Source organism: Pontibacter qinzhouensis (genome assembly GCF_008017455.1).
GTDB lineage: Bacteria > Bacteroidota > Bacteroidia > Cytophagales > Hymenobacteraceae > Pontibacter > Pontibacter qinzhouensis.
This window is the reverse complement of record NZ_VRTY01000002.1, coordinates 57672-113725: the sequence shown is the minus strand read 5'-3', so window position 1 is coordinate 113725 and position 56054 is coordinate 57672. Positions and strand designations below refer to the sequence as shown.

Here is a 56054-nt window from a genome sequence, read left to right as displayed (position 1 = left end):
AATTACAAAAACCAGGTGATAATAATTCTAACCAGCTGAATATGTTTTAGTTATAGTTGGACACTAATGAAGTTTGATTTAAAGTTGGCAGGACAAAATTTTGATCACAAGGGGAGCAGAAAAGTAGAGGCATTAGCTGAAGTTGATATCCATCTACTTAATATAAACAACTAGAGCAAAACAATGTTCAATATATTTTCATAATAGTGCCATTTAAATCCATCTATAGCAATTATTTAAATCAAAATGCCCTTCAGAAGCTTTTTCAGGTTCCAAGTGTCAAGGGTGGGATATGTTACAGCACCTGAATCAGCACATGGTTTTTAGTTCTTGCCTGTACTTCTGGTATACATTTTTTGCTGCGTTTCCTTTTGCAGCCTCTCCTGCATAACCGATCTGGTAAGGCCTTGTAAAAGAGGCAGGTTTAGAGCCGGCATGCCAGCATCAGGTAAAGCAATAGAGGTGCGGGGAGCAAGGAAATAAACTGAAATTAGCATCTGCGCTAACCTATATGCGGCCTGCCCGTTTAAAATGAACGACAGATACATGAGCCTGCGCCCTGTGCAGGTGAATCCAATTAACTTATAAAGACACTATGAATTATACAGAAAACTTTGAAGGCATTAAAATAGACGTACAAGCAGTAGATATCTCTATTTCAGATGATATTCAACAACATGTTCGCAATTCCATTTCTAAGTTAAAGCGGCACGCCAGTAAAATCGATTCGGTTGATGTGTATTTTAAAGAAGAAGCCAACCACTCGACTGACGCAAAAAAAGTTAGTATGCGGGTAGGTATACCCGGCAACGACGTTTTTGCCGAAGACAAAGGCGACAACTGGTATGAGCCTCTGAAAAATGTTGAGGAAAAGCTCAGACGCCAACTCGAAAAACGATAGAGCCCATTACCTTGAATAAAGACCGGCTGCACGCTAAATAGAGCGTGCAGCCGGTCTTTTTAGATTAAATAAATCCAAGGGTGGTGCAGCTTTAATTATTCTATTGTTTTGGAAAAATCTTGTGGGCGAGAGGCATCAGCAACGGTTTACTTGTAGCTTTTCTGCGGCATTGGCGCTTCACGCGCTCCTGGCTTTCCCATGGGAGCTTCAGATACAGCGCATCATTACTTTATCCGACATAGTATTTCAGTTCGCGGTAAACTTCGGCTAGTCGCCTGGGTGGGAAATGAGCGTTTAAGCCGCTGGGGTTTGGCAGCACCCACACCTGCGTGTCGCCGATTGTGCGAGACTGAAGCCCAACGCCACTACCTTTGTGCCCGAAAGCTGCTTCGTAAACCGAAATACCCAGTAGCGCCAGCACCTGCGGTTTGTAAGCCAGCACCTTTTGCACCAGCTGCTCCCCACCCTGCCGCAATTCCTCTTTTCGCAAATCGGCAGCAGCCACTGTGGCACGGTCTACCACGTTTGTTATGCCGTAGCCCAATTGCAAAAGCTCCTGTTGCTCGCCTGGCAACAGCTGCCGTGGCGTAAACCCTGACGCATACAACGTGGGCCAGAACCTGTTGCCGGGCCGTGCAAAATTGTAACCAACCACGGCCGTATAAACACTCGGATTAATGCCACAAAAAAGAACCTTTAACCCAGCCCTGATCACGTCAGGCACGGTTCGGCCTACCGCTGAGGCAAGTTCGGCTTTGGTAGGTTTGTAAAGCATAATAAGTTGTAAAAAGGAGGCTCAATACCGGAGCCTCCTTTAATAACTAAAAGCGGAGCCCTGTGCTAACAGAAAAGCCTCTTCTCTTTCCTTCCGCATTATCGAAGTTCAGGGTGGTCATCAGGTTGTGGTGGTAAAGCACATCAAAGTTCAGAATCCAAAGGTCAAAACCGAGACCTGCGTTTATCGCAAATTGGGCATTTCTGATTTGTCGCCTGGTTATAGCCACATTGTTCTGGCTAACACCAATGTTGTACTCTAACGACGGACCGGCCAGCAGGCGCAGGTGCGGGTCGCGGCTAAAGGCGTTTCGAACCACATATCCGGCCATTACCGGGAAACGCAGGTAACGCAGCCCAATATCATCGGTAGCGACCACGTTAACACCTAAGGCCCTATCTACATTAGAGATCGTATTGCTCATGTATTCCACGCCCGGCTGCAGGTAAAAGCGCTCCGTCCCGATGCGGGCGAAAACGCCTAACTGCCAGCCTAAGCCTAAACTAGAATCGCGGAAGTTAGGATCTTCGGTAAGTGTAAAGGCATTCAGGCCAATCTGGGCGCCTACCCATACTCTTCTTTCATTTGATGTAACGGTTATTACTTCTCTGTTTTGGGCTTCCGAGTAGAAAGCGATCAGAAGCAGCATAAGTGCAAGTACTGTTTTTTTCATGTTTCAGGAGATTTTAGAAGGTGTAAATTTTAGCTGCTACAGCAGCCGGTAGGGCCAACAGAAAGAAAACAACCGGCTGTTACGTTCTAATTAAACTGCTGACCAGTTTTTTAAACTCCTAAGCCTTGTTCTTTGTTCTGAAAAATTTCATATTTTATTTAAACCAGTGGTACTTGTGGCTGCCCTGAGTTGGGGTAAAGATTAAATCTACTATTCCAGATCAGCTTTCACTCAGCCTGCTTGCCATACTCTCAGATGCTACCAACTACCTTTCGCCACAGTTTCCGGCTCTAACCACTGCCAAAGTCCAAAGCTGGTACAGGCCCTAATAGCATCTGTAAACCAAAAGTAAGTGCTGTTCTCAGTTTCTGCCCTTGCCGGGTGTTGTCGTCAGCGAGCAAAGCCCATTGGGAGCCTGAACAGCAACACGACAATGAGATCATCCTGCTGAAAATAGGAAAACAACGTCCTGATTATCTATACAGACTCAAGCCTGACAAGCTTGATTTTGAGGGCAGTATAAGGGTAGGTACTAGTCGGTTCAGAACCAGACTTGTTTCAATGAAATCCAAATTATTCTAATTAAAAAGGCCTTCCAAAGTAAAATTCTCAATTTTGATCCAAGGGTTAAGACCATCTAATAATATCAGTTGTATAACACATGGCGCAACTGATTAGGAAAACCTGTTTTTCTTTTAAGTTAAAAGATGCCTTCTATTGCTGAAGTTGTTAGTTAATAAACAAGTCTTACGCTTACCCCTTATCTGTAATTACTTCCGAATGATGCGGTTAATCACGTTAAGATTCAACTGTTAATGGAAGGCTACTTGATGAAGACCCTTGGCGCAAATTGTAGAAAAAAGCTTTGGAAGACCGTTTCCATTGTAATAATTGATGTTACACACTAAGGATATTCAATTAAATTTTATAATCCGAACCCAACAAATTATTTGCTGGCGGTGTAGCTGAGGCTCGTAGTGCAAATCCCAGTTCTTGGGTTGAGCGCCTTTGCAGGTTTCCGGTGCCGCGGGAGCGGCAGCCCGCTTGCGGGCAGGAAAGATGCAGCAGCGCGATGCTCAAGAACGAGGCCCCGCGGGCTTGAGCGCTAAGACCTCTACTAATAAAACAATAATGCTTAAGTGCACCGGAAAAAGCAGCAGCTAAGAGAGTTGGCAAAAAGCTTAGACATACCTCCTAAGTAAATGTGGGTAACATCAGTGAATAATTTAAATCATATAAATGATAAGAGGGAGCCCAGATGAATTATGCAAACTAAAGCACCTGGTTCGAAAAAATATTAAAAAGACACTCAGCAAGCATGAGCACAAAACACTCATAATCAGTTACTTATTATCAACACTAAAAAATTAAATTTTGCAGAACTTGAGCTTTAAAGGCATAAAAGCCAAAAATCCTATTTTGAGCGTGATACTTTTTCAAATCACCGTTAATTTTTTTTGCGCCATCTCTTTTACCAGGTAACCTGATTAAGGAAAGAAAATAATTTTATACAGGTTATAGCTTTGTATTGTTAACTTTTACTCTATTTCCATTTTCTTAATTATTCAGCTGGATATAGCTTACAAATTAGAATTTCGCAAAATTTGAGTACGTCAGCCGTAATATATTAAGTTTTTCTAGAGAATATTAGTTATGCCCAGTAAGGCTCTTAATTAGAAAAATAGAATATTTTTATTTTAAAATTCATTTAAAAAATTGACAAAAATGTTTGGTCAGATAATTTATTAACCTTAAATTGATCAGGTTTATTAGTTATTATAATACAATCGCTTATAGTTTTCCACCTCTTATCTCTATTACCTACGCAACATCCTGGCATCTCTGACATGCTGTGACATTGTTATTTATTGCCTTTTATTATAATCCTGTTTATCCGCAGCTAAATTATTAGCTACGTCTGGAAGAGCTTTTTTTTATATTTTTTTAACTTCAATTCAACTCATCTATGATCACAAAAAAATTTACTCCATCCAAATTAGCCTACCCTCTGGTTTTTGCTCTAGCGGGCTTGTTCGGCTGTAACCCAGAAGTTGAGGTAGATCCGGCTGCCAGCTTAAGTCTGGATGCCACCTCAGAAGCCCAGATTGCCAATGGCGCCTCTAAAATTAAGTACAGGGGCAAACATTACATTGTGCTTTCGACCCAGGAACAACTGCCGGCAGGCCTCGAAAGTAAATTGGCTGCCGCAAACGGCAAAGTAAACAAGCTTATGCCCCAAGCCGGTGTAGCCTCAGTTTTTTCTGAAGATCCAGAATTTGTAGCCAAAGCCAGCAAAATACCTGGTGTACGCTCTGTTGTGCGCGACCTCGAAATAGAATGGTTGAAGCCGGAAGATCAGAAAGTGGTTGCACTTGAAAACTACGGAACACCACCTTTCAGCGGCGACAACGATCGCTTTTTCGACTTGCAATGGGGCCATGCTGCCATTCAGGCATCGGAAGCCTGGAACGCTGGAGCGCGTGGCAAAGGTGTGCGTATAGCAGTGCTGGATTCCGGCTTCGACTTAGATCATCCTGACCTGGCTCCAAACATTGACCTGGCTGCAAGCAAAAGCTTTGTAACAGGTGAACAATTGGGCTATGCCTTACCAGGTGTTGGTAGCCACGGCACCCACACTGCCGGCACTATTGCCGCTGCCGACAACGGCATTGGCATTATTGGTGTGGCACCAGAAGCCCAGCTTATTCTTGTAAAAGTACTCCGCGATACAGGTTCAGGGGCTTTCTCCTGGATTATTGATGGCATTGTGCACGCAACCCAACAAGGGGCCGACGTTATTAACATGAGCCTTGGTGCCTCCTTGTACCGCAACGGCAAGTACCTCGACGACAATGGCACGCCTAATGATCCGACTGACGATTTTCTGGTTAAAGGCGATACCAAAGGGGTGCAGGAATTACTAATTGCGCTCGACCGCGCTACACGCTATGCAACTAAAAATGGCGTAACCCTTATCGCTTCTGCTGGTAACGATGCCAACAATGGAAATGCCGATCAGTCGTTGGTGCACATTCCTTCCAGCTCATCAGGGGTTATTTCTATCTCTGCTACCGCTCCTCGTGGCTGGGCGCTGAACCCGCTCAACACCTTTATGGATAACCTGGCTTCGTACTCAAATTATGGTATAAAAGATGTTCAGTTTGCTGCCCCGGGTGGCGACTACATGTACCCTGGCAACGAAATAGCCACTATTGCCGGTGTAACGCAATATGTGTACGTGTTCGATTATGTATTCAGCACAGGTAGCAACCTGACGCCAGGCGCTGCCAGCTATTACTGGTCTGTAGGAACCAGTATGGCTGCACCTCATGCAACAGGCGTAGCCGCTTTAATTATTGGCCAGAACGGCGGTCAGATGGACCCAGCCAAAGTACTTGCCAGAATGAGAGCGTCAGCCGATGATCTGGGCAAACCAGGCCGTGATCCTTACTATGGCTACGGACGTTTAAATGCCTTGCGTGCCGTTACCCTGACTCAATAACAGCATAACAACAGTACTAAAACTGCCTGCAGAACAATCGTTCTGCAGGCAATTTTGTTTTTGGCGATCAGTGAAACCAACTACTGCTTTGCCAAATTATAAATTATGATAGCGTGAGCATTCTCGCTTCGTGACGATTATTCCGCGGCCTCTGGTCTTCCTAAAACTCCTTTGCAGCGACTTATGTGTTTTATTATTGCATGGCAGGATTGTTAAGTACATTCAAGGAAGTTTTGCCTGATAATCAACCCTGTATTCTTGTTTTCTTCTAAATTATTCAAATGAAAACGGCCTTCAAAAGGTTTTTCATCTGAATTTTGCCAAGGGTCTAGCCGACATGGTTTAGTTGAGCGCACGTAGTACTATGCCCCCTTCACCGGCAACCAAAAGTCATTTGTTCATTAGAACAAGATCATAAAAACAAAAAAGGACAGCCCTGCATGGACTGCCCTTTTTCATAAAAACGCACTTCTAATTATTTTTTCTCTTTCTCTTTCACGACTGTACCGTCAGCGTTAAAAATAACTTTCAGGTCTTCGTCATCGCCATCTAGCTTAGCCTTGTACATGGTTTTGCCATCTTTCTCTACTGTGCCGGCTTTCTCGATGGTGCGGTTAGCATACTGTTGGTCTATGGCAGTTCTTACTGCTTGTGGTAATTCAGAAGGGGCAATTTCGCGTCCTTTTTTCTCAAGGGTGCCATCTTCGTTGTACACGGCGTAGTGTTCCTGGTTGTTAACCTCAAATTTAGCGTGGTAGCTATCATCTTTCTGATCCCACTCTACATCTGTGGCTTGAGAATACGAGTTGCTGAAGCTACTCTTAATTTGTTCCGGAACATCGTTCTGCGCAATAGCCGCTGTGCTGATACCAAAACCTAATGCCATGATAAATACTAACTTTTTCATAGTTGCTTCTTTATGTAATAACTTAAACAATAACAGGCTTTATAATTTTACCGATATAGCATTTCAACACTACATCTTTATATCACCTAAGCAACTTATACTGCACTTTTTTAAATTTTGTTTAATTTAAGCCAATTTTTATCCTTAAATTTTAATTAAAACGAAATTAAAATCATATTAAATTAAAAATTTAATAATATTACTATAGTTGCATATTTCACCTGACAGCCAGCCAGAGTTATTATTTCTTATAAAAAGAAGATTCATTTAATATAATTTTTCTTTTTATTAAAAAATTGTAAGCCCCAATAAAATGTATTATAAATTGTATTAAAGTAAACTACTACAGAACCGATTCCTGGTTGTATAGCTAAAAACTTCAATTAAAACTGGATTTATAGTAAACAGTATCAATACTTCATCTGACATTACCTACACCTCAACAACTTTAAATTCGGGCTTGGTAAGTATAGAGTTGGTAATACCTCCCCTGCTGCTGAAGCAACTCCTCGTGCTGGCCGCGCTCCACAATACGGCCTTGCTCTATTACCAGTATTTGGTCGGCCTGCCGGATGGTGCTGAGGCGGTGCGCGATTACGAAGGTGGTGCGGCCCTGCATCAGCGATTTTAAGCTGGCCTGAATCAGGCTTTCGCTCTCTGTGTCGAGGTTGGAGGTGGCTTCATCTAAAATGAGGATGCGTGGGTCTGCTAAAATGGCTCTGGCAATGGCAATACGTTGCCGCTGCCCCCCAGATAGCTTTACGCCTCGCTCGCCTATCAGCGTATTCAGTCCGTCTTCGAACCTGTCTGTAAACTCCTGCACATGCGCTGCTGCTACTGCTTGCTGCAATTGCTCTTCGCTTGCGTTAGGGCGTGGGAACATAATATTGTCTCTGATGGTACCTTCAAATAGAAAATCGTCCTGCAGCACCACTCCCAGCCTGCTCCGGTAACTCTTTAAGCTAATATGCTGCAGATCGAGGCCATCTACGGTAATAAGACCACTCGCAGGATTAAGAAAAGAAGCTGCAAGCCCGGCAATGGTGCTTTTACCTGAGCCAGACGTACCGACCAGGGCCGTAACCGATCCGGAAGGAGCTTTAAAACTGATATCCTGCACCACCTCCTTTCCAGGTTCATAAGCAAACGAAACGCTATCAAACACTACATCGCCGTAAATATGTGCGGGAGAAATAACTCTGAGACCTCCATCATCTTCCAGGGGCATGTTCAGAATTTCTTCTGTGCGGTCCAGCCCGGCAAAGGCTTCGGTAAACTGGCTCCCGATGTTGCTCATCTGCAAAATAGGCGCAATCATAAAGCCCAGGAAAAGTGTGAAAGCCAGAAAATCGCCGGTAGTAATATCGCCGGTCATAATAAGGTAACCACCTATGCCCATTATACCTGCAGAAGCCAGGCCGAGCAGCAAGGTAGCAGAACTTGTAACGATGCTGGTCGTGATCAGGCTTTTCTTTACATTTAGAAACAGGCGCATTACGCCGTCTTCAAAGGTCTTGATTTCCTGCTCCTCGGCGTTAAATCCTTTTATAACGCGTACACCGCCTAAAGTCTCTGTTAGTCTACCGGTTACTTCCGCATTTATAACACCTCGCTCTCTGAAGATGGGGCGTATTTTGCCGAATGCCTTTAAAGAGATAAGCCCAAAAATAGCCACCGGAAACAGGACAAAAAACGTCATGAGCGGACTAAGGTAAATTAGAACAGCCAGGCAGATCAGGGAAGTAAGCACTCCGCCGATCATTTGCGCAAAACCTGTGCCGACCAGGTTCCGCACCCCCTCCACATCTGTCATAATCCGTGATACCAGTTCGCCTGTTTTAGTATTGTCGAAGAACCGTATCGGAAGCTGAATGATGTGCCGTTGCACCTTTGCCCGCAATTGCGAGATAAGGTGCTGCGCCTCCACACTTAAAATCTGGGTGAGGGCAAAAGAGGTGACCGCCTGTATAACAATGGCAATACTTACTACCAGAATAAGCCACATGAGCAGCGTGGTATCTTTATTCGGAATAACATCGTCGAGCAGGTATTTGCTGGCACCTGGAAGCACCAGGCCAGATAACCTGCTAATAATAACCAGCAGCAGCCCAACAGACAAGTGTTTTTTACGTGGCCACACAATGGTTTTAAACACATGACCAATGGTAACGTTTTTAAGCTTTTTATTTTTTGACATAGTGTAAAGGGCTTATTAGCAGCACAAGCTCTGGCAGAGGAGCAAATTGCCAGGCAGCCTGTAAGTTCATAATTTTAGGCTAAATTGTTATGCCTGCTTCGTTAATTTATTCCCCCCTTGAAACAGAGGCCTAAGCTCCTAAAGCACCTGCACGTTACATCTGCTGCTCATTACAAGAAGCCGGAACTTAAATAGTAGTTCATATACTGACATAAAAAACCAGACAAATAAAAAAGCCTTCCCCATTTGAGGAAGGCTTTTAAGCTAAGTGTAACTAGACTAAGTTAACGCTGTTACAGGAGTATCGGGTTGCTCATGTGTTTTAAGCCATTCAATCGTATAGCTGGCAACTTCTTCCCAGCCGGGTTCACCACAAATAAAATGGCTTCTGCCTGCAAACTCTTTAAAGCTGATCACACCACCTTCATCTTCATAAGCCTTTGCATTTTTCTCAACCAGAGTAGGTGGAATAATCTGGTCTTTTTCGCCAGCCAGTAGAAGCAGTGGTGGGTGCGACAGGCTCAGGTCAATTTTTCCGGAACCACCCATGCAATCGCGAAGTACATTACGGCTATCGTGGGTGGCGAACTGCTCGTATGCAATTGCTACCTCTTCATCGGAGAGCGTATTGGCAAAAGCTGTTTTAAATGTTTCCAGATCCATATAAATGGGCTCATCTCCTTTTAAAGGGTTGGCGATAACAGCACTATTTTTAAAGAAGCTCCAGTCAAAATCGAGCATAGCATTTGGGGCAACAGAGTTAATAGCAACGCCAGCCTCCAGGTAGCCTCGGTTTGCCAATAGCTGCACTACAAGTCCGCCCACCGAGTGGCCAATTACAATAGGCTTCGTCTCCTGCTCCAGCACGAGTCGCTCTACAGTTGTCACTACCTCGTCGAGCGACAAATTACCCAGGCCATCAGGGGCATTGGCTCGTAAGGCGCTGGGTTCGCCCTCGTGGTAAGGCCAGGCCGGAGCCAGACAGTTATAGCCGCGCTCGCTGAAAAATTCAATCCATTTAGTCCAGCTTTTCGGGTTCTGAAACATGCCGTGTACAAAAATTATAGTTTTCATAGGTGTGTTTTTCTTGAACTGTACATACGAGTAAACCTCCTTCTTCGGATTTCTTCTTTTTGTATAATTTTTCAGACTTCAACCTTAATTTGTGAAAGTTGACTATTCACTACCTAAGTCTACAGCAAAAACTTTTATGTAGTATTTTTTTTAAATCAACATAATACAAACATGCCTTCAACCCAGTAGCAAACAAGTTCTTTCAAGCTTAAATAAATAACCATCCATAAAATAATAATACCCGGAGCCTAATTATACCAGCAGCTAAACCAACTTGTTACCTTCTTGATAATGGGTTTAACCTCTATTAATAATGCCTGATTTGGTATCCTAAAAAAATTAAATTCAGTTATTTAAAAAAATATCCTAACATTTTTTCATAAATTATGTTTTATTAATGGAGTACCTCGTTAATAAAGTAAACTTAAAAACGTAATCATGAAAGAAACATCCAATTTGTTAGTTCAACTAATTAGAATCTTCAATAACGTAAAAAGCAGTTTTTTTCAGGAAGAGAGGAAACTGGCTTTAGTTCCGGTTCGTCGATAACTCGCGAAAATAAAGATAGATGATCAGGCTGCTCTCGCCGATTATTCTTAACTCTTTGGAGTGCGGTATAATAAAGAGGCAGAGTAAAGCCGACACTAAACAATAGGCAATACGCGGTGCAGAAGAATTTTCTTCAACGTACCGCGTATTGTTTTTTTCTGAACTGACTAAAACAAGTCTGAGCATTACTATCTTCCAAAATATGCCGTTTGTTAAGCTTTTGCAAAAGCCTGTTAACATAAATCTGGTATACCAACATCTTTACCTGTTACACCTTTACCCGCTCCACTTTCAGTTTCAGGCGGCAGGTATTCCTCCTGCAACTAAAAGTTCGTACCTTTCAGCAGATAAGCCATCAGGAATAAGCTCCCTCACGGTCTTTTAGCAAAGGAGCAGCAGATGCTAAACAAATACGCAGCAGGCTTGTTTAACCATTACCAGGATAAGAAGAAGAATTAACTGCAGACACATTAAATATTAAGTAAGGTAGCTGCTTTAATTTGAGTTTAGTTCATCTGATTACAGCTGTCCGCTTTTTAATTTGGGGAAGCTCCTTAATTAATTAGCTGCCATTACTTTCGTCTAAAGAAAATTTATTGCAGAAGGCTTTGCCTCCTTATCGTACTTAAAACATTACCTACCGTAATACAACATTAGTGAGTTAGTGCGATCCGGAAACGAAACGCGAAGGTTTGGCGCTCTATTAGGAAAAATATTACATGATACACGCTTCATCTTTACCGACGGAAACCTTAAACTTACTTCGTGCCCTTCCAGACCCGTATCTTTTCATTGCCACCGATTTTACAATTATTACGGCCACAGATGCCTACCTGCAGGCTACTCATCAGGAACATGATTTCTTAACTGGTAAACCAATACTGGAGCTGTTCCCGACAAACCTGGCAGATCTACGCCAATCGCTGGAGTGGGTGCTTGAAAATAAAAAACCGCACCAACTGAACTTGCAGCAGAAGGTGGCAAAAGACAAGACGGAAGAAACGAAAGATAAAAACTGGTCGGTTACGAATACGCCCGCACTTGATGCTGAAGGCCAAATTTCTTATCTTATATTTAAATTAGAAGCTGTTTTACAGCCTGAAGAGTCTGTTAAATCTGCCTGGCAGCAGGCAAAACAAGCAGTGCAGCCTTCAGCTGACCAAACAACACTAAGCCAGGAGCTGATAGCGGCACGTGCCGAAGCCGAACTGCAGCGTGAGCAGCTGCACAACATCTTAATGCAGGCCCCTGCGCTCATCTGTATTTTTGAAGGTCCGGAGCATGTGTTTAAACTGGTAAACCCGCATTACCAACAACTGGTTGGCAACCGCCCCATTCAGGGCCAACCCATTGCCAAAGTAATGCCCGAACTGGCCGGACAACCTATATTCGACCTCCTCGACAAAGTATACCGCACCGGCGAGACTTATCATGCACATGAAATGATGGTGCAACTCGACCACGAAAACATTGGCAGCTTAGGGCACAATTACTACAATTTTATATACCAGGCAACCCGCGATGTTTATGGAAAGATAAACGGCATTATGGTATTTGCCTATGAAGTAACGGCACAGGTAAAAGCCCGACAAGAGGTTGAGGAGCGGGAGTATGCGCTACAAACCCTGAATGAGCAGATGGCAGCCGCAAACGAAGAAATAAGAGCTGCGAACGAAGAGCTGACCGTAACCCAGATGGCCTTACAGGAGCTGAACGATGTACTGGAAAGCCGGGTGGAAGAAAGGACGCAGGAGTTGAAACTGGCGCATCAGAAAATCGAAGCCGATCGCAACCGTCTGCATGTCTTGTTTATGCAAGCCGCTACTCCTATCTGTATTCTGGCTGGAGAGGACCTGGTGTATGAGCTCGTTAACCCTGCTTACCAGCAATTGCTGCCGGGCCGCCGCCTGCTAGGTAATTCTATGCTGAAAGAGGCACTTACCGAACTGGAAACCCAACCGTTTGCGCAAGTTATCAAGAATGTTTATAAAACCGGCCAAACCTACTTTAACCAGGAATCGTTGGTACCAGTTGCCCGGTACGAAAATGGCCCGATAGAAAACAGGTATTTCAGCTATACATTACAGGCCCGACGAGACGAAGCTGGCCAGGTAGATGGGGTTATTGTATTTGTGTTTGAAGTAACCGAGCAGGTAGAGGCCCGCCAGGAAGTGGAGCAAAGCGCCAAACGGTTGCAGCTTATTACCGATGCGCTCCCGGTTCTTATTGGCTACCTGAACAAAGAAGAAAAATATGAATTCGCAAATCAAGCGTATGAGGCATGGTTCCATAAAAAGCCAAGTGAACTTATTGGCCGGAAAGTAGTGGATATTGTAGGTGAGAAAGCATACGCTGGAGTTAAACAATACATAGATCGGGCTCTGGCTGGCGAACGACTCGATTTTGAATCGAGAATGCCTTACCGCGAAGATTTTGTAAAGTACATCAGAACCAGTTACGTGCCCGATGTAAAGCACGGCCAGGTAGAGGGCTTTTTTACACTTGTAAGCGATATTACAGAACAGGTGCTGGTGCGGCAACAAATCGAGGACCGCGAAAAAGAGGCGAATGCCCTGGCTCAGAAACTCCTGCTCGCTAACGAAGATCTCTCTAAGTCGAATACCGCTTTGCAGGAACTAACGCAGCTCCAGAAACAACTGGTTGCACTAGTCGATAACAGCATCGATTTTATTGGCCTCGCCACTCCTTCTGGTAAAGGTGTTTACATTAACCAGGCTGGCCTCGATTTTCTGGGGCTCGAACAGAAACAGGTGAAAGAACTTCATGTTACGGATTTCTTTTTTGAAGAAGATCAGGCTTTTGTACAGGAAGTCATTATACCTGCACTGCTGTCGGAAGGTAAATGGGCAGGTGAGTTTCAGTTCAAGCACTTTATAACCGGTGAAAAATTACCCGTGCACTACAATAGCTTTGCCATTAAAGACCCCGATACGGGGCAGTTATTGGGTTTAGCCACCATTTCAATTTATATAGGAGAACGGAAAAAGCAGGAAGCAGCCCTAAAAGCACTTACGGAGCAGTTAGCCAACACTAATGCTGAACTTAGCACCACCAACGAGCAGCTGACGCGCACCAACATCGACCTCGACAATTTTATTTATACAGCCTCGCACGATCTAAAAGCACCTATTTTTAACATAGAGGGCCTTATGCAGATACTTATCGAGTCTTTGCCCCAACACCTGATAGCGGCTGAGGGTTTGGACGATGTAACCCGCATGATTCAACAATCTATAGAGCGGTTTAAGCGAACTATCGACCACCTGACCGATGTCACCAAACTTCAAAAGGAAAATAACCAGGCGATGGTGGAGGTAAACCTGGCCGAAGTAATTCGGGAGGTCAGGCTGGACCTGTCGCCGCAGTTAGCTGAAGCAGGTGCAGAAGTAACTGTAGAGATGAACGGTTGCATAGGCGTTAATTTTTCAGAGAAGAACCTGCGCTCTGTAGTTTACAATCTCTTGTCGAACGCCATTAAATACCGCTCCCCCGACCGCAAGCCAAAAGTAAAAATAGAGTGCCGGCACGAAGGAGACTACCTGGACTTGTCGGTGCAGGACAACGGCCTTGGAATTGATCTGGAAGCCAGCCAGCGGCTCTTTACAATGTTTGGCCGCCTGCACGACCACGTAGAAGGTTCTGGCGTTGGACTTTATATGGTGAAAAAGATGGTTGAAAACGCTGGTGGCTACATAGAAGTCGACAGCCAGGAAGGGCAAGGCTCTACCTTTAAAGTGCACCTTAAACGGTAACTTCCTGTTTGGCTGAAACATTAATTTTCAGATCCATTAAATTAGCAAGAACTGCAGCAGATGATTATTTGCAGAAACCAGCATGTTCTAAATTATTCAAATGAAAATGGCCTTCCAAAGATTTTTCCCCGGAATTTAGTCAAGGGTACTGTAGCCTTACGCTGTTTGTCTTTGCTTTAGAAACAGTTCAGCAATTCTCTTTCAAATACTGCAGGAAGCTAGTATTTTCCTATAGCTTCCTGTTATCTTTTTAATTACTTTAGGCTCTCACCCTAACAATAACTCTATGGAAACCCCATCACACAAAAGTCCGTCTTCTGGAAATAATTTTGTAGAACGGCTGGCCGAAAAGGTCGGTTTGGCAGCCAAAGCTTCTACCGTTTATGGCGACCCCATAGAGCGTGGAGGTGTTACTGTTGTGCCGGTTTCTAAACTAGCCTATGGGTTTGGCGGTGGAGCAGGTAACAAAGCAGGCGAAGAAGGATCAGGTGGTGGAGGCGGTATAGCCATTATGCCGGTTGGCTACATCGAGATAAAAGAAGGCACCACCAAGTACAAGGCCATCCGCGATCCGCAGACAGTTGTTAAGATAATTGCCGTGAGTGGGCTGTTCTCTGTGCTGCTGGTGAGAAGTGTGGCAAAGCTGCTACGAAAATAGCAGGAGCCCTACCCGAACTACTCTTGGCTCTTATTAATTGTTTTACTTTGGAAGGCCATCTATATATTCAAAATGCCGCCCCCAAGCAAGGGCAGGCTGTGTAAGTAGTGTTGGCTTACTGCAGCTAAAAAATCCTTACCGGGGCTGTTAAGGTATCAAATTAAGGCGAATAAATATGAACCTGCTGCTGCCACAGCATATTGAGTTACCATAAGAACTAAGACTAAACACAGCAGTTTTCCTCCCATTAAATTATGTGAGTTAAATGCCTCTGCAATTTTTACTTTTCACAATGCCAGAGGCGTACGCCGTTTCGGAAATATCCTCCTAGGCAGGGCCTGTATTATCCTGTTTGCTGCTGCATGCGTTCAGGATCATGAGTAGCTAAAAGCAGTTCCGGTAGAAGTGGGCGCTTGAAGAATAACAGAGGTATCTTGTGGCCGCTTTTTAGGTTGAAATGGTGCTATGCCAGTGGTGCCGGCAGGCGGTTATTGCCAGTTACAGCACGGCGCTGTACCGATCCAAATGTATGCTGTTCCCACAACTGAGGCATAATTTTTTTTCTGCTTACCTATCGGATCTTCACTTTAATTTATTCAAAGATTGCAACTCCTCCCAAGCTGACTTATGAATTTAAGGTGCAGGGTTTGTATAAGTACAATTCAGCTCTTAAGACAAAGGGCCTGATTGCAACATCACCAATATAGTGAGAGCTTTTCAAACTGATATTTTATATCTTTTTTTTATCTGTTTCATTTAATCCCATGCACCCATCTGCTGATCGCTTCGGCTCGAACTGCAGGTGTCAGCGTAACCTTTCTGATGAAATAGAGTTGTAAAAGGCGTTGCCAGTTACCAGACAGCTGCAGCTTTGTGAACTGTAAGAACACCAAACTAAGGTTATTCAGTATCTGAATTATTTAAATAGATATGGCCTTCAGAAGCATTTCAGGCTAAAATGAGCCAAGGGTAGTAACATGTTTTCTGCTTGAACTGGCTTTGGCTAAAGGTAAACTTACTCGTGAGGTATGCCTCTAAAAGGAGTCTGAACGACTCTAACCGGTGCTCTGGCTACTGTTAATTAGAAACCACTTAAAACCTATACCTATGAGATACTCTTACCGAAGAGGTTTTTTATGGCTTACTGTCTTTCTACTTTTATCGTTGCTGCCATTGGGGCTGGCGCTTATTGGCCCAACACCTGAGGCGCGGTCTTTCTGGATGGAGTTTGGGGTAGCCTTAGGCTTTCTGGCCTTAGCCATATTCGGTTTGCAATCTTTATTTTCGGGCCGCTTTCATTGGATAGCCCCGACCTACGGCATGGATAACATCATGCATTTTCATCGGAAAATGGGGCTGGTGGCTTTCCTGTTTGTGCTGGGCCACCCGATTACCCTTATCCTGACCGATCCTGGATTCCTGTCGTATTTCGATCCGCGTGTAAACCTGATGCGGGCCATTGCCCTCAGCTTTGTTACTGTCGCTATTATTGGCATTACCGTTACCAGTATCTGGCGGGTTGCCTTTAAGCTGAATTATGAGAAGTGGCGGCTCCTGCATGGGTTTTTGGCTTTGGCAATTGTGTTTGTTGGCGTGGTGCATTCTATACAGGTTGGGCACTACCTCGACCCGCTCTGGAAAAAAATTGCTTTGGCAGTAATAATGGGTGCCAGCATGTACCTGGTGCTGCACACGCGCTTTGTCAGGCCGTGGCAAAACAAGAAACGCCCGTATAAAATTGTGGATGTAAAGCCTGAGCGCGACGAATGCTACAGCGTTACGCTGGCATCTGAAAAAGGCAGGCGCTTAACCTTCACGCCCGGGCAGTTTGCCTGGATCACCATAAATTCCTCTCCTTTTACTTTACAACAACACCCGTTTTCGTTTGCCTCCAGTGCCAGCGATACAACCGTCAGCTTCACAGCCAAATCGATGGGCGATTTCACCGGCACCTGGAAAGACCTCAAAGCCGAAACTACAGCCTTTCTGGAAGGTCCTTTCGGATCGTTTACACCGGAACCCGACAGCCATTTGTTTTTTGTAATGGGAGGCATTGGCATTACGCCCTGCATGAGCATGCTCCGCACTATGCGCGACAGAAAAGACACCCGAAAAGCAACCTTACTCTATGCGAATAAAAACTGGGAAGGCGTTACGTTTCGGGAGGAGCTGGAAGAGATAAGCCGGGAGATAAATCTGAAGATAGTCCACGTGATCGAAGATCTGCCGGAGGATGAAGAACTGGATGGAGAAGAAGGACGCATCGACCAGGACATGATTGAAAAGTACCTTCCGCCCGAACCCAACACCTACATGTATTTTATTTGTGGCCCAGGCCCGCTCATGGATGTAGCAGAAGTTGCCTTTCATAACCTGGGCATCAACTGGCGCCGCATTTACTCAGAGCGCTTCGAAATTGTGTAACCTCTGTACAACATAATCATCTTCTTCAGGCTTAAAGTCGCCCACTGCAGAGGACCAAAAGCCTTAGCAAAACAAATTATTCAGAAACACAACTTACTTATTATGTCGAAACAAACGAAACTTCTCTATAAACTCATGAGCCGAATAGGTGATATTGTTGGCATTATTCTGCTCCTGATGGCTGTTCTTTTTGGTGCAAGAGGGTTGTAGGCGTCGGTGTAAAGTAAAATCGCTCTTTAACAAAATCCTAAAACCTTATTTCCAACCAGAAATCCGGAACAACATTTTCGAATCTCATAAACAGTTTTTGTGGATTCAGCAATAGGAATAAACGGTGTTTTGTCACCATTTTTCCTGTTGCACTATATTAACTTCATAATTTAGGCGAATTTTAATCGCCAACTATACACGCTAATTAGATGCCTTTCTGTTGGCTTTAGCTGCTTTTTTAGCTTGTTTATCAGCCTGCATGCGATTTTTCTGTGCTTTTTCTTCTAACCTTACTGATTTTTTTGCTTGTTTAGCAGCAGCTGCAGCCTCTTTGTCGGCATGTTGGGCCGCTACAGCTTTAGATTTTGCATCTTTAGCATCTGCTTTGGCATGGTTAGCATTTGACTTGGTAGCTTTCCTGAGATCATCTGCATCCGACAGACGTTTTTTATCTTGTTCCACTCTCTCTTTTTCGATTTGCTTTTCTTGAGTAGATGTGGATTGTGCAATTGTATGGGTGCTTATAAGCAAACATACACCCAATCCTAATGAGAATAAAATGGTAGTGGCTTTCATGATGATTTAGTAAAGGTATGCCTTGAATCAGGTGTAACCTATACCTGTATACGGCCAGCGCGATTTAAAAACCGGATTTACCGAAAGTTTAAAATGAGCAGAACATTTCCGTACGTTTAATGTTACCATGGCCGATATTTTTGCCTGCTTCTCTTTCTGCCCCCACCCTGCTGGCTATCTAAATAACTGAACTGTATCATCCGATGCCGCTGCTATCACTATTTTTGAATTCAGGAATTTCCGGGTGCATAAAGTTAGCCTCACTTCAGAAGCTTGAATTATTAAAATCTTCTTTAGGAATTGCAGAAAAACAAGTCTGATGTGTAGTTACTGGTTAAGATGGATAAACCGGATTATAAGTGACAGTAGTTGATGTTGTTACAGGTGGTCCCTGCCCCTGCTTCCGGAACACGCACCACCTGTAGCTGAAAAATGATTTTCACGCACCTACTCAGTAGCATACTGGCAACTTACTTTTGGGTTAAAAGGTGCGTGCATACCAGACGGATTGTTTTTCCATACCCAGGCATGCAATTGGTAATGCGGGAAAGGCGGACCACCTGAGCCTGGTGCCCGATGATCGTCGTACACCTGGTCGCCAAGCATGGGTGGAGTGGCATATAGTGGATCCCAACTGGCAGCCATTACCATAAACTCAATTGCCACCAGCTTTAGTTTGCCGTTTTTCTGAGGCTCGTAAACCAGCACCTCCGGATGCATCGGGTCTACTATCCCATCTACCAGCATAAAATTCACAAAATGGTAGCCCATACCTCCGGCAGGACTAGCCACACAATCGGAAGATGCCATGTAACCATCTGCAATGGCAGCCTCTATTCGGTGGTACTTGGCTGTAGCCTGCCTCACCTGGGCAAGCACCTTGTTGTGGTAAGCAGAATTGGGCCTATTTGGTCCGCCCTTAACGTGGTCTGCCTGTTCAAGAGTAGCCAGTGGCGCTGGTGTATCAGCTTTTTCAGCGTCACAGCTCCACAATACAACAGGAAAGAACAGGCAGATGAGGGCACAAACAGTTTTAATATTGTCCATGATTTCTTTCATAGCAATTTCTTTAAAACCAATTAACAGTAGCAGATCAGGAAACGCTTTAGATGCAGCGAATAAGGCCCAAACGCGCGCAAAATGGGCTTGAAGACAGCTTCAATGGAAATGATAGAAAATCAAAGGCGAAATATATCGGGTGACCAAACGCCTTTTAGCAAAATTGGTAGTGTAGCGGGAATATTTTCAACAACACTGGCAAATATAATAAATATAAATTATTAATAAAATTTTGATATATCTTATTTTGTATCCTTTTCCTATAGTGGAGACAATTTTTGAGAAATCGAGAGTGTGAGTTGTGCTGCAAGAGCCAATCTAACTTACTGGTGGTTACTAACTACAGAGTTAGCAGTGCGTGCAGGTGCAGAGAAAGAATTACTCTTCAGCATGATGGAGTAAGTTCGGTATGCTGCTTTTCTGACCTTTTCAGCTTAATACTTCGCTGTAAGGTTAAAGGTGGCATCAGGCATAGAATCTGCTCCAGATGCTCCTGTCTAATGTTCCTGTAACAGGTTAAAACAACCGGCAAGGGCAGGCAGTGGAGGTAAATTTAGCAGAAATTAGCTGTTTATGCTTTCGCTACTTCCGCACAACCTTCAATTATCCTAATAAAAACAGCCTTCAGAAGAAAAATCTGCTCAATTGAGTCAAGGGTAAAAACCAGTTTGTGGCTCTTAACAAAGCTATGCTTAATTAAGCAGATCTGGCTGACAGAGGTGCTGCTTCGGTAGCCGCAGCAAAATTATACTTGCTCCTATACTGCAACGGCGACAGGCCGGTTATACGCTTAAATGTGGTCCGGAACGCTTTAGGGTCTGAATAGCCTACCTGGTACATTACCTCATTTATATTTTCTCTGGAGTTTTCAAGGCTCATTTTGGCGGCTTCAATTTTTACCCGTTGCAGGTACTCCACAATCGAGTTGGCGGTGGCTTTTTTAAACCGACGCTCCAGGTTCCTGCGGCTAAGGGCCAGCATAGAAGCCAGTTGATCAATCGAAATCTTCTCCTGAAAGTGCTGTTCAATAAACTCCTGGGCTTTCTTTACCGGCTCGTCTTCATGCTCCTTCTGTCCTTTAAAGATCATAAACGGTGACTGGCTTTTGCGTTCAATCTCTATCTGAAAGGCCTTCGACATAAAAACGGCCACTTCACGGCCTGCATATTTTTCGATCAGGTACAGGATCAGGTTCAGGTAAGAGAAGGCTCCTCCGCTGGAGTAGATGCCCTGCTCATCTGTGATTATTTTATCTTCTACCAGGTTTACCTCCGGAAACATCCTCCTGAAATCGTTGGCTGCCATCCAATGGGTGGCGCATTGCTTGCCGGTAACCAAGCCGGTAGAGGCGAGCAAAAAAGCACCCACGCAAAGGCTGGCCACCTCTGCTCCCTTGTCGTGCTGTTTCCTGATCCAGGGAATGAAGTCCTGGTTGTGCTGTAAGTTCAGGAGCATATCGCCATCGAGAGCCGGGATAATAATGAGGTCTGTTTTCTTTACATCCTGTGCCAGCACATCGGTGAACACGGTGTAAATACCACCAGCTGCCGATACCTCACGGGTCAGGCCGACTAGCTTTACCTCAAACAGGCTTGGCTTCCCCATGCTCTGCATAAGTTTGTTAACTTCGGTAAACACCTGGCGTGGCCCTTCCACACTGCCCAAAATGGCACCTTTCGGAACAAGTATCGCTATATTTTTCATCCGTGGCTCTTTAACCTGATTTGAATCCAAGAGGACAAAGCAGCCTGAAGTAAGGCATTGTGCGCTACTTCAGGCTGCGTATCTCAAGGTACAAAAAAAATTAATTCTTTTTACGGAGAAGCAAAAAGGCGACGGTGGAAATGGCCCCAACTATCGCTGCTTTTTGCAACAAGCCAGTGCGATTATGTTTCCACTCGGCCTTATAGCCTTTTTCTGCCAGAATGTTCGGCACTTTCCCGTTTATAAAATCATCCACAATTCCTTCGACCACGTTTACCCGGTCGGCCAGCAGCAGGGGCAGCCAGTGTCCATAGCTATTCTCGCTGTACTGAAAAGCATAGCGCCTGATCATGCCACTCAAGCCTGAGGGTGGCGTGGACGTACCGAAAACAGCAGTTACATTAGGCCGCTCGTTAGAATGGAGCACTTCAATATTGATGGGTTGTTGTGTCGGCCGATCCCATGTGTACCCCTTTTGCTCTTCATTGGTGCGGTGTTTCATGGGGTAAGTCGGATCATTTTTAGGGTCAGCATCTATGCCCCACCCTTTTATCAGATTATAATCGACAGGTTTATTTTCCATAGTAATTCATGTTAAATTCTGGCTGATGGTGGAATAAGCACAGGTTTAATGCAATTATCCAGCTTAGCTGAAAAAATCCGGTATCCGTCAGAAACTTCCTCTAACGGAATACGGTGAGTAATTAATGCTTTAGGGTTTAGCACGCCACTTTGCACATGCTCGATCAGGCGAGGAAGCAAACGTTTAACCGAAGCTTGGTTAGCCCTGATGGTAATACCTTTGTTTACCAGGTTACCAATTGGCACCAAGTTATCGGTAGGTCCATAAATTCCTACTATCGACACGATCCCTCCTTTTTTCACAGCATTTATGGCCCAATGCAAGGCTGTGGCAGATCCGGCCTGCAAGAGGGTTTTACGGCCTGTAATGGTCTGCATCGCATTTCCTGCTGCCTCTGCGCCAACAGCATCAATACAGACATCAGCTCCCATCCAGTCGGTGGTTTTCTTCACAAACACCACTACATCGTCTATTTCTCTAAAATTATAGGCCTCACATTGAGCATAGTTCTTTACAAACTCCAACCGATATTCTAACTGGTCGAATACGATAACACGACCTGCCCCAAACAGCCAGGCACACTTGGCGGCCATAATGCCTACAGGTCCTGCTCCAAACACCACCACGGTATCTCCCTTCTGAATGCCGCCCATTTCAGCAGCCTGGTAGCCGGTCGGCACTACATCTGTCAGCATTACGGCATCGTCGGGGTCCATACCTTCCGGAATAACAGTCGGGCCTACATCGGCATAGGGTACACGCACATATTCTGCCTGACCACCATCGTAGCCACCCGCTGTATGTGAATACCCGAAAATGCCGCCAACGGCAGTAGCCTGTGAATTAGATTCATGGCAATTACCATAAAGTTCCTGTTTGCAGAAGGCGCATTTGCCACAGGCAATATTAAAGGGCACCAGCACATGGTCGCCCACTTTCAGCTTTTGTACTTCAGAGCCTATTTCTTCAACTACTCCTGTAAATTCGTGCCCAAAGGTCATGCCTACGCGTGTGTCGGGCACGTTGCCGTTGTAAAGATGCAGATCAGACCCGCAGATACAGGAGCGTGTAACCCGCACAATGGCATCCTGCGGATGCATGATCTCGGGCATAGGTTTGTGGTCGATCCGAACCCGCTTAGGGCCGCGGTAATTCATCGCTAACATAGATTAAAGCCTTTCTGGTTAAGTTATAAACGTTATGGCAAGTGCTTTACCAGCCTAAACAGGCATCCTGCTAAGCAGAAACAGCCCATCTTAAAGTACTTATCTGTCTACTCAATGTTTCAGAATCAGGAGCATGATGCATTTTTTAAGTGTTTACACTGGTTGTTTCAATTAAATACTGACAGCATATAATTTTTCGAAAGGACTTATTAAAACTTACGTGGCTTTATTGGTTATGGAAACGTATATACAGATCAAAACCATTTTGTTCTTCTTAACTCGACTACTTACCAAAAGTAGCTGTGTAAAGAAAATGGTTTAACTAACTAATAAAGAGAGGCATTATGGCAGAGGGAAAAAAAAGTAACGAATTAAAATCGCATGACAGCAACCACGGCGGCGTAAGCGGACAACCCGAAGGAGGAAAAACAGGCCCAGTGGCAGGCGGAGCCGATAATACACGCGGCGAAAACAAACCTAGCAGAGAAGGAACAAGTGCCGGGGCAAAAAAAGGCAAAGAAAGCCCGGATAAAGGGCCGAATGCGAATGCTACCACCACTACCCGAGGTGCAGACAGCACAGATAAGGAATTCCGAAATAACCAACCCAATGCGAGCACGCTTAAAGGGCATAAAAGCAATGAGGACTTAGGGAACGAGAAAGACTGACACCTGCACCTCCAATAGTTAAATAAAGCTGCACTTCTTTTAAAGACGGAGGTGCAGCTTTATTTTTTACTAAGTATCAAGACACAAGACTTTTGAAGTTGTATTTTATTGATTTCCAGGGTTATAAACTTTGTTAAAACTGAACAGATGTATTAATCTAATTTAGTCCTCTTACTTAAATCAAATGGTATCCCTAACTTCTCCTGTTGTTGTCTCACTTCTAGGTACAAACAAAAAAGTACTGTCGGATAAATCAACTTGCTTCAGCGGTCGCTTCTAAATTATTTGAATGAAAACAGCCTCCGGAAGGTTTTGCATCCAAATTTTGCCAAGGGTGTAACCGATATGTTTTTGCTGAATGTATTTAGTGAGTGTAAACCTATCCAAGATAAGCATATTAGGAATCTGCGCCTTGGGTAGATTATAATTACTTCAGCTCATTCAGCACCTGGTACATTTTCTGGGTAATAGAAGCCTGAGTTCCATTGTAATTATTTACCAGGAACGCGAAAATATATTCTTTCCCGTCTTTGCTTTTATGGTAGCCGCAGAATGCTTTCACATCGCGTATGGTTCCGCTTTTCATTTTAAGGCCATTTATGGAAGGCAGCGACTCGTAAAAACCGCTGAACCAGGGTTGCTTGCGGGCGTACTGCAGCACCTTTACCTGCGCATGGGTAGTCACGCGGTTCAGCGGAGAAAGCCCGGAGCCATCTACCATATTCAACTCCGTTTCCGGTATGCCACGCTGCTTCCAGAAATTCCGGAGCAGGTGCAGACCTTGATCAGGGTTGGCGCTCCCGGTACTTTTGTACACGATCGTTTTCAGGAGGGCTTCGCCATAAAGGTTAATGCTGCGCCTGTTGAACCAGTAAATCAGGCTATCTAGCGGAGGCGAAACTACTTTATGAACAGTAGTGAGTGTGGCAGGCTGCATCATAAGTGTAGGAGCTATAGTTGCCCTGGCAGGCATGGTTACACCCTGTAGCTGCAGCTTTTGCGCCAGCGCGCCCACCAGTTGCTGCGCCGGAGCAGGCATAGCACCCGAAATAGTAAAGGCAGACTGGTTAACAGGAATGGTACCCCGAATGGTGGCAGCTCCTGCCTGCAACGGAAAATAGATATAAGCCTTGTCGCCGGTTCCGGCTGCCGCTGCCCGCACCTCTGACTGTAACGTATACCCATGCAACGCAGGAACAGTACGAACAACCGAAACCGCCTCGCCAACCTGCTTACCCGACCGCAGCACCACGTCAAACTGGTTTTCGCGCCAGTTCAGTTTAGCCGCTCCTGCCCCATAGTAATTTCCTACATCCTGCCAGATCCAGCCGTCTGGTATTGTTTCTTCGTTCCAGCCATCATTTGCCACCAGCACCTCGTTAAACACCTTTACACCCGTTGCTTGCATGGCTGCTGCAATTTTGGTCAGCACCGCCTCCTCTTTTGTGTGGCTCCAGCGCCAGCTGCCTAAGGTTGGGTCGCCGGATGGAACAAGTACCAGAGCCGCCCCCTCTCCTCCTTTCCGAATGGCAAAAGAGGTTTCGTACCGGAAGTTTTTGCCCAGCAGTTCGTAAGCGGTGGCACTCGTAATAACTTTAACCGTTGAGGCCGGTGCTAACCCCACACTGCCGTTCTGCTCATACACAACCTGCCCTGTGCTGGCATCCAGCACATAAAAAGAGGCCATACCGTTGCGTAATTGCGGGTCGGCCTGAAATGCTTTAAAAGCAGCAGCAAGCCTTTCTGAAACCTTCTGGGGAAAGGCACTGGTCTGTAGCAAAAGAAATAAACAGGTAATAGCTGCCTTTGCAGAAGATGATATCATGAAAAATAAAATTTAGCTGGCGGTGCAAGGGCTGTTATAGCTTGTTCAATTTAAAATAACCTAAATGTAGTTCATCCGGGGCGAGTGCTGTGGATGCCGAGAGCTGTAACCGGTACAGCTGTTTCACGGGCTCCGGCAACAGGTCCTTTACCTGGTAAAGTTCGTCTACGTCTACGCCAAATTTATCGTCTACATGGGCTGGAGCACCTTTAAAACCTGTGTGCTTGTAAAAAGCGGTTTGCCGTGCTTGTTGCATGGCTTCTGCTTTTGATCTGGCTACGAGCAATATTTTGTAATGAAACTCGTCGAACTCGCCTGCTTTGTAGCCGCCAAGGTTCACGAAAAAAAGTCGCTCCTTTTCTGCCGCTTCCTCTCCGGCAGCCCGTGGCAGCACCTGTACCCGGTAACCGTTTACCGCTGTTACTTTGCGCCAGGCATCTACATGAACCGATCCTTTAGCTTCGGGCCAGAACTGTTTTATGGCAGGCACCAGTTCCTTAACTGAATTGGCAATGCCGAAAAAAACATCATGTTGCTCTGTGTTTCTGCCTGGCGGTCTGCAGCCGAGCAGGAGCATAAAAAGTGTAGGGTGCTCCATGATCTTCAGGAGAGGCTTAGAGTTTGTGTGTTTAAAACTTATCTTCGTGCTGTTGTACCAGTGGCCAACCTGTTGCTTGCCCTGAAGCTACACCACCTGCCCTGGCTGCTAACTAAACGACCAAAGAACTTAAAAGATGAGATTAAAAGGCAATATTCTGGATATTAAAACGAAAAGAGAAACAAAGAACCAGGCTATTGAGCTCTACATCAGCAAGATAGCTTACGTTACGCATAAGAAAGACGGCAAGTATTTTCAGCCTTTCGATTTTGAGGATGAACTCGATACGCCTCTTGTACTAACAGGCGATTGCCTGGCCCGCCTGCAGAACAATTTGCTCGAAGAAGGCGAGTACGAGTTTCAGGTGTACGATAAAGAGGGCGATACCTATGAGCTGAACGAGAATAAACTCCTCACCATTACCATGATGTACGATGAAGAAGAACAGCAGCCTATATTATCTGCCATTACGTACGAGGTAATACTACCCAATGAAGAATTCAAACAGCTGAAAGCGCAGCGGCGCAAAGAGAAACCCGGAAAAAAAGGCAAGCGGTAGCAGTTTCTGAAGCCTATGTTTGCCGCATCTTTCCTGCCCGATTGGCTGTTTGGTTAGTTCTGTACCTAATCTTGAATTATTCCAATGAAAATGCCCTTCCAAAGGATTTAGAATAAAATTTTGCCAAGGGTCTTCTTGGATGTAATTCTCTTTTGTGCAAAAGACGAGTTTTGTTGCACTCGATTCTATTTAACATAAATAAGCAACTGAATAAACTTTGGCTTTATGGCTATAGTAGAAATACAAAAAGAACAAGCAAGCAGGCAAAGGAACAGTTTCTTCCAACTGTCACCGCTGCTCTCTCTTTTCTTGGACTCCTACCCTTGGCTAAAAAGTCGCTGATTCTCTTTGGAAGACAGTTTTCATTAGAATAATTTAGACGCTGATCATTCACACCTAAAAAGTCAGCTATTCCGGTAACTGATAATGGAGGTAAACGAAACTTTGCGCATGGGTTGCCGCGAAACAGGGTTAATGGCTTCTACCACCCCACTTTTCTTCAGTTCTTCAAAAGCCTCCTGGTAATTGCCCCGAATATAGTTCGTGCCGATGTTGTGGTGCCGGTAAATGCTGTCTATCGGGAGGTTGTTGTAAAACCCGGCTTTTGTTGCCAGGTCTGCCACCAGGTTTTTAACGGAGTACCGGTACTGCTCCTGAAACAGCGACAGCTGGTGTTTTATATTCGCACCAAAAAGCGGCACGCCATCTTCCTGGTAATCGCTGTAGGTCAGCATCAGTTCTTTCAGCTTCATGTAGGCCACATCTGTTTTAGAAGCAAAAAACAAATAATGGCTGGTTTGGTTTTTCTTTGGCAGGCAAATTTTAAAGCGGAACGTTTTATAGTCTTTCTCCTTAAATACCTCCTCCAGTTTATCCACCATAAAATCTTCGCGCTGCATGGCATCCTGGTAACGTTCACAAAATGCCTGGATGGCGGCCACCCGCTCAGCCCCGAACAGCTCGGCCAGCAGTTCGTTGTTTTCGATGTGCTGCATAGCGGTGCGCATTTTTGCCGGACTAAACAGCATAAACACATCCATGCCCCACCTCCTGACCGACTGCAGCAGCATCTGCTGCGAGAAGCTATAATCTAAAGGGTCGGTATAAAGCAAAGTCGGGGTGTCGTTTCCGAGGAGCCGGGCCAGAAAACTGAAGTTAGCTTCTTCGTTCAGGATCACTGGCTTGTGCACCAGTTCATCGTAGTATGGCAGGCTCTCCAGCTGCTGTTTCAGCCTGGCTACATCAGCTTTCTTTGCGTCGTTAAAGAAGGTCCGAACAATTTTGTTCAGCTTAAACTTATCGATGGAGCCGAACACACTGTTTAATATTTTAACGGGTGCCGCAGGCTTGCCATCCACCTGTTTGCCATCGCCTGCCTGTAAATCGATAAACGCCAGCGTATGGTCGGAGCGGTAGCGTTGCCCCGACAGCATGGCGCTGCACCACGCCCTGAAGTACTCATTCAGCAATTCTGATTTAATTTCGGAAGTACTGCGTTGAGTAGTAAAAAAATCGTTTGTATCTACAGTTGGCATGCGAGTGTTCATTTACATCAATTTCTGAAAAAACAGCACACCACCGCCTCTAATGATGGGCTATTAACAGAAAACCGGCTAAACATGGGGCTGCAAATGTAGCATTTATGGTCGATATTTGGCAGATAAAAGCAGCAGCAGGAGTTAATAGCCTCAATGGATTTGGCCTAAACAAAAGGTAACAAACTTAAAACAAAAACATAGGTCTGTCTCAGCAAGTAGAATGGACCTCTTCATTATCTACAAAATAAAATAATCTGTTGCCCTGATGCATTGTTCACTCAATTTAAAAGGAAATCCCCCTATCATGCTTTTTCAGGAAGTAGCTTTGCAGGCTGGTTGGCAAAAGATATAATTTAACTGAAACCAACCAATTGTGCCTGAAGTTTGTTAAAAACTATCGGAAGAGGCGTTGCCTTTACTGAAAATTCCTTTTTAGTACTAAACCAGAATATTATGAAGAGCCTAAGCTCAAAAGAATATAAAAATGAATTTGTAAACAGTTTCCCCGGCGATGATAGCGGGAACCTGTCACCTCGCCAGACACCCGGTGTGCTGTATAGCAAAGCCATGCCCACGCCAGTAGCCAACCCTTCGCTGCTGGCATGGTCGGAGGAGCTGGCAAACGAGCTGGGCATACAAAAACCAAATCATCCAAACGATGTAGCCATTCTGGGCGGAAATTATGTGGCACCGACTATGCAACCTTATGCTGCCTGTTATGCCGGTCATCAGTTCGGTAACTGGGCGGGGCAACTCGGCGACGGGCGCGCCATAACGCTCGGAGAGTGGCAAACAACTGCAGGTACCTCCTGGGAGCTGCAGCTGAAAGGTGCCGGCCGCACCCCCTACTCCCGCCGTGCCGATGGCAGGGCTGTGCTTCGGTCTTCGGTGCGCGAGTACCTGATGAGCGAGGCCATGCACTACCTGGGCGTGCCTACCACCCGCGCCCTCAGCCTGGTTACGACAGGCGACCAGGTATTGCGCGATATGTTCTACAACGGAAACCCCGCCTACGAGCCTGGAGCCATTGTTATGCGGGTAGCCCCTAGTTTTTTGCGTTTCGGTAATTTTGAGCTGCTGGCCTCCAGACGAGAAAACCAGCACCTGCGCCAGCTCGCCGACTGGACCATTAGTCGCTATTATCCGCATTTGCAAGGCGAAGATAAGTACCTGCAGTGGTTCAGGGAAGTACGCGACCGCACCGCCAGCCTGATGGTGGAGTGGCTGCGGGTAGGCTTTGTGCACGGCGTAATGAACACCGATAACATGTCTGTGCTGGGCCTGACGATTGACTACGGCCCTTACTCTTTCGTAGACGATTATGACCTGAATTTCACTCCGAACACCACCGACTTGCCGGGCCGCCGCTATGCCTTTGGCAAGCAGGCTTCGGTGGCTTACTGGAACCTGGGTTGCTTTGCAAGTGCCATTGCCCCCCTTTTTAGTGGCACCGAGGAGCTGGTAAAAGAGCTGGAAGCGTATGCCGACATCTACTCTGCCTATTACCTTAAGATGATGGGAAATAAGCTAGGCCTGGACCAGGTGAAGGCAGAGGACATCTCCCTTGTCACAAAGTTCGACGAGACACTGGCGGCCCTGAAACCAGACATGACCATTTTTTACCAGCTGCTCATAGACCTGCCTCTCCACCTCACAGATGAGCAGGAACTAACCGCCTACTTCAGCGAAAGCTATTATACTCCGCTCACAGAGGCGCAGGCAACTTTGCTCGCTGGTGTACTAAAAGAGTATATAGCCCGCATACAGCAGAACACCTGCTCCCGTGAAGAATCGCAGCAGCGGATGCGCGAGCACAACCCGCGGTTTGTGCTGCGGAACTACCTGCTGTCGCTGGCCATAGAGGAACTCGAAAAAGGAGAAAACACGCTTTTCCTGCAATTACAAGAAGCCATTAAAACACCCTATTCCACGGACCACGATAAGTTCTTTGTCAAACGCCCAGACTGGGCCACCAGTAAAGCAGGCTGCTCCATGCTCTCCTGCAGTTCCTGATAAACTCTCTGCTTTAGAAGGAGCAGACAAAGATAGTGGCCCTACAACAGCCTCTCTGCGGAAGAGGAGAGGCTGTTGTATTAAACCTTCACCTGAAATTTTTGCTTAGTTACTTTTAAATAACCTAAAGCAGCAGAAGAACCCGCATCAGAAGCGCTTCGTTTCAGGAGTTTAACCCGGAACATTTCACCACAAGATGCGCTGGATCGATGTAATAAAATACGCTACATATAGCAATCCGGAACCTGCCCGACGACTAGAAAAAACGGAGGATGAATGGCGGCAACAGCTGACCCCGGCTCAGTTCCATGTGCTGCGAGAAAAGGGCACGGAGCCACCTTACCGAAACAGCTATTGCCGCTCCTACGAACCCGGCACCTATGCCTGCGCTGGCTGCGGAAGCCTGCTCTTCGATGCTACCGAAAAATATCATGCTATTTCAGGGTGGCCCAGCTTTAAACAGCCTATTGCAAAAAATGCCATCAGCTATACTTTCGATAACAGCCATCACATGAATAGAATCGAAGTCAGGTGCAACGTCTGCGACGGTCATCTGGGACATGTGTTTCATGATGGCCCGGCACCAGCAGCGCTTCGCTACTGTATAAACTCTGAGAGTCTTATAAGGCTAACCACCCTTTAACCCTTGACCTTTTTAAGATAAAAAAGCTTCTGAAGGGCATTTTCATTTAAATAATCTGGTCAGCTTAAGCACTTGTTCATTATAAATGAGTGATAGAGTGAATGAGTATTTGATTTTTTATCTGTGCCATTCCATCATGAAGCAGCTGATGGGGCTGTTTAAGTCAGATAGCGCTTAGCGCTGTTCGCAAAATAATTTCTGGCCTTCAAAGACAAACGCAGATTAAAATTTATAACGGGTCTGGCGGCTATGGCTTTCCTTTAACCGTAAAAGAAACCGTGTAACTAAAAACCTAACAAACTATGAGCAAACAAGAAGAAGCAAAGTCGAACATGCAGGACCCGAAGGAGCAGTATGCGAAACCGCCTTATCCGCAGCAGAAGCAGGAGGTGCCTGGCACCGAAGAGGAAATGTCTCCGAAGGCAGACCATGGCGAGAAAAGCTATAAAGGTTCCGGCAAGTTGGTTGGTCGTAAGGCCATTATTACCGGCGGCGACTCCGGTATTGGCCGGGCAGTAGCCATTGCCTTTGCCCGCGAAGGAGCCGATGTGCTGATCTCCTACCTGAGCGAAGACGAAGACGCAAAAGAAACTGCCAAATATATAGAAGAAGCTGGTCAGAAAGCGGTGCTGGTTCCAGGCGATATTAGCGAGGAAGACCATTGCAAAAAAATTGTACAGCGGGCTGTAGACGAATTCGGCCAGATAGACATCCTTGTCAACAACGCTGCTTTCCAGATGTCGAGGGAGTCGTTGCAGGACATTCCGAGCGATGAGTGGGACCACACCTTCCGTACAAATATTCACGCCATGTTCTACCTCTGCAAAGCAGCAGAGCCACACATGAAACCCGGCAGCACCATCGTAAACACAACCTCCGTTAATGCTTACCAGCCAAAGCCGATCTTACTGGCATATGCCGCTACAAAAGGCGCTATTCAGAACTTCAGTGCCAACCTCGCGCAGTTGCTCGCTGATAAAGGCATACGGGTAAACTGCGTAGCCCCGGGTCCCGTCTGGACGCCACTTATCCCGTCTACCATGCCAGCTGAACAAGTGAAGTCGTTTGGCGAAAACGTGCCACTGAAACGTGCAGGGCAGCCGGCAGAGCTGGCACCTGTTTATGTACTTTTAGCCTCTCAGGATTCCAGTTATATGACTGGTTCTACAGTGCAGGTAACAGGCGGCTCACCAACTATTTAAGCTTACAAGAGCATCAAATACGGCACTGCCTCCAGCTGCTGTATTTACCTTTCCGGTCACTGTTCCTTTACTTGAACTTCTAGCCTTTGCAAGAGCCAATCGCCATGCAAATTGGCTCTTGCAAAGGCTAGAACCGGGTAATGCGATTTATTATAAATTGCAAAAGAGATAGAATAATGTTAGACTCTCAGCTCGCGGCAGCAGTCCGGTAAACTCTTAAATAAAAGCCCCTTTACATGTTACACTCCAATTATTTCAATAGAAACAGCCTTCCGAAGGTTTCCCATCAGAAATTTGCCAAGGGTATACCACTTTAACTCTCTTCACAGAACTTAAGAGAAATTAACATCGCGTACGAAATGTAAATAGATACAACTCTGCACTATAACTTCGCAAGGTATACAGCTCCTGCGAGCATCTTCAGGACCTGTGGCAGCTTATTAGCTCTCAACCTTTGAACTATCCCGACCCTACTGATCTGTAAAAAATTAACATACATGCTGCTTGCAAATTCAAAAACAAATTTTAACTTTGAACCACAAAGTACTTTATATGAATCAGCAGCACGAGCACCTCGCTACCTTACAGGAAATCCGGAACATTATGGACCGTTCCAGCCGCTTTATCTCCTTAAGTGGGCTGGCCGGGGTTTTTGCTGGTATTTTTGCCCTGGCAGGTGCAGCTGTTGTAAAATGGTACCTGAGCACGCATAACATCAAGTACCGTACTGCTATTGCTTCCGGGTTAAATACAGAGGTCATCATCTTTTTGGTATCGGTGGCGCTGCTGGTGATGGTGCTGGCTATTGCAGCTGCCATTTATTTCACAACCCGCAAGGCGCGACAACAAAAGCAGCCAGTCTGGGACACGAAAGTGCAGCGCCTGCTCCTGAACCTGGCTATTCCGTTGGGTGTAGGAGGTTTGTTTTGTGCTGTGCTGCTCTACCACGGCATTATTTACCTGGTAGCACCTGCCATGCTCGTGTTTTATGGGTTGGCGCTTATTAACGGCAGCAAATACACCCTGAGCGACATCCGGTATCTGGGGCTTTGCGAGATAGCTCTGGGGCTGGTGGCGTGCTTTTTTATCGGGTACGGCCTCCTTTCCTGGACCATCGGGTTTGGGGTGCTCCATATACTGTACGGCACCATTATGTACTTTAAGTACGAGCGCCATTTAAGCTAACAGGGTGAAAGAATATCTCGAAAATATAAATAAAGCCTTCGAAAGCAGGGCCAGGCTCGGCATTATGTCGGTGCTGATGGTAGAGGAGCGCGTGGACTTTAACACCCTGAAAGAAACACTGCAACTCACCGATGGCAACCTGGCCAGCCACCTGCGTGCCCTGGAAGAAGCAAATTACCTGCGCGTTGAAAAACAATTTGTAGGGCGAAAGCCTAATACAACCTACCAGGCAACCGAAGCAGGAAAAAGCGCTTTTAAGGAGCACCTCGATGCGCTGGAGCAGCTGATTTTAAACAACAGAAACAACGAGTAATCTTTTTTTTTGACTTTTTACTTTGAAAACCAAAGTACTTTAACTCAAATTTATATTCGAAATAAAATGAAAGAGCTCATACGCAACAACCTCGAAAATCCGCGGGAACTGGAAAAATTATACCGTGAGAACAAGCAGGACTTCAGGAAAGCCTTTAGCAGCCTTTACCCTGAACTCGGCCAGGTTCCAGTGGCAGACTACTGGTACGAGCGCTTACACTATCCTTCCGAAGACATCTCCTGGGGATCGGGCAGAGAACTGGTGGTGGTGTTGGTAATTGCCTTGGGGGCAGGTTTGGCAGCTAAGTTTCCTGCCATATTCGACCTATCGGAAGAGTACTTTTACCCTCGCCATATTGGCTTTATCGTTTTCCCTTTTCTGGCAGCCTATTTTGCCTGGAAAAATAAATTGCCTCTTCAGCAGGTCCTGCTTCTGGGCCTTGCCACCAGCCTTGCCCTTGTTTTTATTAACCTACTCCCCGACACTAAGAACAGCGATACGCTGCTGTTGTCGTGCATACACCTGCTGTTGTTCCTGTGGTTTGTATTAGGTGTGGCTTATGCCGGAAAAGAATGGCGCAAGCCTGAGGCAAGGCTATCTTACTTACGGTACAACGGGGACCTGCTGGTTATGGCTGCTCTGCTCACCATTGCCGGCGTAATGCTCACAGGCATTACCATCGGGCTTTTCTCATTAATAGGCCTTCAAATAGAAAATTTTTATTTTGAGTACGTAGTCATTTTCGGTTTGGCGGCCATACCTATTATCGGCACTTACCTCACGCAAACTAATCCGCAGCTGGTAAACAAGGTATCGCCGGTAATTGCCAAACTCTTTAGCCCGCTGGTGCTGGTAACGCTGGTGGTGTACCTGGTGGCCATCCTGTACTCCGGCAAAGACCCTTACAACGACCGGGAGTTCCTGCTCCTATTTAACGCACTGCTGATCGGTGTTATGGCGATTATTCTCTTTTCTGTGGCAGAAACCTCAAGGGTTACTGCCAGCCAGGCAACAACCATCGTGCTATTGCTGTTGGCAGCCCTAACTGTGGTTGTTAATGGCATCGCCTTGTCAGCCATTCTTTTCCGGATTACGGAGTGGGGCGTTACCCCAAACCGGATAGCCGTGCTTGGTGGTAATTTACTTATCTTGCTGAATCTGCTGCTTGTAACAGGTAAGTTATTCAGGGTTGCGTGTAAGAAAGCTCCTATTTCTGATGTGGGCAACAGCATCGCTAATTTCCTGCCGCTGTACACACTCTGGATCATCATCGTTACTTTTCTCTTTCCGCTGCTGTTCAAGTTCGCTTGATAGCTCAAGTCATGCCTTACGTGAGCCTGGCTATAGCATCACCCTCTGCTTCTTTAGTTTACACGACAAGCCCTTTAGCCTTTTTTAGAGAATGAACATCAAATTATGCTAATGAAAAAGGCCTTCCAAAGGCCAATAGGCCTTATAGACCTCCAGGGTAGCACGCGCTTTCCGGCAATACCCTCAAATTTAAAATATTTTTTTACTCATTCACTTTGAAAACCAAAGTACTTTAAACATGAAACTAGAAATCATTCAGAAAAAAGCACACGTGGCCAAATGGCCTGCTGATCAGCTGACAGGCACAGGTTTTGTCCTGCTCTCGCTACTCCTATACCTGCTGCCGGAGTGGAACATGTTGCCAAAAAATGTGGAGCTGTTTGGCATCTTTATGTTCAATTATTGCCTGGCCTCCGGGTTTCTGGTCATCCTGATTGTGCGCGGCCACTGCAAATTCACCTCGCCAGGTTTTAAGCCGGAGCACCTGTTCCAGTTCCTGGTGCTCGCCCTCATCAGCTGCTTCTCCCTTAACCGCGAAATTCCTATTTTCCAGGATTCTGTGCAGTGGCTTGACCTGTACTTGATTACCCTAGGAGTTGCCATGGTAGGCTATACGTTCAGGGAGAACCTGCCTGTAACGGCACGGCATCTGCTACTGTTCTGGCTCGGAGCCGGCAGCATGCTGATGTTGTACTACAGCCTTTACCTGTTGCCGTTTTACCTGATCGGGGTTATTGGTGCATTCTTCATCGGTATCGGGTTGCACGTGCTGGTGCCTCTGCAGGTACTTGTTTGCCTGGTGCTGGTAGCCCTAAAAGCCTATAGAGAAGACGGCCGTTATTTGTATAGCTTCGGCGGAGGTGCCCTGCTCCCCCTCCTGTTCCTGGTTCATTTTCTGGGGCAGTGGCAGGAGCGGAACGACCTGGTAAGCCAGCTGCAACACGAATACATTATAGAAGATAACACAGAACTGCCGCGCTGGGTGAGCATCAGTCAGCAGTTGCCACCAGACTACATCACCGAAAGGTTAATTAAGTCGAACCTGGTGTACCAGGTGCCATCCGATCATTTCAGCGGCTGGGATTTACCTTCCACCAACTTCGATGAGCTAAAGCGCCACGACCCTTTTGTGATGATCGCCTCTTTACTGTTTGGTAAACCAGCCTTACAGGCAGATGAGCGCGTAAAGATACTGGAGAGCCTGTACGATGCCCGCCACCAGGCGCAGCAAAGGCTTTGGAGCGGCCTCCACCTGCACACCTCCCAGGTGCTGACACAAGTGCGGCTCTACCCACAGTTCCGGCTGAGCTACACCGAAAAAGTTCTGAACATCAGGAACAGCCACCCCGGCAACTGGAACCAGCAGGAAGCCATCTACACGTTTCATCTGCCCGAAGGAAGTGTCGTAACCTCGCTCTCGCTATGGGTAAACGGCACAGAAGAAAAAGCAGCCCTTACCACCCAGAGCAAAGCCGACAGCGCCTACACCACCATTGTGGGTCACGAGAAGCGCGACCCGTCGGTGGTGCACTGGCAGGAGGGCAACACGGTTTCGGTTCGTATTTTTCCGTGCACCCCTACCGAAGACAGGCAGTTTAAAATTGGAATTACCTCGCCGTTGCAATCAGAAAATGGGAAGTTAGTGTACGAGAACATTTACTTCAGCGGCCCATCAGCTGCTGGTGCTCCGGAAACTGCCCTCGTTTACCTGCAAGCGCCAGCCACAGCCCTCGACTTACCGGCGGGTTTTAAAGAGCAAAAGCCACTGGAGCACCGCTACCACGGTTCCTACCGCCACAGCTGGCAACTTACACTGGCAGCTCCTGCCTTCAGCACAGCCGCCTTTACCTGGAACGGCTACCGCTACCACCTCGCGCCACAACGTGTAACTACAGAGAACTTCGAGCCGGACCGTATTTACCTCGACCTGAATGCCGCCTGGACACCTGCTGAAGCTACTGCCGTATGGGAAGCTGTAAAACATAAAAAGGTATATGTGCACGATGGCGAAATGGTGAGGCTTACACCGCAAAACCTGGACCCGACACTGGACCGGCTGCTGCACCGGAGTTATTCGCTGTTCCCGCTGCACCTTATCCGGAAGCCGGAGCAGGCGCTCCTCATCAGCAAAAGCACCGGCAGTTCCCCTAACCTGAAAGACCTGAAAGGCAGCCGGTTTAGCGAGCTGTTAGCAGAAAACCTCTCTCAAGGCACCTTTATCAGAACCTTCCATTTGGGCCAGCACCTCTCCCCTTACCTCAAAACCCTGAAAGAGCTGCAGCTACTACAGCTCAACACCGGCACTACAGAGGCGCTACAGGAGCAGCTTCGTCGTAAAATCTTCTCCATTACAGCGCCTGCAGGAGAGGTTGTTACAATGGGAGCAGCCGGGGTGAACATAATTAAAACTGCTGCTACTACCCTGGCTCCTGCTGCTACAGGTGCTGCCGCTCCGGACCACCTTCTGCGGCTGTTCTCTTACAACCACTTGCTGCAACAGATAGGAGCCAACTATTTCAGGAAAGATTATATAGAGGAGCAGCACCTGGAGGAGGCCCGTATGGCAAACATCGTGAGTCCGGTTTCGAGTTTGGTTGTGCTGGAGACGCAGGCAGATTACGACCGCTTCGGCATAGAGAAAAGCAAAGACACCCTGGGAAATGCTTCCATAAAATCGTCGGGGGCGGTGCCGGAACCGGAGGAGTGGGTACTGATCGTGCTGTTTGTGCTGCTGGTAGCCAGCCTGACGCTTAAACCTTACCTGGTTCGCTAATGCAGCTAAAGAACCTACCGCAAAGTGTGCTGGGTCATGGAGCAGCAGGTGCAGTACTAATTGCTGCTTACCTGCTGCTGGCCTTCCTTTTCCTGAAAAAGTACCTGCTCTGGGACATGCCCTGGCTGCTGGCCCTTGGCCTGCTGCCCCTCGTGATGCAGCAAAATGAGGGGCAGCAGGTGTCATGGGTAGCAGGTATACTCTCTTTTGCCCTGGCAGGTTTGGCGGCTTATACCCAGGCAGGCACTGTGTACTATTTTGCCTGGGTGCTGGCGTTGTGGTGGAGCCTGGGGAGCTGGCGGGGCCAGGTTGGTCTTTACCCGCTGCTGGTGTTGCTGCTCGGCTCTCCTATTTTCAGCTATGTGGCACAGGTGCTGAGCTTCCCGCTTCGGTTGCAACTAACCGAAGCAGCCACCAACCTCTTGCAACTTGTGCACCTGCCAGCCGAGGCTGCCGGCAATATTATTGTGCTGGAGGGGCAGGAGTTTTCTGTTGATCCGGCTTGTGCGGGGCTTTCTATGCTGGCGGTGTCGTTGTTGCTGGCTGTATTTGTACTGGCGCATCTGCAGAAAAAAACCGGACGGCGCTTGCCTGCCTTGCTCGCGCTGCTCCTGCTGGGGTTTATGCTGCTGCTGAACCTGGTCAGCAACCTGCTCCGGATCTTGCTGCTCGTCCTTTTCCGGATTCTGCCCGATAACCCGCTGCACGACACCATGGGGCTGCTGTGCCTCCTACTCTATGCCGTTTTGCCTTATTACCTGGTAGCGAGCCGCTGCCAAAGCAGGTTTGCTATCCTTGACAAAAAATTACCTAAAACGCTTCGGAAGGCTTATTCCATTAGAATAATTGCCTGTGTTAACAGTTGCCTGGTGCTCTCGTTGCTGGCAGCGGGCATACAGGTAGGCAAAAAACCACTAGCCGAAAAAAATGCCAGTTTGCAGGCCTTTACCGGATTTACAGAAGAGGCTTTGCCAGGAGGTGTGCAGAAATTTGTAAACCAGGAGGCGCTGGTGTATGTAAAGCCGATCCGCGCATTTTACGCAACAGAACACCATCCGCTCATCTGCTGGGAAGGCAGTGGCTACCTCTTCCGGAAAGTGCGGCAGGTGCAGGTAGGCACTAGAACCCTCTTTGTGGGAGAGCTGCACCAGGCAGAAGAAAAGCTGTATACCGCCTGGTGGATGGATAACGGCAGGCACCAAACCGTTGACCAATGGGACTGGCGCTGGCGCATGGTACGTGGCGAGGCTGCCTTTGCCATGGTGAACATTACAGTGGCACAGGAGCAGCAGTTACTTCCGCTGGCAGAGCAATTGCTGCAAAAATCTCGTCCATAGCCACGGCTACTATTACCCTGCTACCGGACTAGCGTTTTGACCAGGTTCTTCAGAGAATAATTGTACAGTTTTATGATATATTCTAACTACCAGGCTTGAGACATTAAAGGAAAATTTATAATATAACATAATACCTAAACTTCTACTCAAAGACAAGCTGCCTGGCTATTTGTATTATTCACAGCTTCTGCTACACTTCCTGAAGCTTTTCGCTTTTGCTTTATCCTATAATTAATCCTTAAAAGGTAAACTTAATTTAGAACTTAATTTGCTGAGTATAAGCTTGGTAGATTGCCTGATTTGGCTTTTTTAAAATACTAACTATTTATGAATCAATATTTTATTTTTTAAAAACAAAAAACTAATACTAGTATTTGGCGTTTATAATAATACAACTTTCCATACAGGAAGGTGCATTATTTGTTGAACCATAACCACATGAAACTATGAAAAGATTTTTTGTACTCACCTCATCAATCCTATTTTTCGCAGCTTCCGTTATTGCACAGGATCTTCCAAGACCACAGACAACTGCACCTGTAGCCTCAGAGGCTATTCAGCAAGGCAACTGGATGGTAGGCGCTAATGTGGGCAACCTGGGCTTTAATTTCAAGTCTGATAATTTCCAGATTGACCTGAACCCGCGAGCTGGTTATTTTATAAGCGATAACGCGGCTATTGGTGCCGAAGCGCAATTAGGGTTGCAGATTTACGATGGCGGCGAAATTTTCAGATACGGCCTTACTCCTTTTGTGCGCTACTACTTTCCGGAAGGTGCCGCTCCTACTCACCGCTGGTTTGGAGAAGCCATTGCAGGTATTGCGGGCAGCTCGCTGAAAGACAGTAATGACGATGCCATTTTCTCGGGAGTGTGGGGCTTGCGCGGCGGGTATGCGCATTTTGTAGCCAGTAACGTGGCACTCGAAGCAATACTCGGCTACACCAGAACCAGCGCCGATATTAATACCGGCAACAGCACCTCCGGCCTCTCGCTTGGTCTTGGTTTCCAGATTTACCTGCCCGGCAGAGCCAACAGGTAAGGCATTTAAAATAGTTTGAACCGGAAGCACCTCGTCTTGGCGAGGTGCTTCTTTTTGTTTCTTCCAGTCTCCAGGCTTTACTTCTCTTTGTTTTTCTTGTAGAGCGCATTTTTGACACGGGTAAAATGGTACTCAGATAAAAACACGTAGCAACATCTGTGTTTATACTTAAATTTATTTTTGCAACCTTCAGGAGCTGAATCTTTCGTATAAAATGGCTTGTTGGGGCCTGCAACTGTGTTTAACATTTGCAGCGGCAGCAAATCATGCTGAAAGATGAGGCCTGGCAGTACCTCTTTCTCAGCTGGCATTTGCTCGGGCTGCCCCTGCCTCTTCAGGAGAAACGGAAAGTTTTGATTATGCTGACATAGATACATAATGGAAAAAAATGACATCAATATTTCGGATCTGGAACGCATTTTAACCGGCGAAAACCCGTGGCTTTTTCTGGTGGAGGTTTTTGTGCGTACCGTCCTGATTTACCTTTTGCTTTATGCAGTGCTGCGGCTGCTCGGCAAGCGCATGAACGCTCAAATGACCATAACAGAAATGGCCGTGATGATTACTCTTGGTGCCATTGTTTCGGTGCCCATGCAGATAACCGAAAGAGGCATTCTGCCCACTTTTGTAGCGCTGCTCTGCACCATCGCCTTTCAGCGGGGGCTAAACCTCTGGGCTTTTAACAACGGTAAAGTAGAAGCCATAACCCAGGGTGAGGTGAGCCTGATCATTAAAGACGGTTGCCTGCAAATGAAGGCTTTTGATAAATCGAATGTCACGCGCGAGCAGGTTTTTAGCCAGCTCCGCAAACAAAAGGTGCAGCACCTGGGTCAGCTGGAGCGGGTTTACTTCGAGGCATGCGGCCATTTCAGCATATTCAAACACGAAAACATAAAACCTGGCTTAAGCATACTACCACAGCAGGATAAAAAGCTCTGGGAGGAACAGCCTAAAGCCGACGGTCACTTCTCCTGCTTTAGATGCGGAAATACCATTGAGGCCGAAAACGAACCGGACCAAACCTGCAACAATTGCGATGACAACCATTGGGTACACGCCATGGATGTTAAAGAAAAGCAGTTCGATTAACCACCCAATTTTTCAGATTTATAATAGATGAACTGCATCGGGTGCCAGCAGCACAGCAACTGGCTAAGTAAACCAGCTTCACTTTACCTTGAAAAAAAGAATAGAATTATTTAAATGAATTTGGCCTTCCGAAGAGAAAAATGGCCTCTGCAGGTCAAGGGTAAAATTTAGATCAGATAGTTAAAAACAGAGAATTTATATGGAATCACAGGATTACCAGATAACCGATATTATGCGCATTTTAGTAGGCGAAGAGTTGCCCTGGATATTTCTGCTGGAGGTGGTGCTTCGGGTATTTTTTATATACCTGCTCATTATGCTGTGTATGCGCCTGATGGGCAAACGAATGGCATCGCAATTAAGTAACCTCGAGATGTCGGCACTTGTTTCGTTGGCAGCTGCTGTGGGGGTACCTATACTGGCACCCGAACGTGGCCTTCTACCAGCCATTATAATTGCACTGGTGGTGGTTGTGATACAGCGCATTATTTCTCATTTTGCCTCCAGAAGCGAAAAGTTCGAATCGGTTACCTTCGGGGATTTGAGCGTTCTGATAACTGATGGCCTGATGCAGCTGGACATTATGAAAGAAAATCGGGTAACGCGTGAGAGGCTGCAGGCGGAGCTCAGGAGCCTGGGCATTTCGAACCTCGGCCAGGTAAAGCGCGCTTACCTCGAAACCTCCGGTGATTTCACATTCTACCTACACGACAACCCTACCCCAGGCCTGTCTCTTATTCCGATATGGGACACGGAAATGCGCGAAAAGCAGAAGAAGGCTGAGAACCACTTTACCTGCAACATTTGCGGTTACCTGGTAACAACCCAAAAAGCGACCCAATGGAAATGCGACTGCTGTGGTCACAAAAAGTGGAGCGAAGCCGTGCTTACACACATGGTTGGAGAGCTGTAGGGTAATAAAAACTATAAGGCATGAATCGTACCGAAATGTAAATGTTTGCTCTGGCATCCATCTTTATCATCCCCTCTTGGATTTTGTAAGCGAGATTCATCATCAGTGGGCGCTCTGGACATAAATACTTGCAAGATTATAATTCAGATTCTAAATTTATTTTGGCTAAAAAGCTACTTATTAAAGCCTCAAAAATATCTCTTCTCATAACAGTTCCTTCAACTTCTTATCCGCGAATTATTTAAATAAAAACAGCCTTCAGAAGCTTTTTTACCATTTTTTCTTCAAGGGTCTGAGCCAGTAACTACCAGTACTTTCTAGCAAAAAAAATAGTCCTTCCTCCTCCTGATCATCCTGCCGCTCCAAAAAAATATCTGGAGCCTTTATGCATTTCCGGCTCTGCCTGCATCTTAACCTTAAACGGAGGCAGCAGGAACGGGCGCCAGTGCTTGATGCTCCCAGATTTCAACTAAACCAGAAAGGAGAACACAATGGCACAGATTCAGGAAAGTAGCAGCCCAGGGAGAGGCGGCAAAAGAAGATCAAAAAAAATGCAGGCCCACCTCGACATGACACCCATGGTCGACCTGGCATTTCTGCTGCTCACATTTTTTATGCTCACCACCACCTTCCAAAAACTAAACCGAATGCAGCTGCAAATGCCCATCCCCGGTGGCGAATCGCCGGTGAAAGGTGAAAATGCCCTGACAGTGGTGCTGGGAAAGAATGATAAAATACACTACTATTTTGGTTACCCAGGAGATGACCCGGAAGTTATCACCACCGATTTCTCAGCCCATGGCATCCGTAAAGTACTGACGTCGGGGCGGGTACAGCAAAACGAGAAGCTGGTGGTACTCCTGAAAGCGTCTGAACATGCGCGTTACAAAAACCTGGTGGATATACTGGATGAAGTAAATATTACAGCCACAAAACGTTACGCCCTGGCAGACCTGCAGCCAAACGAAAAGGAATTTTTAACAACGCATATAGGAGGATAAAAAATGAACCCAACCCATTTTACTACAGCCGTTAGCCTCGACGACATAGTGTTCGACGGCCGCAACAAAGCCTATGGTGCGTACCTGCTCCGCCGGCTCTACAACCAGCACATAACCAAAGCAGCCATCTCAGCCTCTGCCCTTTTTCTGCTGCTGGTGAGCATGCCTCTTATCAGCCAACTTATAGCCGGCGACACTTCTACTGTTCTGGTTAATGTGCCTGACGGAAGAATAATTCCCATAGATATCATTCCGCCTCCACCACCGCCCATAACAGAAGTTATTCCGCCCACACCCCCACCACCACAGGCTCAACCAGCCATACGGGCACAACTAAAGTTTACAACGCCAGTAATAAAGCCAACAAACGAGGTAACAACCGACGAAGACCTACCGGAAGTGGATGAGCTACGCACTATTGATGCAGGCACGCGAACAGTAGAGGGAGTGGCTGGCGGAATTCCGGATGTTGGCATACCCGATGGCCTGGGCACAGCAACCGAATTAACCGACGTGGTAGAGCAGCCACTTATTTTTGCAGACCAGATGCCGGCTTTCCCAGGTGGAGATGCTGCTATGTTTACCTTCATCAGCAAGAATATTAAATATCCGCAGCAGGCAATTCGGGCACATATAGAGGGTACGGTATACGTATCTTTTGTGGTCAGCAGAACCGGCGAGATCAGCGATATTGAAGTACTGCGCGGCTTGGGTGCCGGCTGCGACGAAGAAGCAGTACGCGTAATTAAAAGCATGCCCAAGTGGGCGCCGGGCAAGCAGAATGGCAGAACAGTACCTGTTCGGTACAACATCCCGATTAAATACACTTTGAAGTAAAAGAATGCGCCACTTGCCGGTAAAAGAAATTTGCCGTCGCAAGTGGCGCTTCTTTTAAATTTCAAAATCTCTTCTAGATGACGACAAAACGTATCAGAAATCAACAGTTGATTTTTATTACTTTAACAGGAGTAAGATAAAATATTGTGTTCTATGTCCTGCGTCTAGTGTCCTATGAAAAATGGCAGTACAAGACGGAATTCCGATAAGTTAAGTCGCAGACTATAGTAGCTTTATTTTTTATTATAACGCCTTAGCAGCTCGCGGCTTTTTATGCCGGAGTCTCTGAGGTCTTTGGTCTTCCAGCCACCTGTTGCGCTAGCTGTGGGGAGCAGCACCGAGCAGGTTTCGTTTTTATCTGATACCGACCAGGTAACCCAGCTGATCTTGTTTTTCTCAGCCCAGTCAATCCAGGTTTGCCATTCCTTTTCGTTTAACGGGCCATCGCCAGTAGCCTCCATTCCTGCTGATTCTGATATAAAGAGTGGCAGACCTTTGCTTAGGGCATAATCTCCTTTATCGCGGAGTTCTTGTTTGTGCGTAGCGGCATAAAAATGCAGTGTGTACATGAGGTTGTCATAGCCGGTAATGGGGTCATCTGCCGCCAGGTGCACATCCTGGTCCCAATGTGGTGTGCCTACCAGTATAATATTATCCGAGTCTATGGCCCTAATGGTTTTTGTCACTTCCTGGGCATATGCTTTTACCTCCTCCCACGTCTCTTTATCTGGCTCGTTAAAGACCTCATAAATTACGTGCGGATTTTTGCCATAAGTGGTAGCCATATCCGTGAAAAAAGCTTTGGCCTCCTCCAGGTGAATATCGTGGCTGTGCCAATCTATGATCACGTACATATCTTCTTTTATGGCAGCATCAATAACAGTTTTTGCCTTCTCAGTAGACCACTCCGGTTTCTCCAGGTAGCTATCTTTCGGTCCTACGCCTATGGCGGCTCGTACCACACCGCATTTCCAGTCGTCGCGCAACCACTTTACCGCACCTGCTGTGTAAAAGCGGGGCCAGAAATTATGCCAGCCAAAGCTCATGCCACGCAACACAATGGGCTGGCCATGCTGGTCTTGCAGTTGAGTTCCTTTTACTTGTAGCTGCCCGTGCTTTTTAACTGATTGTGCATTGGCTGCAAAACTGACAGCCGCCACTAGTAAGGCTATAACGATGTATTTTAACTTCATCTTTTGAGTTTTAAATATATAGGTGAACAACTTCAAGCCTGCTTCTCCTTCGCTAGTGCGAGTCTGTAGCTCGTACTTTCAAAATGCAGGCATTTCAGTTTAGCTAGGTAATGTAAAGTTTCAATACTACAGAATCTAACCATATCTGTTATAAATATCCTGAAGGTACGAGCTACAAGTTCGCACCAGCGAAAGAGATTAAACTGGAAATCATCTGAAAAGGCCCTCCAGCAATGGTAGCTCCTGATGCCACTCCTCCTCCGTGTTTATAAAATCAATTACTTCAAAGAAGCTTTTCCCTGCTCCTGATAGTTTACCGTAACCTTCAGGTCACCGATCAACAGATCGAATGCTCCTGGCTCAGTTACCCATTGCCCCTGCTCGTTTACAAAAGCCAGATCTGATGCGCCTATCGTGAAACGCACCTCCCGCTCCTCCCCTGGCTGCAGCTCCACCTTCGAGAAGGCTCGTAACCGGCGTACGCTCGGCGTGATGCTGGCGTATTGGTCGTGGCTAAAGAGATCGATGGCCTTTTTGCCGGCGCGGTTGCCTGTGTTCCTCACTTTTACCGACACCTGCAGCTTATCAGCAGCACCAAAAGAAGTTTTATCGGTGCGCAGATCTGAGAGGCTGAAGGTTGTATAGCTCAGCCCAGTACCAAAGGCCCACTGTGGGTTAAAGCCGGCATCGCCGTAAGTGTTAGGCACATCCTCGCGTATGCGTTCCGTACCTTTGTGATCGTAGAGCAAAATATCGCCGGTATAGCGTGGGTAGGTAAAAGGTAGCACACCACTTGGGTTGTAGTCGCCGTAAAGCACATCGGCAATGGCTGGCGCCCCGAAGGTAGATGGCCGATAAGCCAGCACCACCGCATCCACCTGCGGCTCAATAGATGAGACAATACGCGGCCGCCCTTCCAGCAGCACCAGGATAACGGCCTTGCCTGTTTCTTTAGCTGCTCTTGCCAGCGCCAGTTGGTCAGCGTCCAGCGTCAGGTCATCTATTACGCCGGGGCTTTCGGCATAGGCATTCTCCCCTAGCACCAGCACAATGGCCTGTGCCTGCCTGGTGTCTTTTTTTAGCTGCGCTACATTGTAATTAGCGGCAGCCTTATAGTCTGCTACAGCACTTGATATAACGTTGCCTTTTCCTGCCTTGGCGGCAAGAGCGGCCACTACTGTTTTCGCTTTATCAGGGTATTTGCTGGCATCGGTCCCCTGCCAGATGTAGGACCAACTGCCGTGCAGGGCCGGCAGACTGTTTGCTCCAGGACCAGCCACCAATACTTTCGTATTCTTGCTTAAAGGCAGCACCTGCTTCTCATTCTTCAGTAAGGTAATGCTTTCTAAAGCTGCCTGGTAAGATACCTGATCATATTCGGGCTTGTGGAGTTGCGCTTTTAGCTCCGGCATCGGGAATGCATTCTGGAATAGGCCAACCTTCTTCTTCAGCACCAGAATGCGGCGCACAGAGGTATTGATACGCTCTTCTGACACTGTGCCTTCTTTTACCAGTTCTACCAGTAAGTCGTAGAAAGAGTAGTCGGTGGGCACCATGCTCATGTCCAGGCCAGCTTCCACAGCCATGCGTACAGCTTCTTTTGGCGTGTCGGCCACGCGGTGGCGGGTGTGCAGGCGAATCACATCTTCCCAATCAGAAACAGCCACACCCTCAAAGCCCAATTCGCCCCGCAGGATGTCGGTCAGGTAGTACTTGCTGCCATGCACAGGTGTACCGTTTACCTCACCTGAGTTAATCATTACCGTAGACACGCCTGCTTCCACGGCAGCCTTGAAGGGTGGCAGGAAAATCTCGCGCAGCATTTGCTCCGGAATGTAGGATGGCGTGCGATCTTTACCCGATCCCGGCACGGAGTAGCCCAGGAAATGCTTCATGCAGGAGGCAACCGTATGGTCTTGCCCCGGCCCGTCCTGTTCGTAGCCTTTAATAGCGGCTGCACCCATTGTTTTTACCATATGTACATCTTCTCCGAAGGTTTCCTCGAAGCGCGGCCACAGTGGTTGCCGCCCTACATCCAGCACCGGGTCGAAGTTCCACGGAATGCCGGAGGCCCTGGTTTCGATAGCTGTAATTTTGGCCGCCTGGCTCACCAGCTCAGGATTGCGTGTTGCGGCCATACCGATGTTGTGCGGAAAAAGCGTGGAGCCGGCGATGTAGTTAGCCCCATGAATGGCGTCGATACCATAAAGCACCGGCACCTTGAGCCGCGATTCTTTGGTGGCTACATTCTGGATGGCCGTCAGGATCTGGTGCCACTGCTCCACCGTGTAGGCATGCTCCCGCACGTTCAGAATAGAGCCGACATTTTTATCCAGAATTGCCTTTTTAAGTTTTCCCTCGTCAATAGTCGTGGTTGTACCATCCTTTAGAATCAGGTCGATGGTGACCTGCGTCATCTGCCCCACTTTCTCCTCGATACTCATCTGCGCCAGCAGGTCCTCTATTTCCTTGTCGGTAGCCTTCGCTGGGGCGGAAGCAGGCTCGGCAGCAACTGTGGCAGCTTCTGTGTGCTGCGTGGCTGATGGCTGTGTAACGCCGCAGGAATGAAGCGCTATAGCCAGTGAAAAGGCGAGTATGGTATATTTTTTCATATTTTTAATAGACTAAGTCGTTTGTGTTATATTAGTTTGAGTATCATTACCTCCAGTGCTTCTCTATTTAATTTCTGAAGTTAAATGGCCTTTTAAAGGAGCCTCAATGCGGCCAGAGGCCTTGGGATAATCGTCACGAACGAAGACGCATGTGTCATAAATAATTCTCTCATATCACCAATGCAGCGTCTTCTTCAGGAAAGGTGTTAATTCGTTGGCTATAAGTTCGTGTTCGGCCATGCTGGGGTGTGCATCGCAGCCGCCTGTGTACCTTCCGGAGAAGTAGAATTTATGTACCTTTTTGTCGCCCTGCTGCTGCAGATAGTTTACTACACCTGTCAGATAATTTTTCAGGGCAGCGGTTAGCTTCTCATCACCCATGGGGCTGGTCAGGCAAATAATTTCTGCATTAGGGTAATGCCCCCTGAGGCGCTTGATAAAAGTGACATAGGCAGTGGTGAAGGCTGTAGAATCCTGCACACCGTCGTTCTGCCCGAGGCAAATGGTCACGACATCAGGCTGGTAGCGGCTGAAATCCCAAAGGTGTTTGTTTTCCCGGAGGCTTACCTTGTCGTGGACCTGAGGCATCAGGATCTCCAGATCGCAGCAACTGTGTATCAGCCCAATGCCTGATACGGCGGTCAGGTGCCACTGCGCATTCAGTTTGCGGGCTGTTCTTGGACCATAGGCCAGGTAAGCGTTATGTTGGTCGTGCCACTCTCCTTGGCCACAATTAATCTGCGACATATCGCTGCTGGCACCGCAGGTAATGGAATTGCCGATAAACTCGATCTTACGTTCCGGTTTCGGGGGCAGCGGCAACAGTTTTTCAGTATTAAAACCAAGGAACTCCAGGTAACCGATATTAGATTCGGTGTTCTTGCAGATGGTGATGGTGTGCTCCCCTTCTGGCAGGTTTTCTGCGACCCGAATCGTATTTTGCTTGCCGGTAGTCTGAATTCTGAATGGCTCCTGGTCATCGATCACAATCTCCAGGTAATTGTGGTTTTTCCCCCATAGTTCTTCCTCATTCAACATAATCTCACAGAGGGTGCCTTGAAACTTTGCCTGGATGTACACACCCGGTGACCAGAATTTTGGCTTTTTAGGATCAGAAAAATCGATGCGGCCAGTGTACTGTATATGCGGGTTATCGGCAGCGATAAAGCTGACTTGTCCTCCGCCACTTTTGCTAGCAACCTTGCAGGCACTCAGCAAAGGCAGTATACTAAGCAGCAACAGGTAAAGTGAGTTTCGGATCATTGGCGAATTCTTCTGAGATAATAGCAATTGGTGATTAAAACAGTGTATCGTATTAAAAATTAACAGCAGCATCAGGTCAAAAGGCCACCGGAGACGCTTTTTAATTGAATATTTCATGTTACGCAGCGTCTATTTCGTTCCCCTTTGAAGCTGATCTTGCAGGGATGAATTGAAGAGCAAATTTGATATATTATTCGCTGTTGCGAGCTTGTAGCTCGTTCTTCCCTAATCTTTGGTAAAGAATGTAAAGCATCAATTCTCAACATTCTGATTTTGCCTATTTCGAGTGATCAAGCGAGGTGAAAGTACGAGCTACAAGCTCGCACCAGCGGCCTACAAATTACTTTTCCCCTCAATGAAGGAATTTTCACCTTTGATAAATTTCTGCCTGACATCAGTAAAAATTTCATATTCCGCTCTGCCATACCTTAGCTCCTATTTCTTTGCCTTTCCCTTTTTCGTTTCCTTCTGAATTGCGTCCGCGTACTTTTTGATTATCGGAATGGTGCTGTCCTGATCAAAGACAGAGTTCAGGCCCTGCTCTTCTTGTGGCGGGTCTCCCATCAGGTCGTCGCCGTTGGCCCAGAATTCGTGCGCAGGGTTTGGCCGTGCGGTGCCGCTGAAGGCCCAGAAATTACAGCCGGCCAGTTCGCCTCCCGTTCTGGCACTTTGCAGCACCCTATCGAACACATAGCTGTAGTATTTGTCACGGAACGTAGTTTTATCTTTCAGATTGTAGGAATGCTGGTCGCGGGGCAGACCAAACTCTTCCATCACGATGGGCTTCTTCAGGTCGCGAGCCACAGCCATGTGCTTGTCCATATAATCTTTTGTATTGGCTATGGCTTTATCGATGGTGCCGCCTATATTATTGGCATCAAGCCAACTCCAGTTTTTGGGCCAGATGTGCATGGTCACGTAATCGATGTTGGGGTCAGCATGAATCCGCTTATAATCTTCCAACGATCCTTCGGTGCCATGACTTCCCTCCGACCCTGTAGATACCATGTGGTTTTTATCTAGTGACTTAATAAGGGCTGCGGTGCTGCTGATCCATTGTTCATAGGCAGGTATATTCTCTTTAGAGAAAGCACGCGGTTCATTTGCGATTTGCCAGGACATGATGGCCGGATCCTCGGTGTATTTCTTGTTGGTGAACTGGTTGGTGCGGTTCAGCATGAATTTTACGTGGTTGGCAAACTGACTTTTGCAGGGCTCACAGTTCAGGAACTGGCTCACATAACGCATAAATCCTGCCCAATCGTTATTGTTTGCTAAGGCGTAGGGAATGTCGCCATAGCCGTTCCAGTTGAGGTACTGACCGTAGCCACCAGACCACTCCCAGCTATTGTTGAAATACAGTACAGCCTTCATGTCGCGCTTACCCATCTCGGCCAACATAAAATCCAGCCCAGCCAGCAGCGTATCGTTATACTTGCCGGGAGCCATTTCCAAAGCTGGAGAAACGCGAAATGGCTGATCGTTTGGCCCCTGTGCTCCGGCCAGAATGCGGAGGTTGGTGATGCCATTCTGTTTCATAAAATCCAGCTCCTGCAGCAGCCTCTCCTGGTTGCCTGCCTCACCTGTTGAACCCAGAATAGCGCCATACCAATAGTTGGTACCAATGTAATAATAGGGTTTGCCTTCTAAAACAAATCTGCTACCGTCCGTTTTCACAAACTGAGAGGCTACCTGTGCCTGAAGGTTTGTTACAAGCAGTAGCGCCATGAGTATGGTTAGTTTTATTCTTTTCATGAACGGTGTTTCTAGCTTTTAAAAAAGGACTACAGAGAACTATCGGGTGTTTAAAATGATTGGCGCGAGCGTCCTCGCTTATGTCTTATATTCCCCAGCCGCTTTCTTACTTTAACTCGGCCAGAGGCCTCGAAATAATCATCACGAGCGAGGACGCTCGCGCTATAAAAAAATTCAATTGTGAGAAGCTTATTTAATGACCCAATCATCCGTTCTAAAACTGGAGGCAGGCAGACCTTCTTTGTTGAATAAACTTGCCTCTACGGCACTGTGCCACTCAAATCGCACGGCTGCCGGGTTCTTCACCCGCTTTGCCTGCACCACCACGGTGTTGCCTACAATGCGGGCATCTGCTTTTACAAACTTCTGGTCGCTACCGGCAATTTCGAACTGGGTCAGTTTTTTGTTTTTGCTCACCAAACCCTTGTCGGCATGGTCGAAATAAAGCACTGCTTTGTTGCCGTCTGTCTTCATCTCACGGAAAAGTGGCCCGGAGTAAGGGAGTTCTTTTTTGCCATAGGTCTGGTTCAGGGCCAGGTTTGCCAGGCGCTTGCCAATGTCGTGTTTGTTGGTCGGGTGGATGTTTTCGTTGTTGCCTATATCGCTGACCACCACCATGCCCGTGTTGGGCACCTGCAGTACTCGGCGTTGCACATCTCGCAGGCGCGCTCCAGCCTGCGTGCCATAGTGTTTGAAAGGCGCTATCTGCACATAGTAGAACGGGAATTCATAGCCCCACTCGCTTCGCCAGTTTTGAATAAGAGTTGGAAATAAGGTAGCATAGTTCTCCGGATCGTTTGTATTAGACTCACCCTGATACCAGAGCACCCCCGCAATATGGTAAGGAACAAGCGGCTTTAACATGGCATTATAGGTTTTGCCTGGCTCCACAGGGCACCAGGTTACTTCTTTTTGCGTGGCAGCAGAGGCTGCCATGGCTTGGTTTTTTGCAATCAGGTCCGGGTTCACCCAGGTTTCTGCCGGTGTACCGCCCCAGCTGTTATCTATTAGCCCAACCGGCAGGTTCAGGTTCTGGTGCACATCTTTCCCGAAGAAATAAGCCACTGCACTAAAGTCTTTCATGGTTTCCGGTGTGCACACGACCCATTGGCCATCCAGGTCCTGTTGTGGCACATCAGCTGTTCGGTATCCTACTCTGAAAAATCGGATGAAAGGGAAATTTGCCTCTGCCACTGCCTGTTCTGCATTGTCTATGCCCGCTCTGGCCGACCACTCCATGTTCGACTGTCCGGAACAGAGCCAAACTTCACCGATCAGCACATCTTCGAGCAGGATGGTATTGTAGCCCTCTATTTTGATGGTGTAAGGGCCGCCGGCAGCAGGTGTCATCAGTTTTACTTCCCATTTGGCCTGGTTGCTTGCGGTGGTTTTAACTACCTGTTGATCCCAGCTACTGGTTACGGTAACCTCTTCCAGCGCTTTGGCCCAGCCCCAGATCGATACTTCGGCATTTTGCTGTAAGACCATGTGATTGCCGAAAATGGCCGGCAACTGCACATTTGCCCGAACATCAGGTAAGGTGCTTAGCTGGAGTACCACCAAAAGCAGTTTAACTAGTAATAGTTTTCTCATTTTTCAAGGATTTTGGCAGAGATGAAGCGCGTGGTGCTTTTTCAAAAAATATAAATTATTCTAATGAAAACAGCCTTCCAGGTCTTTTATGTCTGCTGATGCTGCCGCTGCTTTTTTATGTGAGATTTTGATACTCTAAGTATTGTTGGCAGAATAAATTCAGCCATTCACAAATAAGGAACAGATGAAAATGTATTTCTAAGGCTATTAAAACACATTTTTCAACATTTCCAATTTTGAATTTCTAATTTTTAATTTGGCGAAGCTCCTAAGACTGCCACTACTTCGACAGCACCAGCATCACGACATCATACTTTGGTATTTCTGCTTTAAAGGATCTGGCTGTAGTACCTGCTGCTTTCTTTGTCCAGACGTTGCGGATTTTGTAGGTAGTTTGGGAAGCATTAAGCTCTGCTTTAGAAAGCTCGTCGGTGATCGGATTCTTTTTCCAGTCGAACTCCACTTTACGTGGTCCATCGCCTCGGTTCAGAAACACTACTGCCCAATTGCCGTCATCCAAAGGTTTCAGCCAGGTTTCCAGGCCGTCTTTGCTGCTGAGCTTAAAGCCCTGGATGCCGAGCTTGTCCTGGTTCACGGCAATTACTTCTTTGTTGGTCAGGATGGCGGTGGTTTCTTTGCTCATGTTGCGCAGGTCGTTTCCGGCAATGAGCGGGGCGGCCAGCATACTCCACATGGTAAAGTGGGCACGGTCTTCGTTTACGGCCATGCCATTGCCTACTTCCATCATATCGGGGTCGTTCCACTGGCCGGGTCCGGCATACTGGCGCAGTCCCTCCTGCTTATCGAGTATCTGCATCACGCCAAAAGATTGCCAGGTGCCGTGGTCTTCGATACAGTCAAAACAGTTGTAGATATCGCCGGTGGTGCGCCAGAGCTGGCCTACTTCTGGTCCCCACTCCCAGGGTTTATCGGTGCCCCACTCGCAGATGCTTAGCACAATGGGTCTTCCGGCTCGTTGCAGGGCAGCTGCCATGGTCATGTAGGCGCCTTCTGCTTTCAGTCCTTCGGTGTTGCACCAATCGTACTTCAAATAATCCACGCCCCAACTGGCATAGGTTTGCGCATCCTGAAACTCATAGCCCCGGCTGCCGGGTCTGCCACCGCAGGTCTGAGAACCAGCATCCGAATAGATCCCGAACTTCAGGCCTTTAGCATGTACGTATTCGGCCAGCGCCTTCATGCCAGACGGGAAACGCTCCGGGTCAGGATGGATAAAGCCCAGGCTGTCGCGTTGCCCGTGCCAGCAATCGTCGATGTTGATGTAGGTGTATCCGGCAGCTTTCATGCCGGAAGAAATCATGGCATCGGCTGTTTCCCGTATCAGCTGCTCATTTACGTTGCAGGCAAATTTGTTCCAGCTGTTCCAGCCCATCGGTGGTGTCAGGGCAAGGCCTTTAAACTTGCTGTAGTTCTGCTCATAGTTGTTGCCCTGGCTGTATGCCGTAATTGAAAAAACGAACAAGTTCAGTAAGGAGAGTATTATTTTTATGTTCATGCTGTTTGTAATTACAGTGCGTAAGGTAAACTGTTAGCTGCTGCGCCAGGTGCCGAACGAACTAACATGAGTACATAAATGTAGGCAAGGCTCAGTTATAGATGGGGTATCAAAAGTTTCTATTGTATGGCTGAGATGTTAATAGCTGAATAAAGGCTTATTCTGGTGTTTTTAAAGAGGTAATTGTTTCTGTCTGAATCTTTATATAAGACCTCTATCTCAAGGATTTACAGGATGTGATTTTAATGACATGGATAAATTCATCACTTTTATTGTTTCATCTTCATATTTCCAGTTTCCAAATCTTCAAATCTCCAAATTATCAACTTAAACAAGCAGCAGACTGTCGCAACGATACATCACTTCGAGGCAGACGCGGGCATTGTGGTAGGGGCATTTCCAAAAACCGATTTTGTCTTCTTCCTGCATTGGGCTGTAATCATCAAAAACGCCCCATAACCACTCTCCCTGCTCTTTGTCGATAAGGTGTTTTCTGGCGAATTCCCAGGCATTTTGAGAATGCTCCAGAAAGCTACCATTATTCGTCAGCTGGTAAGCATTCAGGAAACCTACCATCGCCTCGGCACTTACCCACCATTCGCGGTGGGTGTCGTAGTGGTTGGTGGCTTTGTCCAGTTCATGATAAAGGCTGCCATCTGCCTGGAGCCCTTCTGTTGTAGCGTTTGCCATAGCTACAGCCACTTCTTTTGATCTCTCAATCAATTCCTCCTTTCCCAGCACCACTGCCGCTTCTACCAATAACCAGGAAGCCTCAATGTCGTGGCCATAGGAAACAAGGTCTGCGGCAGGTATCCAGTCTTTCGAAAAGAATAGCTTCAGATGGGCGGTATCAGGATCAATTATATGCTCCAGGAATACCTTTATCAGATGCTCCAGCTGCGTTGCTAGCTGCGCATCGGGCCATATACGGTAGAGGTTGGCGTATGCCTCCAAAATGTGGAGGTGGGTGTTCATGGTTTTGGGATCGTTCCGGTCTTTCTCGCTCAGGCGGAGATCATCCAGAAGCGCACCTTCCCTGCTGAAAGCCTCTAAATATCCTCCCTGCTCCGGATCGAAACTATACTGCTCTACCCACCGGAATAACTCCTGGCATACCTGCAGCGCCTCCGCTTTTTGGGTGGCCAGGTAATACTCGCTCAGGCCATAGATCATAAAAGCCAGTGCATAGATCTGCTTCCGGGTATTTAAAGGCTCGCCCGTTGCCGTCACCGACCAGTAAACACCGCCAAAGTTTTTATCCAGAAAATGCTGCAGCACATAATCAAACGCCCGATCAGCCATTGCTAAGTAGTTAGTTTCGCCGGTGTGCCGGTAAGCAGCCGCAAAAGTCCATAGAATGCGGGCATTGAGCACGCTTCCTTTGGGTGCGTCGTAGTCAACCTGGCCCTGGTTGTCCATCTTGCCTACAAATCCTCCGTTTCGGGTATCAGATGCGTGGCGCATCCAGAAATCCAGGATGCTGTACAGCTCCTTTTCCACCTCCGCCTGATAGACCTCTAGTCTGGCCTTTGCTACTGCTGTTTCCATCAGGAATTAGCATTTTCGTTTGCAACCAGCTCCTGCTTTTGTTGCAGCACAGCCAGGTTACGGTCTATAATCTGATTAATTGTTTCTACTGAAGCCGCAGATCGGAAACCATCGGCTGGTGTGTTGGTGACATAATCCAGTAACAAATCTATAGTAGAAGTGGCTACATGCATGCGGGTGTCGGAGGAGCCGTAATAGATAAAAACGGTTCCGTCATCATCCATTATCCAACCGTTTGCAAACACTACATTCGATACATCTCCAATGCGCTCCTCCCCTTCCGGTGCAATAAAATATCCGGCTGGTTTGCAGGTTACTTTGGTGATATCAGCCAGATCTGTCATGAACATGTAGAGCACGTATCGCAGTCCGGCAGCGGTGTTACGTACGCCATGTGCTAGGTGCAGCCAGCCTTTTGTCGTTTTCAAGGGAGCAGGTCCCTGGCCATTCTTTACTTCGTACACGGTGTGGTAGTGTTTTTCGTCGAGAATCTGCTCTTCATTGACCACCGCGTTTTCCATACAATTCACGAGGCCATAGCCAATTCCGCCACGCGTGCCAGCTTCTATAAAGCTGTCCTGCGGACGGGTGTACAACGCGTATTTGCCATCTACGAACTCCGGATGCAGCACCACGTTCCGCTGCTGCGGTGAGGGTGTTTTCAAGTCTGGAAGGCGCTCCCATGTTACCAGGTCGTGGGTCCGTGCTATGCCGCATTGTGCCATGGCAGCAGACTCATCGCCAGGTCCGGCGTTCGGGTCTTTGCGCTCGGTGCAGAAGAGGCCGTAGATCCAGCCGTCTTCGTGCTGCGTCAGCCGCATGTCATATACATTCACGTCAGGCTCCTCTGTTTCGGGCATGGTAATCGGTCGTTCCCAGAACCTGAAGTTATCTACTCCGTTCTCACTTTCAGCCACTGCAAAAAACGACTTGCGGTCCAGCCCCTCAACCCGCACCACCATCAGGTATTTCCCATGTAGCTTAATGGCCCCTGCGTT

General features: G+C 47.0%; 41 protein-coding genes (1 of these 41 only partly in view). 20 read left to right on the top strand and 21 right to left on the bottom strand.

The features are described 5' to 3' along the window. Positions 1-595 precede the first annotated feature (595 nt). The gene (hpf, locus tag FVR03_RS01000; RefSeq protein WP_147919892.1) at positions 596-901 is read left to right on the top strand and encodes a ribosome hibernation-promoting factor, HPF/YfiA family; all 306 of its coding nucleotides are present in this window, start codon (positions 596-598) and stop codon (positions 899-901) included. A gap of 229 nt (positions 902-1130) precedes the next feature. Here hpf and mug read toward each other — a convergent pair whose 3' ends face one another. Continuing rightward, a complete protein-coding gene (gene mug, locus FVR03_RS00995; RefSeq protein WP_147919891.1) occupies positions 1131-1676 on the bottom strand; it encodes a G/U mismatch-specific DNA glycosylase in 546 nt (181 codons plus the stop codon). A gap of 46 nt (positions 1677-1722) precedes the next feature. Next, complete coding sequence (locus tag FVR03_RS00990) at positions 1723-2349, bottom strand: putative outer membrane beta-barrel protein (protein ID WP_147919890.1); 627 nt, start codon at positions 2347-2349, stop codon at positions 1723-1725. 1966 nt (positions 2350-4315) lie between these two features. Here FVR03_RS00990 and FVR03_RS00985 point away from each other — a divergent pair. Further along, a complete protein-coding gene (locus FVR03_RS00985) occupies positions 4316-5851 on the top strand; it encodes a S8 family peptidase (RefSeq protein ID WP_147919889.1) in 1536 nt (511 codons plus the stop codon). Positions 5852-6326: 475 nt separating this feature from the next. Here FVR03_RS00985 and FVR03_RS00980 read toward each other — a convergent pair whose 3' ends face one another. The 3 genes from FVR03_RS00980 to FVR03_RS00970 all read right to left on the bottom strand — a co-directional run bounded on the left by FVR03_RS00980 (position 6327) and on the right by FVR03_RS00970 (position 10029). Further along, entirely contained in the window at positions 6327-6758 is a 432-nt protein-coding gene (locus FVR03_RS00980) for a PepSY-like domain-containing protein (RefSeq protein ID WP_147919888.1), read from the bottom strand. A 448-nt stretch (positions 6759-7206) separates the two neighbouring features. Continuing rightward, positions 7207-8955, bottom strand: coding sequence for an ABC transporter ATP-binding protein (locus FVR03_RS00975; protein WP_147919887.1), 1749 nt, complete (start codon positions 8953-8955; stop codon positions 7207-7209). A 279-nt stretch (positions 8956-9234) separates the two neighbouring features. Next, complete coding sequence (locus tag FVR03_RS00970; protein WP_147919886.1) at positions 9235-10029, bottom strand: alpha/beta hydrolase; 795 nt, start codon at positions 10027-10029, stop codon at positions 9235-9237. 1268 nt (positions 10030-11297) lie between these two features. Here FVR03_RS00970 and FVR03_RS00965 point away from each other — a divergent pair. The 3 genes from FVR03_RS00965 to FVR03_RS00955 all read left to right on the top strand — a co-directional run bounded on the left by FVR03_RS00965 (position 11298) and on the right by FVR03_RS00955 (position 17433). Beyond that, on the top strand, positions 11298-14351 hold the full coding sequence (locus FVR03_RS00965; RefSeq protein WP_147919885.1) for a PAS domain-containing protein: 3054 nt from the start codon (positions 11298-11300) through the stop codon (positions 14349-14351). Between the two features lie 286 nt (positions 14352-14637). After that, the gene (locus tag FVR03_RS00960; RefSeq protein WP_147919884.1) at positions 14638-15009 is read left to right on the top strand and encodes a GerW family sporulation protein; all 372 of its coding nucleotides are present in this window, start codon (positions 14638-14640) and stop codon (positions 15007-15009) included. A gap of 1107 nt (positions 15010-16116) precedes the next feature. Beyond that, positions 16117-17433, top strand: coding sequence for a ferredoxin reductase family protein (locus FVR03_RS00955; protein WP_222707156.1), 1317 nt, complete (start codon positions 16117-16119; stop codon positions 17431-17433). A gap of 411 nt (positions 17434-17844) precedes the next feature. On the opposite strand, the gene FVR03_RS00950 is transcribed toward FVR03_RS00955, so the two are convergent. The 5 genes from FVR03_RS00950 to FVR03_RS00930 form a co-directional block, all read right to left on the bottom strand. Further along, entirely contained in the window at positions 17845-18219 is a 375-nt protein-coding gene (locus FVR03_RS00950) for a hypothetical protein (RefSeq protein ID WP_147919883.1), read from the bottom strand. A gap of 447 nt (positions 18220-18666) precedes the next feature. Next, positions 18667-19278 (bottom strand): hypothetical protein, encoded by a 612-nt coding sequence (locus FVR03_RS00945; RefSeq protein ID WP_147919882.1) that lies wholly within the window; start codon positions 19276-19278, stop codon positions 18667-18669. A 696-nt stretch (positions 19279-19974) separates the two neighbouring features. Beyond that, positions 19975-20982 carry a GlxA family transcriptional regulator gene (locus FVR03_RS00940; protein ID WP_147919881.1) on the bottom strand — a complete coding sequence of 336 codons (1008 nt, stop codon included), beginning with the start codon at positions 20980-20982 and terminating at the stop codon, positions 19975-19977. Positions 20983-21082: 100 nt separating this feature from the next. Then, positions 21083-21565: a hypothetical protein gene (locus FVR03_RS00935; protein WP_147919880.1), complete on the bottom strand. Its 483-nt coding sequence runs from the start codon at positions 21563-21565 to the stop codon at positions 21083-21085. 11 nt (positions 21566-21576) lie between these two features. Continuing rightward, positions 21577-22731: a zinc-dependent alcohol dehydrogenase gene (locus FVR03_RS00930; RefSeq protein WP_147919879.1), complete on the bottom strand. Its 1155-nt coding sequence runs from the start codon at positions 22729-22731 to the stop codon at positions 21577-21579. 344 nt (positions 22732-23075) lie between these two features. Here FVR03_RS00930 and FVR03_RS00925 point away from each other — a divergent pair, with 344 nt between their 5' ends. Continuing rightward, positions 23076-23399, top strand: coding sequence for a hypothetical protein (locus FVR03_RS00925; protein ID WP_147919878.1), 324 nt, complete (start codon positions 23076-23078; stop codon positions 23397-23399). Between the two features lie 427 nt (positions 23400-23826). On the opposite strand, the gene dacB is transcribed toward FVR03_RS00925, so the two are convergent. Together dacB and FVR03_RS00915 are read right to left on the bottom strand one after the other, a co-directional pair. Beyond that, the gene (dacB, locus tag FVR03_RS00920; RefSeq protein ID WP_147919877.1) at positions 23827-25224 is read right to left on the bottom strand and encodes a D-alanyl-D-alanine carboxypeptidase/D-alanyl-D-alanine endopeptidase; all 1398 of its coding nucleotides are present in this window, start codon (positions 25222-25224) and stop codon (positions 23827-23829) included. A gap of 34 nt (positions 25225-25258) precedes the next feature. After that, a complete protein-coding gene (locus FVR03_RS00915; RefSeq protein WP_147919876.1) occupies positions 25259-25822 on the bottom strand; it encodes a DUF1543 domain-containing protein in 564 nt (187 codons plus the stop codon). 136 nt (positions 25823-25958) lie between these two features. Here FVR03_RS00915 and FVR03_RS00910 point away from each other — a divergent pair, with 136 nt between their 5' ends. Further along, a complete protein-coding gene (locus FVR03_RS00910; RefSeq protein ID WP_147919875.1) occupies positions 25959-26381 on the top strand; it encodes a hypothetical protein in 423 nt (140 codons plus the stop codon). A gap of 404 nt (positions 26382-26785) precedes the next feature. Here the strand turns inward: FVR03_RS00910 and tcmP are convergent, their stop codons facing one another. Next, positions 26786-27916, bottom strand: a complete 1131-nt coding sequence (tcmP, locus tag FVR03_RS00905) for a three-Cys-motif partner protein TcmP (protein ID WP_255473989.1) — start codon at positions 27914-27916, stop codon at positions 26786-26788. Positions 27917-28372: 456 nt separating this feature from the next. On the opposite strand from tcmP, the gene FVR03_RS00900 reads away from it, so the two are divergent. The 13 genes from FVR03_RS00900 to FVR03_RS00840 all read left to right on the top strand — a co-directional run bounded on the left by FVR03_RS00900 (position 28373) and on the right by FVR03_RS00840 (position 43576). Then, complete coding sequence (locus FVR03_RS00900) at positions 28373-29932, top strand: protein adenylyltransferase SelO (protein WP_147919873.1); 1560 nt, start codon at positions 28373-28375, stop codon at positions 29930-29932. A 196-nt stretch (positions 29933-30128) separates the two neighbouring features. Then, on the top strand, positions 30129-30575 hold the full coding sequence (gene msrB / locus FVR03_RS00895) for a peptide-methionine (R)-S-oxide reductase MsrB (RefSeq protein WP_147919872.1): 447 nt from the start codon (positions 30129-30131) through the stop codon (positions 30573-30575). Between the two features lie 302 nt (positions 30576-30877). Further along, positions 30878-31777, top strand: coding sequence for an SDR family oxidoreductase (locus FVR03_RS00890; protein WP_147919871.1), 900 nt, complete (start codon positions 30878-30880; stop codon positions 31775-31777). Positions 31778-32329: 552 nt separating this feature from the next. After that, on the top strand, positions 32330-32962 hold the full coding sequence (locus FVR03_RS00885; protein WP_147919870.1) for a hypothetical protein: 633 nt from the start codon (positions 32330-32332) through the stop codon (positions 32960-32962). A gap of 4 nt (positions 32963-32966) precedes the next feature. Beyond that, a complete protein-coding gene (locus tag FVR03_RS00880) occupies positions 32967-33275 on the top strand; it encodes a winged helix-turn-helix domain-containing protein (protein WP_147919869.1) in 309 nt (102 codons plus the stop codon). A gap of 66 nt (positions 33276-33341) precedes the next feature. Further along, the gene (locus FVR03_RS00875) at positions 33342-34586 is read left to right on the top strand and encodes a hypothetical protein (protein WP_147919868.1); all 1245 of its coding nucleotides are present in this window, start codon (positions 33342-33344) and stop codon (positions 34584-34586) included. 238 nt (positions 34587-34824) lie between these two features. Then, positions 34825-37359, top strand: coding sequence for an XrtN-dependent VIT domain-containing protein (locus tag FVR03_RS00870; RefSeq protein ID WP_147919867.1), 2535 nt, complete (start codon positions 34825-34827; stop codon positions 37357-37359). Continuing rightward, positions 37359-38696, top strand: coding sequence for an exosortase N (gene xrtN, locus FVR03_RS00865; RefSeq protein WP_147919866.1), 1338 nt, complete (start codon positions 37359-37361; stop codon positions 38694-38696). Before FVR03_RS00870 ends, xrtN begins: the two co-directional genes overlap by 1 nt. A 446-nt stretch (positions 38697-39142) precedes the next feature. Further along, on the top strand, positions 39143-39736 hold the full coding sequence (locus FVR03_RS00860; RefSeq protein ID WP_147919865.1) for a porin family protein: 594 nt from the start codon (positions 39143-39145) through the stop codon (positions 39734-39736). A 378-nt stretch (positions 39737-40114) separates the two neighbouring features. Further along, entirely contained in the window at positions 40115-40825 is a 711-nt protein-coding gene (locus FVR03_RS00855; protein ID WP_147919864.1) for a DUF421 domain-containing protein, read from the top strand. A gap of 199 nt (positions 40826-41024) precedes the next feature. Then, positions 41025-41738 (top strand): DUF421 domain-containing protein, encoded by a 714-nt coding sequence (locus FVR03_RS00850; RefSeq protein WP_147919863.1) that lies wholly within the window; start codon positions 41025-41027, stop codon positions 41736-41738. Positions 41739-42229: 491 nt separating this feature from the next. Continuing rightward, positions 42230-42739 carry an ExbD/TolR family protein gene (locus FVR03_RS00845; protein ID WP_147919862.1) on the top strand — a complete coding sequence of 170 codons (510 nt, stop codon included), beginning with the start codon at positions 42230-42232 and terminating at the stop codon, positions 42737-42739. A 3-nt stretch (positions 42740-42742) separates the two neighbouring features. Next, positions 42743-43576, top strand: a complete 834-nt coding sequence (locus FVR03_RS00840; RefSeq protein WP_147919861.1) for an energy transducer TonB — start codon at positions 42743-42745, stop codon at positions 43574-43576. A 233-nt stretch (positions 43577-43809) separates the two neighbouring features. Here the strand turns inward: FVR03_RS00840 and FVR03_RS00835 are convergent, their stop codons facing one another. The 8 genes from FVR03_RS00835 to FVR03_RS00800 all read right to left on the bottom strand — a co-directional run. Then, on the bottom strand, positions 43810-44769 hold the full coding sequence (locus tag FVR03_RS00835) for a glycoside hydrolase family 5 protein (protein WP_147919860.1): 960 nt from the start codon (positions 44767-44769) through the stop codon (positions 43810-43812). A gap of 278 nt (positions 44770-45047) precedes the next feature. After that, entirely contained in the window at positions 45048-47381 is a 2334-nt protein-coding gene (locus FVR03_RS00830) for a glycoside hydrolase family 3 N-terminal domain-containing protein (RefSeq protein WP_147919859.1), read from the bottom strand. 174 nt (positions 47382-47555) lie between these two features. Further along, the gene (locus FVR03_RS00825) at positions 47556-48644 is read right to left on the bottom strand and encodes an SGNH/GDSL hydrolase family protein (protein ID WP_147919858.1); all 1089 of its coding nucleotides are present in this window, start codon (positions 48642-48644) and stop codon (positions 47556-47558) included. A 435-nt stretch (positions 48645-49079) separates the two neighbouring features. After that, positions 49080-50399: a glycoside hydrolase 5 family protein gene (locus FVR03_RS00820; RefSeq protein WP_147919857.1), complete on the bottom strand. Its 1320-nt coding sequence runs from the start codon at positions 50397-50399 to the stop codon at positions 49080-49082. Between the two features lie 189 nt (positions 50400-50588). Continuing rightward, the gene (locus tag FVR03_RS00815) at positions 50589-51992 is read right to left on the bottom strand and encodes a sialate O-acetylesterase (protein ID WP_147919856.1); all 1404 of its coding nucleotides are present in this window, start codon (positions 51990-51992) and stop codon (positions 50589-50591) included. 280 nt (positions 51993-52272) lie between these two features. Further along, positions 52273-53508, bottom strand: a complete 1236-nt coding sequence (locus tag FVR03_RS00810; RefSeq protein ID WP_147919855.1) for a glycoside hydrolase family 27 protein — start codon at positions 53506-53508, stop codon at positions 52273-52275. A gap of 327 nt (positions 53509-53835) precedes the next feature. Then, positions 53836-55056: an AGE family epimerase/isomerase gene (locus tag FVR03_RS00805; protein WP_147919854.1), complete on the bottom strand. Its 1221-nt coding sequence runs from the start codon at positions 55054-55056 to the stop codon at positions 53836-53838. Further along, a protein-coding gene (locus FVR03_RS00800) for a glycoside hydrolase family 130 protein (protein WP_147919853.1) crosses the window boundary here: on the bottom strand, positions 55056-56054 show its 3' portion. The gene runs 219 nt beyond the window's last position; only the last 999 of its 1218 coding nucleotides appear in the window; the start codon falls outside the window, past its right edge — the gene reads right to left on this strand; its stop codon occupies positions 55056-55058. Before FVR03_RS00800 ends, FVR03_RS00805 begins: the two co-directional genes overlap by 1 nt.

Coding starts and splice junctions, on each gene's coding strand:
- FVR03_RS00815 (WP_147919856.1), bottom strand. CDS start 51,992: ATGAGAAAACTATTACTAGTTAAACTGCTTTTGGTGGTACTCCAGCTA.
- FVR03_RS00975 (WP_147919887.1), bottom strand. CDS start 8,955: ATGTCAAAAAATAAAAAGCTTAAAAACGTTACCATTGGTCATGTGTTT.
- FVR03_RS00840 (WP_147919861.1), top strand. CDS start 42,743: ATGAACCCAACCCATTTTACTACAGCCGTTAGCCTCGACGACATAGTG.
- FVR03_RS00990 (WP_147919890.1), bottom strand. CDS start 2,349: ATGAAAAAAACAGTACTTGCACTTATGCTGCTTCTGATCGCTTTCTAC.
- FVR03_RS00810 (WP_147919855.1), bottom strand. CDS start 53,508: ATGAACATAAAAATAATACTCTCCTTACTGAACTTGTTCGTTTTTTCA.
- FVR03_RS00935 (WP_147919880.1), bottom strand. CDS start 21,565: ATGGAAAATAAACCTGTCGATTATAATCTGATAAAAGGGTGGGGCATA.
- FVR03_RS00850 (WP_147919863.1), top strand. CDS start 41,025: ATGGAATCACAGGATTACCAGATAACCGATATTATGCGCATTTTAGTA.
- FVR03_RS00970 (WP_147919886.1), bottom strand. CDS start 10,029: ATGAAAACTATAATTTTTGTACACGGCATGTTTCAGAACCCGAAAAGC.
- FVR03_RS00915 (WP_147919876.1), bottom strand. CDS start 25,822: ATGGAGCACCCTACACTTTTTATGCTCCTGCTCGGCTGCAGACCGCCA.
- FVR03_RS00890 (WP_147919871.1), top strand. CDS start 30,878: ATGAGCAAACAAGAAGAAGCAAAGTCGAACATGCAGGACCCGAAGGAG.
- FVR03_RS00980 (WP_147919888.1), bottom strand. CDS start 6,758: ATGAAAAAGTTAGTATTTATCATGGCATTAGGTTTTGGTATCAGCACA.
- FVR03_RS00940 (WP_147919881.1), bottom strand. CDS start 20,982: ATGAAAAATATAGCGATACTTGTTCCGAAAGGTGCCATTTTGGGCAGT.
- xrtN (WP_147919866.1), top strand. CDS start 37,359: ATGCAGCTAAAGAACCTACCGCAAAGTGTGCTGGGTCATGGAGCAGCA.
- hpf (WP_147919892.1), top strand. CDS start 596: ATGAATTATACAGAAAACTTTGAAGGCATTAAAATAGACGTACAAGCA.
- FVR03_RS00885 (WP_147919870.1), top strand. CDS start 32,330: ATGAATCAGCAGCACGAGCACCTCGCTACCTTACAGGAAATCCGGAAC.
- msrB (WP_147919872.1), top strand. CDS start 30,129: ATGCGCTGGATCGATGTAATAAAATACGCTACATATAGCAATCCGGAA.
- FVR03_RS00845 (WP_147919862.1), top strand. CDS start 42,230: ATGGCACAGATTCAGGAAAGTAGCAGCCCAGGGAGAGGCGGCAAAAGA.
- FVR03_RS00870 (WP_147919867.1), top strand. CDS start 34,825: ATGAAACTAGAAATCATTCAGAAAAAAGCACACGTGGCCAAATGGCCT.
- FVR03_RS00985 (WP_147919889.1), top strand. CDS start 4,316: ATGATCACAAAAAAATTTACTCCATCCAAATTAGCCTACCCTCTGGTT.
- FVR03_RS00900 (WP_147919873.1), top strand. CDS start 28,373: ATGAAGAGCCTAAGCTCAAAAGAATATAAAAATGAATTTGTAAACAGT.
- FVR03_RS00945 (WP_147919882.1), bottom strand. CDS start 19,278: ATGAAAGAAATCATGGACAATATTAAAACTGTTTGTGCCCTCATCTGC.
- FVR03_RS00950 (WP_147919883.1), bottom strand. CDS start 18,219: ATGAAAGCCACTACCATTTTATTCTCATTAGGATTGGGTGTATGTTTG.
- FVR03_RS00855 (WP_147919864.1), top strand. CDS start 40,115: ATGGAAAAAAATGACATCAATATTTCGGATCTGGAACGCATTTTAACC.
- FVR03_RS00955 (WP_222707156.1), top strand. CDS start 16,117: ATGAGATACTCTTACCGAAGAGGTTTTTTATGGCTTACTGTCTTTCTA.
- FVR03_RS00960 (WP_147919884.1), top strand. CDS start 14,638: ATGGAAACCCCATCACACAAAAGTCCGTCTTCTGGAAATAATTTTGTA.
- mug (WP_147919891.1), bottom strand. CDS start 1,676: ATGCTTTACAAACCTACCAAAGCCGAACTTGCCTCAGCGGTAGGCCGA.
- FVR03_RS00925 (WP_147919878.1), top strand. CDS start 23,076: ATGGCAGAGGGAAAAAAAAGTAACGAATTAAAATCGCATGACAGCAAC.
- FVR03_RS00910 (WP_147919875.1), top strand. CDS start 25,959: ATGAGATTAAAAGGCAATATTCTGGATATTAAAACGAAAAGAGAAACA.
- FVR03_RS00820 (WP_147919857.1), bottom strand. CDS start 50,399: ATGAAAAGAATAAAACTAACCATACTCATGGCGCTACTGCTTGTAACA.
- dacB (WP_147919877.1), bottom strand. CDS start 25,224: ATGATATCATCTTCTGCAAAGGCAGCTATTACCTGTTTATTTCTTTTG.
- FVR03_RS00875 (WP_147919868.1), top strand. CDS start 33,342: ATGAAAGAGCTCATACGCAACAACCTCGAAAATCCGCGGGAACTGGAA.
- FVR03_RS00830 (WP_147919859.1), bottom strand. CDS start 47,381: ATGAAAAAATATACCATACTCGCCTTTTCACTGGCTATAGCGCTTCAT.
- FVR03_RS00860 (WP_147919865.1), top strand. CDS start 39,143: ATGAAAAGATTTTTTGTACTCACCTCATCAATCCTATTTTTCGCAGCT.
- FVR03_RS00835 (WP_147919860.1), bottom strand. CDS start 44,769: ATGAAGTTAAAATACATCGTTATAGCCTTACTAGTGGCGGCTGTCAGT.
- FVR03_RS00825 (WP_147919858.1), bottom strand. CDS start 48,644: ATGATCCGAAACTCACTTTACCTGTTGCTGCTTAGTATACTGCCTTTG.
- tcmP (WP_255473989.1), bottom strand. CDS start 27,916: ATGCCAACTGTAGATACAAACGATTTTTTTACTACTCAACGCAGTACT.
- FVR03_RS00930 (WP_147919879.1), bottom strand. CDS start 22,731: ATGTTAGCGATGAATTACCGCGGCCCTAAGCGGGTTCGGATCGACCAC.
- FVR03_RS00805 (WP_147919854.1), bottom strand. CDS start 55,056: ATGGAAACAGCAGTAGCAAAGGCCAGACTAGAGGTCTATCAGGCGGAG.
- FVR03_RS00965 (WP_147919885.1), top strand. CDS start 11,298: ATGATACACGCTTCATCTTTACCGACGGAAACCTTAAACTTACTTCGT.